The 57,671-nt window shown below is 45.9% G+C and carries 45 protein-coding genes (2 of these 45 cut by a window edge); 17 read left to right on the top strand and 28 right to left on the bottom strand.

Annotated features, from left to right (window positions below; genetic code table 11):
• On the bottom strand, nucleotides 1–984 hold the 5' portion of the coding sequence (locus strainIA91_RS08870; protein ID WP_400166424.1) for an FG-GAP-like repeat-containing protein. The gene continues 630 nt to the left of window position 1, outside the view; the window shows 984 of its 1,614 coding nt (coding positions 1–984); it begins with the start codon at nucleotides 982–984; the stop codon falls past the left edge of the window.
• Nucleotides 985–1,392: 408 nt separating this feature from the next.
• Here strainIA91_RS08870 and strainIA91_RS08875 point away from each other — a divergent pair, with 408 nt between their 5' ends.
• Nucleotides 1,393–2,721 (top strand): hypothetical protein, encoded by a 1,329-nt coding sequence (locus tag strainIA91_RS08875; protein ID WP_400166425.1) that lies wholly within the window; start codon nucleotides 1,393–1,395, stop codon nucleotides 2,719–2,721.
• 127 nt (nucleotides 2,722–2,848) lie between these two features.
• The gene (locus strainIA91_RS08880; RefSeq protein ID WP_400166426.1) at nucleotides 2,849–4,195 is read left to right on the top strand and encodes a WD40/YVTN/BNR-like repeat-containing protein; all 1,347 of its coding nucleotides are present in this window, start codon (nucleotides 2,849–2,851) and stop codon (nucleotides 4,193–4,195) included.
• A 538-nt stretch (nucleotides 4,196–4,733) separates the two neighbouring features.
• Here strainIA91_RS08880 and strainIA91_RS08885 read toward each other — a convergent pair.
• Both strainIA91_RS08885 and strainIA91_RS08890 read right to left on the bottom strand, forming a co-directional pair.
• Nucleotides 4,734–5,684 (bottom strand): CsgG/HfaB family protein, encoded by a 951-nt coding sequence (locus tag strainIA91_RS08885; protein WP_400166427.1) that lies wholly within the window; start codon nucleotides 5,682–5,684, stop codon nucleotides 4,734–4,736.
• A 142-nt stretch (nucleotides 5,685–5,826) separates the two neighbouring features.
• A complete protein-coding gene (locus strainIA91_RS08890; protein ID WP_400166428.1) occupies nucleotides 5,827–6,849 on the bottom strand; it encodes a tocopherol cyclase family protein in 1,023 nt (340 codons plus the stop codon).
• Nucleotides 6,850–7,137: 288 nt separating this feature from the next.
• Here strainIA91_RS08890 and rsgA point away from each other — a divergent pair, with 288 nt between their 5' ends.
• From rsgA to strainIA91_RS08910, 4 genes are all read left to right on the top strand, one after another.
• Nucleotides 7,138–8,199 (top strand): ribosome small subunit-dependent GTPase A, encoded by a 1,062-nt coding sequence (rsgA, locus tag strainIA91_RS08895; protein ID WP_400166429.1) that lies wholly within the window; start codon nucleotides 7,138–7,140, stop codon nucleotides 8,197–8,199.
• A gap of 26 nt (nucleotides 8,200–8,225) precedes the next feature.
• Nucleotides 8,226–9,035, top strand: a complete 810-nt coding sequence (locus strainIA91_RS08900; protein WP_400166430.1) for a class I SAM-dependent methyltransferase — start codon at nucleotides 8,226–8,228, stop codon at nucleotides 9,033–9,035.
• A 394-nt stretch (nucleotides 9,036–9,429) separates the two neighbouring features.
• Nucleotides 9,430–9,861: a DUF134 domain-containing protein gene (locus strainIA91_RS08905; protein ID WP_400166431.1), complete on the top strand. Its 432-nt coding sequence runs from the start codon at nucleotides 9,430–9,432 to the stop codon at nucleotides 9,859–9,861.
• A gap of 23 nt (nucleotides 9,862–9,884) precedes the next feature.
• Complete coding sequence (locus strainIA91_RS08910) at nucleotides 9,885–10,241, top strand: DUF5320 domain-containing protein (protein WP_400166432.1); 357 nt, start codon at nucleotides 9,885–9,887, stop codon at nucleotides 10,239–10,241.
• A 5-nt stretch (nucleotides 10,242–10,246) separates the two neighbouring features.
• Here the strand turns inward: strainIA91_RS08910 and strainIA91_RS08915 are convergent, their stop codons facing one another.
• A complete protein-coding gene (locus strainIA91_RS08915; protein WP_400166433.1) occupies nucleotides 10,247–11,458 on the bottom strand; it encodes a phospholipase D-like domain-containing protein in 1,212 nt (403 codons plus the stop codon).
• Nucleotides 11,459–11,759: 301 nt separating this feature from the next.
• Here strainIA91_RS08915 and strainIA91_RS08920 point away from each other — a divergent pair, with 301 nt between their 5' ends.
• Nucleotides 11,760–12,020 carry a CDGSH iron-sulfur domain-containing protein gene (locus strainIA91_RS08920; RefSeq protein ID WP_400166434.1) on the top strand — a complete coding sequence of 87 codons (261 nt, stop codon included), beginning with the start codon at nucleotides 11,760–11,762 and terminating at the stop codon, nucleotides 12,018–12,020.
• Between the two features lie 115 nt (nucleotides 12,021–12,135).
• Here strainIA91_RS08920 and strainIA91_RS08925 read toward each other — a convergent pair whose 3' ends face one another.
• The 17 genes from strainIA91_RS08925 to strainIA91_RS09005 form a co-directional block, all read right to left on the bottom strand.
• The gene (locus tag strainIA91_RS08925) at nucleotides 12,136–13,851 is read right to left on the bottom strand and encodes a prolyl oligopeptidase family serine peptidase (RefSeq protein ID WP_400166435.1); all 1,716 of its coding nucleotides are present in this window, start codon (nucleotides 13,849–13,851) and stop codon (nucleotides 12,136–12,138) included.
• 22 nt (nucleotides 13,852–13,873) lie between these two features.
• A complete protein-coding gene (locus strainIA91_RS08930; protein WP_400168253.1) occupies nucleotides 13,874–14,938 on the bottom strand; it encodes an ABC transporter ATP-binding protein in 1,065 nt (354 codons plus the stop codon).
• Between the two features lie 13 nt (nucleotides 14,939–14,951).
• Complete coding sequence (locus strainIA91_RS08935; protein ID WP_400166436.1) at nucleotides 14,952–15,836, bottom strand: alpha/beta hydrolase; 885 nt, start codon at nucleotides 15,834–15,836, stop codon at nucleotides 14,952–14,954.
• Nucleotides 15,837–15,873: 37 nt separating this feature from the next.
• Nucleotides 15,874–16,845 carry an ADP-ribosylglycohydrolase family protein gene (locus strainIA91_RS08940; protein WP_400166437.1) on the bottom strand — a complete coding sequence of 324 codons (972 nt, stop codon included), beginning with the start codon at nucleotides 16,843–16,845 and terminating at the stop codon, nucleotides 15,874–15,876.
• A gap of 20 nt (nucleotides 16,846–16,865) precedes the next feature.
• On the bottom strand, nucleotides 16,866–18,248 hold the full coding sequence (locus tag strainIA91_RS08945) for an ADP-ribosylglycohydrolase family protein (RefSeq protein ID WP_400166438.1): 1,383 nt from the start codon (nucleotides 18,246–18,248) through the stop codon (nucleotides 16,866–16,868).
• A 2-nt stretch (nucleotides 18,249–18,250) separates the two neighbouring features.
• Nucleotides 18,251–19,303 carry an ADP-ribosylglycohydrolase family protein gene (locus strainIA91_RS08950; protein WP_400166439.1) on the bottom strand — a complete coding sequence of 351 codons (1,053 nt, stop codon included), beginning with the start codon at nucleotides 19,301–19,303 and terminating at the stop codon, nucleotides 18,251–18,253.
• A complete protein-coding gene (locus tag strainIA91_RS08955; RefSeq protein WP_400166440.1) occupies nucleotides 19,296–20,303 on the bottom strand; it encodes an ADP-ribosylglycohydrolase family protein in 1,008 nt (335 codons plus the stop codon). Before strainIA91_RS08955 ends, strainIA91_RS08950 begins: the two co-directional genes overlap by 8 nt.
• Nucleotides 20,297–21,661, bottom strand: a complete 1,365-nt coding sequence (locus strainIA91_RS08960) for an ABC transporter substrate-binding protein (RefSeq protein WP_400166441.1) — start codon at nucleotides 21,659–21,661, stop codon at nucleotides 20,297–20,299. Before strainIA91_RS08960 ends, strainIA91_RS08955 begins: the two co-directional genes overlap by 7 nt.
• 1 nt (nucleotide 21,662) lies before the next feature.
• Nucleotides 21,663–22,562, bottom strand: coding sequence for a carbohydrate ABC transporter permease (locus strainIA91_RS08965; protein WP_400166442.1), 900 nt, complete (start codon nucleotides 22,560–22,562; stop codon nucleotides 21,663–21,665).
• Nucleotides 22,559–23,458, bottom strand: coding sequence for a carbohydrate ABC transporter permease (locus tag strainIA91_RS08970; RefSeq protein WP_400166443.1), 900 nt, complete (start codon nucleotides 23,456–23,458; stop codon nucleotides 22,559–22,561). Before strainIA91_RS08970 ends, strainIA91_RS08965 begins: the two co-directional genes overlap by 4 nt.
• A gap of 110 nt (nucleotides 23,459–23,568) precedes the next feature.
• Complete coding sequence (gene rbsK, locus strainIA91_RS08975) at nucleotides 23,569–24,522, bottom strand: ribokinase (protein WP_400166444.1); 954 nt, start codon at nucleotides 24,520–24,522, stop codon at nucleotides 23,569–23,571.
• 10 nt (nucleotides 24,523–24,532) lie between these two features.
• Nucleotides 24,533–25,570: a PorV/PorQ family protein gene (locus tag strainIA91_RS08980; RefSeq protein ID WP_400166445.1), complete on the bottom strand. Its 1,038-nt coding sequence runs from the start codon at nucleotides 25,568–25,570 to the stop codon at nucleotides 24,533–24,535.
• A gap of 16 nt (nucleotides 25,571–25,586) precedes the next feature.
• Nucleotides 25,587–27,539 carry a hypothetical protein gene (locus strainIA91_RS08985; RefSeq protein ID WP_400166446.1) on the bottom strand — a complete coding sequence of 651 codons (1,953 nt, stop codon included), beginning with the start codon at nucleotides 27,537–27,539 and terminating at the stop codon, nucleotides 25,587–25,589.
• A 44-nt stretch (nucleotides 27,540–27,583) separates the two neighbouring features.
• Nucleotides 27,584–30,496, bottom strand: a complete 2,913-nt coding sequence (locus tag strainIA91_RS08990) for a carboxypeptidase-like regulatory domain-containing protein (protein WP_400166447.1) — start codon at nucleotides 30,494–30,496, stop codon at nucleotides 27,584–27,586.
• 46 nt (nucleotides 30,497–30,542) lie between these two features.
• The gene (locus strainIA91_RS08995) at nucleotides 30,543–32,744 is read right to left on the bottom strand and encodes a FlgD immunoglobulin-like domain containing protein (RefSeq protein WP_400166448.1); all 2,202 of its coding nucleotides are present in this window, start codon (nucleotides 32,742–32,744) and stop codon (nucleotides 30,543–30,545) included.
• A gap of 88 nt (nucleotides 32,745–32,832) precedes the next feature.
• Nucleotides 32,833–33,876: a LacI family DNA-binding transcriptional regulator gene (locus strainIA91_RS09000; RefSeq protein WP_400166449.1), complete on the bottom strand. Its 1,044-nt coding sequence runs from the start codon at nucleotides 33,874–33,876 to the stop codon at nucleotides 32,833–32,835.
• A 290-nt stretch (nucleotides 33,877–34,166) separates the two neighbouring features.
• Nucleotides 34,167–36,032: an MFS transporter gene (locus strainIA91_RS09005; RefSeq protein WP_400166450.1), complete on the bottom strand. Its 1,866-nt coding sequence runs from the start codon at nucleotides 36,030–36,032 to the stop codon at nucleotides 34,167–34,169.
• A gap of 285 nt (nucleotides 36,033–36,317) precedes the next feature.
• On the opposite strand from strainIA91_RS09005, the gene strainIA91_RS09010 reads away from it, so the two are divergent.
• Entirely contained in the window at nucleotides 36,318–37,943 is a 1,626-nt protein-coding gene (locus tag strainIA91_RS09010; protein ID WP_400166451.1) for a sodium:solute symporter, read from the top strand.
• A gap of 30 nt (nucleotides 37,944–37,973) precedes the next feature.
• Complete coding sequence (locus strainIA91_RS09015) at nucleotides 37,974–40,214, top strand: MGH1-like glycoside hydrolase domain-containing protein (protein ID WP_400166452.1); 2,241 nt, start codon at nucleotides 37,974–37,976, stop codon at nucleotides 40,212–40,214.
• Nucleotides 40,215–40,257: 43 nt separating this feature from the next.
• Here strainIA91_RS09015 and strainIA91_RS09020 read toward each other — a convergent pair whose 3' ends face one another.
• The 3 genes from strainIA91_RS09020 to typA all read right to left on the bottom strand — a co-directional run bounded on the left by strainIA91_RS09020 (nucleotide 40,258) and on the right by typA (nucleotide 44,880).
• Complete coding sequence (locus strainIA91_RS09020; protein ID WP_400166453.1) at nucleotides 40,258–42,249, bottom strand: glycosyl hydrolase family 18 protein; 1,992 nt, start codon at nucleotides 42,247–42,249, stop codon at nucleotides 40,258–40,260.
• A gap of 269 nt (nucleotides 42,250–42,518) precedes the next feature.
• Nucleotides 42,519–42,815, bottom strand: a complete 297-nt coding sequence (locus strainIA91_RS09025; RefSeq protein ID WP_400166454.1) for a hypothetical protein — start codon at nucleotides 42,813–42,815, stop codon at nucleotides 42,519–42,521.
• Between the two features lie 238 nt (nucleotides 42,816–43,053).
• Nucleotides 43,054–44,880 (bottom strand): translational GTPase TypA, encoded by a 1,827-nt coding sequence (gene typA / locus strainIA91_RS09030; protein WP_400166455.1) that lies wholly within the window; start codon nucleotides 44,878–44,880, stop codon nucleotides 43,054–43,056.
• A gap of 432 nt (nucleotides 44,881–45,312) precedes the next feature.
• On the opposite strand from typA, the gene strainIA91_RS09035 reads away from it, so the two are divergent.
• The 8 genes from strainIA91_RS09035 to strainIA91_RS09070 all read left to right on the top strand — a co-directional run bounded on the left by strainIA91_RS09035 (nucleotide 45,313) and on the right by strainIA91_RS09070 (nucleotide 53,249).
• Nucleotides 45,313–46,326, top strand: coding sequence for an MlaD family protein (locus strainIA91_RS09035; RefSeq protein WP_400166456.1), 1,014 nt, complete (start codon nucleotides 45,313–45,315; stop codon nucleotides 46,324–46,326).
• Between the two features lie 18 nt (nucleotides 46,327–46,344).
• Nucleotides 46,345–48,465 (top strand): ABC-type transport auxiliary lipoprotein family protein, encoded by a 2,121-nt coding sequence (locus tag strainIA91_RS09040; RefSeq protein WP_400166457.1) that lies wholly within the window; start codon nucleotides 46,345–46,347, stop codon nucleotides 48,463–48,465.
• Nucleotides 48,455–49,573, top strand: a complete 1,119-nt coding sequence (locus strainIA91_RS09045; protein ID WP_400166458.1) for an MlaE family lipid ABC transporter permease subunit — start codon at nucleotides 48,455–48,457, stop codon at nucleotides 49,571–49,573. The genes strainIA91_RS09040 and strainIA91_RS09045 overlap by 11 nt, the downstream gene beginning before the upstream one ends.
• Nucleotides 49,573–50,319 (top strand): ABC transporter ATP-binding protein, encoded by a 747-nt coding sequence (locus tag strainIA91_RS09050; RefSeq protein ID WP_400166459.1) that lies wholly within the window; start codon nucleotides 49,573–49,575, stop codon nucleotides 50,317–50,319. The genes strainIA91_RS09045 and strainIA91_RS09050 overlap by 1 nt, the downstream gene beginning before the upstream one ends.
• Before the next feature lie 79 nt (nucleotides 50,320–50,398).
• Nucleotides 50,399–51,076: an NAD-dependent epimerase/dehydratase family protein gene (locus strainIA91_RS09055; protein ID WP_400166460.1), complete on the top strand. Its 678-nt coding sequence runs from the start codon at nucleotides 50,399–50,401 to the stop codon at nucleotides 51,074–51,076.
• Nucleotides 51,073–51,534: a hypothetical protein gene (locus tag strainIA91_RS09060; protein WP_400166461.1), complete on the top strand. Its 462-nt coding sequence runs from the start codon at nucleotides 51,073–51,075 to the stop codon at nucleotides 51,532–51,534. The genes strainIA91_RS09055 and strainIA91_RS09060 overlap by 4 nt, the downstream gene beginning before the upstream one ends.
• Before the next feature lie 70 nt (nucleotides 51,535–51,604).
• Nucleotides 51,605–52,735 (top strand): potassium channel family protein, encoded by a 1,131-nt coding sequence (locus strainIA91_RS09065; protein WP_400166462.1) that lies wholly within the window; start codon nucleotides 51,605–51,607, stop codon nucleotides 52,733–52,735.
• A 4-nt stretch (nucleotides 52,736–52,739) separates the two neighbouring features.
• On the top strand, nucleotides 52,740–53,249 hold the full coding sequence (locus strainIA91_RS09070) for a Crp/Fnr family transcriptional regulator (RefSeq protein WP_400166463.1): 510 nt from the start codon (nucleotides 52,740–52,742) through the stop codon (nucleotides 53,247–53,249).
• A 152-nt stretch (nucleotides 53,250–53,401) separates the two neighbouring features.
• On the opposite strand, the gene strainIA91_RS09075 is transcribed toward strainIA91_RS09070, so the two are convergent.
• The 4 genes in view from strainIA91_RS09075 to strainIA91_RS09090 are tightly spaced (at most 31 nt apart) and all read right to left on the bottom strand, a layout consistent with a single transcriptional unit that may run on beyond the window.
• On the bottom strand, nucleotides 53,402–54,892 hold the full coding sequence (locus tag strainIA91_RS09075; protein WP_400166464.1) for an ATP-binding protein: 1,491 nt from the start codon (nucleotides 54,890–54,892) through the stop codon (nucleotides 53,402–53,404).
• The gene (locus tag strainIA91_RS09080; protein WP_400166465.1) at nucleotides 54,889–55,287 is read right to left on the bottom strand and encodes a PleD family two-component system response regulator; all 399 of its coding nucleotides are present in this window, start codon (nucleotides 55,285–55,287) and stop codon (nucleotides 54,889–54,891) included. Before strainIA91_RS09080 ends, strainIA91_RS09075 begins: the two co-directional genes overlap by 4 nt.
• Before the next feature lie 31 nt (nucleotides 55,288–55,318).
• Nucleotides 55,319–57,031 carry an NADH-dependent [FeFe] hydrogenase, group A6 gene (locus tag strainIA91_RS09085; RefSeq protein ID WP_400166466.1) on the bottom strand — a complete coding sequence of 571 codons (1,713 nt, stop codon included), beginning with the start codon at nucleotides 57,029–57,031 and terminating at the stop codon, nucleotides 55,319–55,321.
• A gap of 17 nt (nucleotides 57,032–57,048) precedes the next feature.
• Nucleotides 57,049–57,671, bottom strand: partial view of an NADH-ubiquinone oxidoreductase-F iron-sulfur binding region domain-containing protein gene (locus strainIA91_RS09090; RefSeq protein WP_400166467.1) — the end only. It continues 1,372 nt past the right edge of the window; the window shows 623 of its 1,995 coding nt (coding positions 1,373–1,995); its start codon lies off the right edge, out of view; it ends in the stop codon at nucleotides 57,049–57,051.

Here is a 57,671-nt window from a genome sequence, read left to right on the forward strand (position 1 = left end):
GTAATTATTATATATTATTTCAGTATGTAGACTGTCAAATACGGCTGATCCGGATAATTTGAGAACATCGGTACGATAACCTTCGGTGATAATCCAACCAGCTAATATCATTCCATACGGGGAACCATTCCAGTCAGATACGTATTCCATTTTTCTACCGAGATAGGAATAAGGATTGGGCGCTTCATAAAGAAAATCAGGCGTTGTTGTCAACGTATCACCGCCTGAATAGATATAAATCCTGCCGGGCTTATCCACAAGGTCAAATGGAGCACCCACCATAAAATCGGCATAGCCATCGGCATTCAGATCACCACAGGCAACGGATTCACCATAACAAGCGAATTCTTCCTCGCTCTGATAATACCAGTCCGGTTCGAGATCAAATGGATCCCCACCGAAAAAGACATACACTCTTCCATAAGCGACTATATCATCAAAGGGCGCGGCAACAACCAGATCATCGTACCCGTCGGCATTGATATCTCCACTGGCTATTTCACGGCCAAACTCATGATAGTAATATTCTCCATAACGGGTAAAGTCAGCAATGGTGTCCGGACCATTCTCCGATCCTAAAAAGACTTTAATCATGCCAATGTCAAAATTTGTGGAATATCGAGCGACCAGATCAATATATCCATCGCCGTTAAGATCCATATTGCCCCAAATATCTATTGCATCCCAAAAAGTCAGATCGGGATTTATATCCAGGGTATCACCTCCATAATAGATATCGATTCGGTTACAACTTGTTCTGTTTGTATCAGGACAATCCGGATAACGCCCGTATCCGATTGCCAGATCAGGATAACCGTCATTGTTAATATCACCGACATTTTTAACCGGCCAGCCGAATTCGTCTCCCGGAGCATAGCCGGGAATTGTAGCGATCTTCTGTAAATTCAAAGGACTCTTTGGATAGACATTGTCACACAATATGAAACAGAATATCATCAGATAAATACCAATTTCTTTTTTCATAATCAATTCCAGTTAGATTTTAATAACTTCCATTAAACGGAACGGTCTTTGTAAAGCAGAGTCTGTCCACCGGTCACATCCCAACCCATTCCACATGTTGTGGAGGGCTAATTCAAAGGACCTATCTACAAATTCTTTATTCATTGGATGCCAATCCCGTATCTAATTTAATGTACTTAAGGGGGGGAAGTAAAATCAAGCATAATTTAACAATCATGAGATATATTTTATGGAATCCATGGTTCTATTATATTTCATAAAGAATTTGTACAACAACTATCGAACCAAACCCAATTCATCATTCCATTCATCATTCATCATTCTTAATTCTTAATTCTTTATTCTCCCCATTGCTTCCCATCCGATTCTCATCTAAATTGCACATAAAGCAGTATACAGGGACGTTTCATGCCTAATCTCACACATTTTACATCAGGGAACAGATATTCGGCTTGCATTCTATTACTATTCCTGATCGTTTTGTGCCTTCTACCTGCATGCCGGGATCATTCCACGGGTCCGGAACCGGTACCGTCTATTCAATTGGACGTGGATTACCGGGGAACGGATTTCGTCTGGCTCAAACTGTCTGTAGAAGAAACTGTGAAAGATCTTCATTATCTGATCCGGCGAAACAATGAGGACCGGTTTACAGGGCAATTCTCCGGCCGGGATACCCTGATCACCGATACATCCCTGACACCCGGTACGGAATACTATTACACGGTATACGGAATTAAAAACAGTGAGCCTGTGGATTCCGGTGACACTGTCCCGGTTACAACCCTGCCTCTTAGCAGTCATGATTTTCACTGGGAGATCGATACTCTGGGAGAATACGGCAGTATGCTGAGGGATGTATTCGCTTTCAGTGAAAATGATGTATGGGTTGTGGGCGAAATCATCACAAATGTTCATACCGGGGATAAGTCTAATGCTGCTCACTGGGATGGTACTAAGTGGGAATTGCATAAGATAGATCTTAATCCACCCATGTATTATATATTAGGTTTTTCACAAGATGATTTATGGATGGTAAGTGGGATTCCACACCATTGGGATGGGATGAATTGGAGTAAATATCATTTATGGGACATGGGTGTATTAAGTCCTAATGATGGAATACTAACAAAAGTTTGGGGGACATCATCCACCAATCTGTATTTTGTGGGTGACAAGGGTACCATTGTCCATTATGACGGATCCCAATACCGACGCATGGAGAGTGGTACGGATGCGGATTTAAAGGATATCGACGGGGTATATGATCCTGAAACGGGGCAAACCCGGATCTGGGTAGCCGGTTCGGGAGTGCTTCTCTATTCCGAGGGGGAAACCTGGGAGGTTGTCTGGGATTTTGATCACCCCTTCTTTAAAGATAATTATAATAATCCTAATACGGTCTGGGTTCCGGATAGAAAAGGGTTTATCGTTTCGGTATGGGGTGGTAGTAATTCCGGCACCTATCTTTTAAATCAGCAAAATCCGCATCAGCATACTTCATTGTTTAATCATGACTTATTCTCTTTTGATATGCATGGGAACAGTATAAACGATTTCTTTATCGTAGGAGACTGGAATAAAGTATATCACTATAACGGCAGCACCGTAAGAAATTATCCCGAATTATCCCTGGACGGCTATTCATTTGGTATTTATCATTTTAATAATCACGTATTTGTTGCCGGAGCTACGGGCAGCAGTTTTCGGGCTGTAGTTTTTCGAGGAGTTCGATAATTATATGGAAGAAATGCATAGGAGACAGTGCCATGGGTAAACGAATATGTCTTTTGGCGGGACTTTTAATGGTCACAGTGCTTTTAAACAACTATTCTCTGTTTATTAATAACGCATAAGGTAACCGATGAAAAACCATAAACATCAAAACTTCTTTCCAAAATCCCCTCTTCTTCTTCTCCCCTTCCTCATCACCGCCTGCTTCAGCCCGGAGCCGGAGGATTACGGACTGGCGCTTGAAGCGGTAGATGTGGTCTGTGTGGAGGCCACATTCCGTGTGACGGCTTCCGGGGTGCCGGAAACGTGGACATGCGGACTCTACCGGGATGACAGTCTGGTGGTAACAGAGACACTTAGCGGACAAAGCGGTTATATCCGGGATACGGGACTTTTGCCGGCGGCGGATTATACCTATCACATAAGCTATATGAAAGACGGCCGGGACAAAGACCGGTCCGATCCCATCGCCGTTACCACGCTGGATACCACCAGCCATGATTTTACATGGACCGTGGAAACCCTGGGAGATGCCGGGTCAACCCTCAATGATGTGGCCATTGTGGATGAAAACAACATCTGGGTTGTGGGAAACATAAATACCCCGGATGGTGAATATAATGCCGCTCGATGGAATGGTTCGGAATGGGAATTTATGGGTATTTACAGCAATACTCTTGATTTATACAGTATCTGGTATTTTGCAGAAGATGATATCTGGGTACTATCAAGTTATCCAATTCATTGGGATGGAGAATCATGGACTCACTACCACTTAACAGAAATGGGAATAATACCAGGAGGGCTTGGTGGTTCTATTTGGGGAGCTTCACCAAATGATGTTTGGTTTGTAGGCAGATATGGACGCATTGTCCACTACGACGGGAGCCGGTTCCGCCGGGTGGAGAGCGGGACGGATGTGGATTTGAAAGACATGGACGGGACACCGGACGGAAAACATGTGTTTGTTGCCGGGGCAACACTCATGGGGGACTTGGGAGGTCACGGTGTATTTCTCCATATTGAAGAAGGCAATCCGAATATAGTATATACGACGACTACTTATGGGGGAAACCCGGAAAATGGCAATTATGGAAGAATGCACACTTTAACAGTAACAGACTCAAGAGTCTATGCCAATCCCGGTGGAGTGGACATGCTGGTTTATGAAATCATCCCGGACATCTATCACTATTATCCCGTCAAATCAACGGTGTTGAGAACCGATTATTATTCAACCGGAAATCAGGTCCGCGGAGAGCGGAATCATGACATTCTGTTTATTTCTCCGGAGTCTGTTGTCGTACACTACAATGGCAGCAGTCTTAAAATAATGACAGATCTGCTTCAACTATACGGGAATAATATGTTATGGGTAAGACGGGCACGCTACACAGACAATCTGGCTGTGATTGTGGGCTTGTTTGATTCAGGTATCCCGGGAGGAATTATTGTGAAAGGAGTGCATCAGGAATGAGAGAAAGGGTAAATGGCATCTCGGCCGCGGCGAGTGTTTTTCTCTGTAATTTCCTACATGCAGGAAAAAGGCGAGGGTTACCGGGGGATAACAGGGTCATTTTAAAATGAGAGGATAATAAAAAGGGACGGTTGTGATGCCGCCCCTGAGTTATTTTATGCTGACTGCCAACTTAAAAGTAACGCGTGACGAGTAACGCGTGACACGTTGACCAATCCTGCCAACTGCTGGTATAAGTAGCGAGTAGCGAGGGCCGAGTAACGAGAATTTCCCCAATTAACCTAAACCACACCATGAAATCTTGCGTCTCTTCTCGCACCTCGATACCCGTACCTCGTTACTGTTTCCCGACTTTCGATAAAGCCTGCCCCGATAAGCCAGAATGACGTTCGGGGACTGTCGACTGTCGACTGCTGACTGCCGACTGTCGACTGAATAGTGACTCGTGACGCGTCACGAGTGACAAGTGGGTTAATCCCCAGTGAAATACGCTGCGCTCATTTCACTGGGGATTGGTCACCACATCGAACGGCTATTTCTACTGAACAGGTATATCTTTCAATCTGACAACCGTATTGTTTGCTTTTATTTCAACCAATGAGAGTGAGTGAACGTCAGATGCAGTTTCACCAAATATGATTTCCATAGTCGTAGGGATTCCTGCAATTAGCTTTCCTCCATTTCTACTGGATCCTCCCCATCCGTCAGCAGTCCGCATTCGATGCCGCTGACCGGCAAAAATCAACTGAACCAGACCAAGCTTTTCTCCAGTGTCACTCCAGGCATTGGTGGGAAGAAACCATAGTGTTAGATCCCTGTCCTGAGTATCCTGATTAATCACCTGTAAATGACATTTGATGACATTCCCTTTCTTTTCGCACGAAAGGACTTTAAAGAGTATACCATCCACCTCTGTCTGTATATCTGGAAATGTATTTTCTGGTAACGACCTGATTTCGCTTACCTGAGTCACGGGTTGTACTGAGTCTAAAAGTCTCGAAACCGTTTCATCTTTTGGGATTTCTACCGAGGCAACTGAAAAGACTTGTCCTGTTTCGGATGAAATCAGACGGGCATTGATTTTCACACTTCTCCCCAAATCTGTAAGACTTCCCGAAACAATGGCCTGAACACCCAGTAGATGTCCCAGTCGGACAGCAGAGTTTTCGTCAATCATACCAATGAGGGACATTTCCTGTTCATTCATGATTTTATGCAGCATCTGCCGTTCAACAATATTAAAATGACCGCTTTTATAAAGATGCGTGGTTAATTCTTCCGCGATATAGCGTCCCAAATGCGTATTTCTTCCCTCAATATCAGAAAATTCCACAATTGCAATGTCTGTCTTGCTGTTTGTTGAAAAACTCTGACTTATTTGGGTTGACAAAAGAGTGAGTTCCGAATTAAGTGTTTTGGGAAGAACCGCCGACGTCTCAGATACTGTGGAACATCCGATTAAAAAAGCCAAAAAAACTAAATAAAGCATTGATTTTCCCATTCCATTCATGATTAATCCCTTATAATAGATAAATCAAGTTATAAACATTCTGTCATCGAATCCAATGAATAAATGATCCATGCGTTATTCTCTATCTTTACAAAATTACTATACCTTTCCGCGCCCACTGCTAAGGCTTTAAATGATTTGGATCCCCCACCAGCTCAAGTCCGGCGATGTGGGTGCTGTCTTTAAAAAGAATCTTGTTTTCTTTGTCTTTTACCGTCACCCTGAGGGATGCATCGATGCTCTCATGAATAATCCGGGTCATATCCCCGGTCTGCGGTGCCCTGAGCGCGCCGGATGTGCCTTTTGTCCCTTCGATATGAACTGAAAAGGTTTTTGCATCAATCACAATATGAAGGGTATTGGGGGACAGACTCAGATCGCTTATTCTTGCCCCGAGATATGTGGCAAAGGAATACAAATGGGGTTCATCATACAAAAATCCCAGAAATCCGGTAAAAGAACTCCCCAGCCACGGGATGTGAGCGACAGACAGCATAAAAGAAGCCTTTGGATGATGCTGAAAGCTGTTTGTCTGCATCCAAACCCAGGCTTTGGGCATACTTAAGCCCCAATCTTTTTCAATATACCCCCTGCCGCCTTGAATGGATATTACATCATTTACAGTTTTGACCACTCCTTGAACCGTGTGATGCATACTTACAACGCCGTGAAAACATTCCATAAACGGGACAAAGCGGTACCACCCCATGATGCCGGGAGAATGAAATTTTACCGGATATCTCACCGAATGCTGAAAGTCCAGATGTGCATAAAAATATTCCTCTCCTTTTCCCACATCAACATGCAGCCGGTCCCGACTGAAATATTGATAACCGATGGAAATTTCAAAATCTTTTGTTGAATATTTGAAATCTTCAATCAAAAATCGATGATAAACCGTGTTACCGTTGTTTCCGTTAATAATTTGTATAAAAGCATGGGCGTCTTTCCCCGTGGTAATACCGGGGATTATTGCATACCGGTGTTTACCATCCTGCGATACAATTTTAAAATACCACCCTTCGAAATATGTCTTTTTATTATAATAGCCCTGAAACCATTCGGGATGCCAGATTTTACGTACCGTATACAGAAAACCCGGTGATTCCTGTATCGATAGAATTCTTTCTATACGGGTGAACATAAAATATAATCACAATGTATACAGTTTAATGATGAGCACCCAAAAATCCTCCTGATTAGAGTTTAACAAAAAATGATCGTATTTTTAAGAGAATACTCGATACCGTCAAGGTAATCCCTAAAAAATATTCATCAAGAAAATTAGAATTAAGTATAATTTAAATATTGAGAAATATCTACAATACATGTTAAAATGGAGTATCGAAGAGACGGAGATAAAAGTGCGTTTTCATGCAAATCGTGACACAGCCGGAAAAACAAGGACATCCTCAAGAGAGGATAAACCGATATGAATTTAGAAGACCTGGGTTATAACAACCATTTAGAAACAATCAACAAAGACGGTATTTCTGGCGATTTCGAAGTGGGCCGGGTAATTGCCGAATACAAGGAGCGATATACCGTTCGGACAGTTAGCGGTGAATATCCGGCTGAAATTACAGGAAATTTGCGATATACCGCCACAGGCCGGGAGGATTTTCCGGCAGTGGGTGACTGGGTGGAACTGATGGTCCTTGATCCGGACTTTGCCATTATTCATAAGGTCCTCCCCCGCCATTCCGTCATCAAACGGCAGGCAGTATCCCAGACAGGGGAAGTGCAGGTGATAGCCGCCAATATCGATGTTGCCTTTATTGTTCAGGCTGTAGACCGCGATTTTAATATAAACCGGCTGGAACGGTACCTGACACTCTGTCATTCATCAAAAGTCAGTCCCGTCATCCTCCTGACTAAAACAGATCTGATCCCTGAAAACCGGCTGACCGGACTCATAGAAGAAATCCAACAACGTATAGAAAACGTACCGGTTCTGGCAGTCAGCAACGAAACAGAGGAAGGGTATGATCTTCTCCTGGAAAAAATAGAAAAAGGCAAAACCTATTGTTTGTTGGGATCCTCAGGCGTGGGAAAATCCACCTTACTGAACCACCTGTCCGGAAAAACCATCATGAAAACCAACACCATCAGCGACAGCACCCGGAAAGGGAAACACACCACCAGTCACCGGGAAATGTTTTTTCTGGATAATGGCGGCATCATCATCGATAATCCCGGTATGCGGGAAGTGGGCATTGCGGATACCGGCAGTGGATTGGAAACCACCTTTGACAGGATTGTCAGTTATGCCCAAACATGTAAGTTTAAAGACTGCACCCATATCCATGAAACGGGCTGTGCCGTCCTGGAAGCCCTGGAAAAGGGTGACATTGACGAAAAAGCCTATGAAAACTATCTGAAATTAAAACGGGAAAAAGCTCATTTTGAATCCAGCGTGGCTGAAAAGCGGAAAAAAGAAAAGCAATTTGGAAAAATTGTGAAGCATTACAAAAAATACTATGCAAAAAAATAGATGTCTTGATACATGGGAGCTTCATTATGATATCCCTGGACAAAGAAAAAGAAACGTTATGGATCCCTTTGTACGGGAAGGCAAGAGAAAGCCAAAAAAAATCACCCATACTTAAAGATCCAAAAGCCGAAGAAATTATTGGCAGGATTGACCTGGATTTCAAGTCACTAAATATCCCAGAAAAAACAAACACCATGATGTGTCTGAGGGCCAAACTTTTCGACAATTATGTCCGAAATTTTCTTGATAAGTCCGGACATACCGTCGTTATTCATTTAGGGTGCGGACTGGACAGCCGGTATGACAGAATTCAACAGACACATGTTCAATGGTTCGATTTAGATTTTGAAGAGGTGATCTCTCTTCGTAAAAAATTCTATTCCGAATCTGAAACCTATCATTTAATTCCTTCTTCAGTGACAGATAAATCATGGATTGAGTCCATACCCACGGGATATGATGATTATCTTGTGATTGCCGAGGGATTGTTTATGTATCTCAGGGAAGCGGAAATCAAAACATTACTCCGGGCGTTAAAAGAAAGCATTGGCCCTTATACCCTGATTTTTGATGCTTTCAGCACCTATACGGCGAAACGGATTAGCCGGCATCCCTCCCTTAAAAAAACCGGCGCATCTATCCAATGGGGGATTGATGATCCGGACCATTTAACAACATGGGATCCGCACATTCGATGGGAAAAAGTAATCTGGTTGACTTCCAATGAGGAAATTCAGCATCTGGATATGATAACGCGCCTGATCTATAAAATCGCCCATCTGTTCCCCATGGCCAGAAAAGCTCACCGGATTCTAATCTATTCTGTCCATAGTTAAAATTGTAAACCGGATAATTATTTTTTTAATCTGTAACACACCTGTTCCCGAGTAAATCCAGATAAAAGATATAAATCTCATAAAATCTCAGGTATTCCATAAAGTTAGAAGAAATGCGGAAGTGACGAGTATACGAAAGCACACTTATTCCTTCGAAAGGTGGAAGAATGAAAGCATACAACCTTAAACAAATTTATACAGCTTACACATCCCTAAATCCCCTCTTAAAGGGAGGATTTTCCCGGTTTCATTGAAAATTAACACCGTAATCATCCAACTATCTTTCCTTCGTTACCTTGTGTCTTCGTCCCCGCAAACTCTGCGAGAGTTTTCTCTTGATTTCTCCCAGAAAATCCCTAAATTATAATTAGCATATGCCAATAACGGGGGGATGATGCCCAGGCCGGTAAAAAACAGATGGATCTACGGGCGCTACGAAGAAGAGGTTTTCAAGCCCCGGGGAAGGGGCATGACGACACTTGAGGCAGTGCATCTTGAAGCCGATGAGTTGGAAGCTATCCGCCTGGCAGATTTCGAAGGATTGTATCAGAGTGAAGCGGCGGAAAAGATGGGCATATCCCGGCAGACTTTCGGGAACATCCTCAATCGGGCTCATCAGAAAGTTGCAGATGCCCTGATACACCGGAAAATGATCCGCATGAATCCGGCTGGAACAGATCGCCATTTGTGTGTCCGATGCGGACAGCCCTGGACCGGTACGGCAACACGCATAAGCCGGGATATTTGTCCGGAATGTGATGATGAGTCACTATCCAAGAGGGAATATCCGCCGTACGGGCACCGACATCGTCATGGACGTGAATAAAACATAAACAAAGGAGGTATACAATGCCAAGAGGAGACAGAACAGGACCTGAAGGATATGGTCCCATGAGCGGCAGAGGATTGGGATATTGCCGTGGATACAGCAGTCCGGGTTATACCAAAGGAACACCACGCGGATGGGGCCTTGGCCGGGGCTTTGGACGAGGGTTCGGCCGGGGTTTCGGTGGAGGATTCGGCTGGAGAAACCGTTTTCGGGGCGGTTATGATTATGAGAACCTTCCACCCGTTGCACCTGAACCGTCCATAAATCCCAAAGATGAGGCCCGGCTGTTAAAAGAGGAAGCAGATGCCTTAAAAAAGGATCTCGAATCTATCAACAGCCGCATTAAAGAGCTGGAAGAAGGGAAATCCAGGGAATAATCGGATTATTCCGACGTTTCTTTCCGTTTGTACTCTTTACACAAATCTACCCGATGACAATAATCCGAATCCCAGCTTTTGGAAAAGATCTCCGACACCCGGTTGGAGATCTTTTCATTTTCGATCACAATACCCAGATTCCTCCCCCTGTGAAAATAGCTTTTTGAAGCATTGGATGTCCCCAGCCAGAATGCTTTATGATCGGCCACGATGAATTTGCAGTGTTCCACCCGTGCGAATCCGATATACCCTTCACTTGCGTCGGGAATGGTCGAAAATTTAATTTCTACATTGGGGATGGCATGGAGTGATTTGATGTACTCGATCCGTGGGGAATAGAAATTCCAGTCGGACAGGATCATCTCCACCTTGACACCTCTTGCCGCCGCCCGGCGGAGGGCAAAATCCAAGGATTCGTACAATTCTCCCCGGGATAAGGGCGAATAACCCAGAAACTGAAGGCGCAGAGATTCTTTTGCCGAATCAATTAGCCGGATCATCTGTGTTTCATCCCAGTTCGGTCGATGAAAGATGATAGATGGATTACTGGCGGTGGGAATGATTGTCATCTCTCCGTATTTTTCCGATGACACTTCAAATTTTGCCAGTTCGTCTCTCTTTTCCAGTGTCCATATCATATTTTCAACGTGTGCATTTTCATCCGAAAGTTTCCAGTCCAGATTGAAAATTTCCTGATAAAAAGCGACGATTTTCTCGTGGGAAAGACGGATTCCCAATTCATGAATGTGTTTCAGTGCCCGCCAGTCGAAATTCTGGGATCCGAGGAAGAGTTCCTTCCCGTCCACAATAAAATACTTGGCATGCAGCACCCCGCCTGTGATTTTGTTCAGATCGTAAATATGGACCCTGATATTGGTATGCTCATCCAGTAAATCCGCGGTTTCCGGATATGTTTTGTACATGTTCCCATCCACAATAAACCGGACGTTAACACCCCGGTCTGCAGCACGGAACACCGCATCCAGGACCGGTTCCAGTGCTTCGCCCTCCTTATGAGAGATATAAAACTCCCCGAAATCCAGAGACCGTTCCGCGCCGTCAATCATGTCAATCCACACCTCGGTCGTATTCCGGATATCGGGATTATCCAGGGTGGTTTCTACGGGAATGCTTTCCACCAGTTCGATCATATCCTTTCCAAAAAGGGAAAGACTAAAGAGAACAAAAGGGATTATCCATAAAAATCGTTTCATCATGGGAATCCTCCGGCTATTGCAGGCATTTATTTTCTTTGGTAAAAGTATATCGAAAATCTGTCCAAATGAAAAGTCCAAAGCCATGAATTTCTCACGACTTAAGGAATCCCGATAGACTCATCTGCAGGAAAACCATTGATATTCCCACATCTTTTCATGTACTTTGATACACGTGTTGATTTCAGACTTAATATTTCATATTCAACATACAAGATTGAAACATTGACCACAGCTCCGACTCTCAACTCACCACTCCAACTCAATACTCTCCACTCTCAACTCTTAACTCATAAAGGAGATCATGATGAAACCAAAAATCGCCCAAATCGGTCCCTACGAAGTGGAACTGAAAGAAGGGAAACGTTATTTATGGTGTGCATGCGGCCGGAGCAAGGATCAGCCTTTTTGCGATGGATCCCACGAAGGGACCGGTATCAAACCTGTTTCTTTTAAAGCGGAAAAATCTGAAAAAGCTGCACTGTGCGGATGCAAACACACAAAACACCCGCCCTATTGCGACGGGACGCATGAGACGATTGAAAAAATAGGCGGAGATTTTTAATGACATGTGGAGTCACACCTGAATCCCACCAAGGAGACTGATTTAATGGGTAGGGGGTAGAATATTAAATAAGCCAGGAAATGTTAGTTGAACAAATAGGATTATAATTATATTTCTATTTTATAAATATCATTTTCCCTGATTTTGATTCCTCACCTGCCGATAAACGATAAACATAGATGCCTGTTGGAACGCCTTGACCTATCTGGTTCGTTCCATCCCATATAACAGAGTGTTTTCCTGCAGGCAAATCGGCCCAGTCCCATTTTCGAATTGTATTTCCCTGGACATTGAAAACAGTCAGTGTGACATGCTTTTGCCTGGATAAGGAGAAAGGAATGGTAGTCATAGGATTAAAGGGATTGGGATAATTTGATTTCAAATCAAATGCTGAGGGATTTCGATTTTTTGAAACACCGGTTGCCCGTTCGTTTACCTGTGAAAATATCCACTGCCACAAATCTTCCGAATGATAAGCTGGTTGCCAGGCCCAATGACCCACATTACTATATAATGTAAACTGCACCTTATCTGAGACATTTCTTAAGCGATGATACATAAACTGAGCACCCTGCCAGGGAACGCCGTCATCCAAATCCCCGTGAAATATCCATACAGGAGTATTACGAAGTCTTTCAACAGCAGCCACATCCCTGGCAGAAATCGGAATCACAGCAGCAAAACGATTGGGATAGGTGACTGCATATTCCCAGGTACCAAATCCGCCACGACTTAATCCGGTAATGTACAGGCGATGCTCATCAATACGGTAATTTTCAAGGACTTGTTGCGTGATGGCATCAAGGCGATCCACGTCCCAGTGTACATCATCGTGAAGTTGAGGACATAGCAAGATATAATCTGAATAGATATCCTGTTCAAACATTGACGGAGGTTCTGCTTCCCGGATATCTTCAATATTCCAGATGGCATTTCCTGCTCCGTGAAGAAAGATCATCATTGGCCAATCGAAATCACTTCTATCATAATTCTCCGGCAAATAAAGTAAATAATTTTCATTAAAAGATCGTGTGATAGTCGTTGAAAAGGTCAGGGATTTAGGTACGGGTTTCCCTGTTCCCATCTGTGGAGTATTTTCACTTAACCATTGATAAAAAGAAAGATCCTGATACACCGTATCACGAATTTCGTGACCCAAATCCTCAAAAATAATCAGTTCCACATCCGTATTGTCCCAATTCAGTTCCGAATACATCACTTCCGCATCCTCTACAGGCACAAGAGTATCCTGCCGGCCATGATAGATTCGGATTGAGGATTCATGAACACCCCAGATCTGAGTCCCGGCAGGCGATCCGGCTACTGAAATCTTTTCAAAAACTCCGGGGTTTTCCAGGCCCAGTTCCCATGCTCCCCAACCGCCCTGGTCTCCATAACCGGTCACCCAATAATGGGCGGGTTCCAGGTGGTAATTCGATGCGATATGATCAATCAGTGCCATCAGTGTCTGAGTATCCCATAGGGCGCTATCGGATAAAACCGGAGCAGCAATAAAGTAATTAAAGGACATCCCGGCCTCCACCATGGATGGCGGACCGATCTGACGGAGTCCTTCCGAATTGTTTGAAAATTCTTCTCCTGTCAGAAAAAGTAAGAGGGGATACCCTTGGCGGGGATGATAATCAGGTGGGGTATACAGAAAATAATCCAGTGAGACAGGTTTCACATAATCTGTTTCCAGGGTGTGATATTCTGGGAGAATTTCCCCATGGGTAACTGTGATGAACACAAGACATACAAAAATCAATCTGCACACAGTATTCAGATGACATATAAAACGACACATGTGGTATTTTGCCTGTTGAAGCATATTTTTTCCTAATATCTATTGATCAGCATATTCTAACACCCGTTTTTTTATCAAAGAACAAGATCCGATCCGGTTTAAAAGTAATCGGGATCCGGGTATCCGGTTCGTAAATCTGTCCGGACGTATCCCGGGCGATGAGTTGTTGTGATCCGATTTTAAAATTTAGGATCGATTCATTACCCAGAGGTTCAGTGATTTCCAGATTTGCCAAAATCTCACCTTTCCCTACCAGAATATCCTCCGGACGGATTCCCAAATACAAAGTGTCTGTTTTCAGCTTATTCAGTTCGGGTCGGTTTTTTACATTCAGCGAAATCCCATCTCCCACAAAGGTTTCATGACGAACCAGTTTTCCCTCAATGAAATTCATGGCCGGTGATCCGATAAAGCTCCCCACAAACATATTATTGGGTGATTGATATACTTCCATGGGATTTCCCACTTGTTGTGTAATACCATCGTGCAATATCATGATACGATCTCCCATCGTCATGGCTTCCACCTGATCATGGGTTACATAAATCATGGTTGTTTTAAGTTCGTGATGGAGTTTTTTTATCTGGGTCCGCATCTGGACACGAAGTTTGGCATCCAGATTGGAAAGGGGTTCATCAAAGAGAAAGACTTTCGGATTACGAACCAGAGCGCGTCCCAGGGCAACCCGTTGTCTTTGACCACCTGAAAGTTCTTTGGGTTTTCGGTGCAGCAATTCGGAAATTTCCAACATGCCGGCGGCCCAATGGACTTGTTTTTCAATCTGTGCTTTCGGTACTTTTCGCAATTTCAAACCAAATGCCAGGTTATTATATACATTCATGTGGGGATACAGGGCATAATTCTGAAAAACCATGGCAATATCCCGGTCTTTTGGGGATACATGATTCATATATTGTCCATGAATATATATGTCTCCTGAGGTCACTGTTTCAAGTCCGGCAATAATCCGTAACAGAGTGGATTTTCCGCAACCGGACGGCCCTACAAGGACCACAAATTCACCTTCCTGAATCTCCACATTGAAGTTATGGATGACAATTTTATCTTTTGTGTAGGATTTGACAATATTTTTCAGACAAACAGAATTCATCATCACAAACCTTTTAAAAGGGGTTGGAGTATTGATTGTTAAAGGAAAAGTAAGGGGAATGGTGGCGGATACTTTTCAGGCCTTCCACGAACAGAGGTTTCCACACATTCCAGTTGTGTCCACCGTTCACAATTCGTAATTCGGCAGGATTGTTATTCTTTTTGTTTAGCAATCCATAAAGCAGAACCACCTGTTGTTCGATATTGTAATGAAACCCTTCCGGATGGTTCCAGTCATCGTCTCCGGCACTGATAAAAAAGAACACCTGATTTTCTTGTTTCAAATAATCCTGAAGGATGGCCGGATAATTCCGGTCATTCCACAAAGCGGCTTGAAAAGGGTTTCCGAAGGCACCGCTTGAACGGGCAGAAGATTTTTTGGGTGGCAGTCCGTTGTAAATAGCAGGACTCAAAAGTATGGCACTGCTAAAAAGTTCCGGATATCTGAGCCCGTATCGCAATGCTCCATATCCCCCCATGGAAAAACCGGCCACACAACGTCCGTCCCGATGATCTGTCAGATGGTATTTCCGGGTCACATAGGGGATTAATTCTTTAATAAAGGCTGTTTCCCAGGGATTCGATCCATCCACCCACCAGGATGTCCCCGATGCAGGTGCCACAGCAATACAGGGAGCAATTTCCTTTTCCCGTATCAAAGAATCCAGCAGGTGAATGATGGGATCCCAGGCTTGTTCATCACCTCCGCTTCCATGCAACAGAAAAAAGGCAGGATACGTATTTGTGTCAGGATCGAATGAATCGGGAAGAAAGATTCGCACATACCAATTCTGACCCAAAACAGAGGAGCTTAGTGTATCAGTCAGACTTGTACCACCCTGTAGAAATGCAGAGCAGAGAATCAGTCCCAAAAGTATTCTTATGAGTATTTTATTCATTTTTTTATAGGATTTTTATCACTCATCTTATTGTTTTTCAAATGAGTTTTGCCAAATCTGTCGCCATCTGGATCAGATCTTTTCCACGGGTAAAGTTTAAACATGTACCGCTTGGTTTACGGACCTTATCCACCCAGTCCCGGGGAATTGCTTTCAACCCATGTAAGGCACCGGATATAGCCCCAACCACAGCCCCAATCGTATCGGAATCCCGGCCAAAATTTCCGCTGTAAAGAATTCCCTTTTCAAAGTTTCCATCTGTCAGCCTGAAAATGGCTAAAGCAGACGTCACGGCTTCCGGAACAGCCGCTTTATTTTCACACCGGAGTATTTGGTGCAAGGGCATCCACGCTTTTTCAAGCTTGTTGTCATAGTGATCCAGAAGATCAAAACAACGTTTCAAAGAGTGATAAAACCAACTGTCAGGCGGTGCACATTGGAAGGCAGCATGCAGAATTTCATCCAGTGTCCCTGATTCCATGGCAACAGCTACCGCGGCGGCAACAGCCTGGGCACCCCAAATGCCATCCCTGTCGTGGCTGATTTCCGCGTCTATTCGTGCCAACTCCATCGCCCGTTTTATATTCCCTGCAGCCACAATCCCGGCTGGCGCTGCCCGCATTGCAGCCCCATCGGTATAGGAAAAGGCATTAAACCGACCTGAATCGGGGGCTATGATTCCTTTTCTGATATTGGCGGCTGCTTCACGTTCACTGGCGCCACCCCGCCGGAGTTCATCCTGGACAACAACATGCTCTTTCCAGGCAGCTAAGACATCTTCGGGAGCAGGTTTACCCCCGGTCCGAATCAGGATTTCTGCTGTTAACAGGGCAAATTCCGTATCATCCGTACTCCCGGTTTCTTTTTCAGGAAAATCCATGGTAATGCCATATAGAAATTGATTTTCCGGATCCCGGGCAGCATCCCCAAAAGCGTCTCCTGTAGCCAAACCAATCAGACAACCGGCTGCTTTATCCTGATAATCAATTGTTTTCGTGTTTTTTTTCATCCTTATCACTCTCTTTGTATTTAAAAATCATCCTGATATGTCATTTTTTCCATTTTTTTATTTTTCACGGAGGTTTTAATTGTGACATTGAGTGTTCGTTGTGCCAATTCTGTAAAGGATATCTTGTCAAATCCCTTTACACCGGAACGGATACGGTTATTCAGGGGCCTGATCCACTTGTCCGGTAATGCTGAGTATCCTTGCATTACACCTACAACAGACCCGGCAGTGGCCCCATTGCAATCTGTATCCCAACCTCCCATCACAGCATGGCAGATCGTTTTTTCATAATCACCCTGACCGTAGAGGATAGCGGCAACTGTCAATGATGCATTATTGATTGAGTGGACCCAGTGATATTTCCCAAATTCTGCAACCAATGCATCCACAATTGTTTCCCAGTCCTGTTCAGGTTTGACCATCTTGAGTGTATACTGAATCGCCTGACTCAGGCGTGATTGTTCAGGAATCCGCGACAATCCAATCTGAATAAGTTTTTCAGGTGATTTTTCCACAAAAGCTGCTGCTATGATTGAAGCAAAAAACATTTCTGCAAAGAGACCATTCCCTGTATGGGAGATACACGCATCCCGATAAGCCATTTCCGCGGCTTTATCCGGATTTCCAGGATTGATATACCCCCAGAGATCTGCCCGTATCTGGGCTCCGATCCATTCTCGGAACGGATTGAGATAGTGTCCTGATTCCGGGGGTGACACACCACTGAGAAGATTATAATAAGCCACACGTTCTGCAGTAAACGTTTCATACACAGGCAACATTTGAAGCCAGGATTCCCCCACATTTTCAGATGTAAAATTTTTCCCGTATTTTTCTGTGACATATAAATTAAGCATGGTATAGTTCAAATCATCGTCTTCCGGCATACATACAATATTTTCTCTCAGGCTTTCAAAACCACCCCGTTGCTTCCAGGGATATTTTTGTAAAACACTCTCCGGCATTCCTTTCGCTGTAAAATAGTGGTTTAAGGGCCAGGTATGATTCGATTCCAGGATTTCACGGATAATCTGCCGGCTATATTTTTCCACCGGTTTACCTAAAAGACATCCGGCAGCCCGTCCGGTCCATCCTCCCAATATTTTGTCATATAATTCATTACTCTTTTGCAATCCTGCTGCAGATTGCATTCCATCCTGTTCCGGCTGAGAGGAACTGATACCCTGTGATCGATACAAATCCAACTTTTTTCCCCTCAAAGGAGTATAGTGATGATACATCTCTTTCAGGATTTTAAAAGCTTTTTCCTGGATATGATCATCGTTATCGGCAACGAGTTTCTGATATGTCAGTTGATGCCCGGTCATATCCCACCCTTCTTCGTGTAGTTGCCGAAGTTCATATTCCAATCTTTCCAATGGATCAAGATAACGGATTTTCATATTCATTTATTTCGCTTTATCATGATTTTTGCCAGTTCTTCCGCCAGGTAAATCAATGAGAGTCCTTTTACCGATGGCACAAAATCACCCCGGAGCGTCAAAAATGCCTTATCCAGCCATACTGTACCAGGAAGTCCGGTCATCATGGCAGCCATGGACCCGGAAACGGCCATGAGTCCTGCCCCCAATCTTGGTAACAGAGCTGCAGTGGCAAGTGTCTGATCAAAATCACCCTTTGTCAGGTGAACAATCGCCAATGCACATCCCAGAATTTCATGGGCAATATTCCCGTAACTATATTCCGGAGAGCACACCTCCCGGGAAAGAAGAAAGGCCAGTTTTGCCGGACTTGCTTCTGCACGGGGGACACAGTCAAAGGCTTTACACACAGATTTACAGGTGAGGGTCTCCGAAGGTATTTCCATCTTAACAGAATCAAAGATGTGATACATATCCTGGTTATTAAAGGCATAACTCATTCCGGTTGCCAGTGCCTGTGCACTGTACACCCCTTCGTCATAATGGGTAAACGATGCGTCCAGGGATGCCTGGGCTGATGCAGTATTCGGTTCTTTTGCATGAACAATACCAATGATTAAAGCCCTGGGAAGCACGGCATCATCGAAATAATGTGGATTGAAGTGTCCCGATTCAGGAGCCGTGAATCCTTTTATCATATTTTTAAGGGCCGCATGAATACTAATCCTGCTGTGAATGTGTTCCGATTGATCCACCAGTGGTTTCCAGGCCGATTCCAACATTGAAGCATTAAAAACACCACCATATTTTAACAGCTGGGATCCACTCCAGGCCATCCATTCTGTAAGATCTGCTGGTCCGGGACAGAGATATCCGGGATTTTGATTTAATGAAAAGGGGACAGGAATGCTTGTGATATGTGTATGATATCTTTCTTTCTCCATATCTGAACGGATGCGATGTAACCATTCTGGCATAAGTTGGCTGCGGTTAAAGGGTGTTGTCCAGCTTAAGGCTTCTCCCACAGCAAAGCCTGCAAGTGCTGCAAACACTTTTTCTTGAATTGTTTCAGGCATATTCATTCCCTGTATCATGCATGAGTTTCACCAACTTTTCAACAGCAGAAAGGATTGTTTTTCCTTTCATTTTCCGGATACAATGTCCGGGAACAGCGTATATATTGGCTAAAAGTCGTGGCGGGATCATATGAATCCCCCCCCATGAGCCGCATAAAGCCCCGGAAATGGCGGCAATAGTATCCGAATCCCTGCCCATATTCACGGCTCCCAATACAGCCTTTTCAAAATCTCCTCCCGACGCGACGAAGAGTCCGAAAGCCAGTCCCACTGCTTCCGGTGCAAGATCCGGCCATGGATATGCGTCACAAACCAACGAGGTGTAAAGGGGGTATATAGCCGATTGAACATTTTTTGCAGATTGTGCAATATCAGCAGCTGTGAGAATGGCGTTTGCAACCCAGGAATCTCCGGGAATAAATCTGCAGGAACTCTGAATGATTTCATCTATCGTTGATCCGGCCATTGCTGACGAAACAGCAGCGGCTACGGCCATCCCTCCGTAAATTCCTTCACCTGAGTGACTGACACAACCGAAGACAGAGGCCAGTTCTGCTGCTTTATCAGGTTTGCCGGGGAATGCACATCCAAAAGGTGCAGCACACATGGCCAGCCCGTCGCTCCAGCTGTGAAGGTGTTGTCCGGAGTCCGGTGGGATAAGGCCCTGTTTCAAATTCCTGAGAGTCATCGCCTCACTGAAACCAGCTCCTTTATAAGTTTCCGATGAATGATAAATATCTTCAAGCCAATGACGTGCAATAATATCAGCCGTAATATTTAAACCATATTTTTCCAGTAAATCGATATAGAAAAGAGCAAATTCTGTATCGTCGGTACCGGTTTGTTTATCTGATTGAAAGCCGGTGATATAGCCATATTTCTTTTCAATGGCATGGGGGTCCATTCCTTCTGTCAAAGCTCCCAGGGCATCTCCGGCAGCAAGTCCGAATAGAGTGCCGGAAATACGGCGATAAAATATGTGATGATTTGAGTTCACCATTGCATGTCCCGCATGTGATATCGCATAAAAACCGACTGACTTTCTCTTTCAATCCGTTGAGCGGCTTCCTGCACTGTAATCCGGTCAGAAAAGAGTTCCTGAAAGACCGGGTTAGCCACTCTAAGTTTCCATTCCGTATACCCTGGTAATCCGACCCACGGGCCTGTGGAGAGATATTGTGCTGAACTGGTCACGACTTTCCACCCATCGTTTACCGTATTGAAAACCGGGCTTTCCAGACAGGATTCCCGGGTGGGCATCATCCAGTCTGCCAATGCCAGCTGAGTCATATTTTCACGACTTACCAAAAATTCCAAAAAAGGAATCACATCCTCAATCTTTTGACAGGATTTGGGAATGCTGAAAGTTTGTGTATTCAATCCGGCTTTTTGTGTTTTTGCTTTAATAGGCGGCATCACCCCCCATTCGAAAGAATCATCGGCGTTTTCAACCACCTGCTGACGAGCCCATGAACCCACCCCCACTAACATCGCATAACGTCCGGCAATGAACCCGGGAATGAGTCCTGAACTGGACTGCCCCAGACTTGATGGAGTCATGGTTTTATCTTCATAAAGCAAATCCAGAATAATCTGAAGTAATGCCTTTTCTTCTTCGTCAACACGTGTAAAGATATGTCCATTTTCATCTTTATAAAAGTAAGACCCACCAAAAGCAATGCTGTGATTCATAATGAGATTTGCACAGGATCGAAGTCCCATCGCTGTACCCCACTGATCGGTTGACCCATCATTATCCCGGTCGAGCGTCAATTTTTTTGCAGCATTTTGTAAATCTTTCCAGGTCCAGGGAAGGTCGAAATCCGGGGGATGAATACCGGCTTCTTCAAACATTTTTTTGTTATAAAGAACGATAAAGGATTCGGCAATAAAGGGCACACCTACAATCCGTCCATCAGAGCGGGTTACAGAGGTCCAGGCGACATCCATCACATCTTTTTTTAATTCATTTCCAAGGAATGGATTTAAATCTGCAAGATAATCTCTCAGGGCAAAATCTACAATCACAGCCGATTCGTAATGGAAAATATCAGGGACATCCCCTGTTTCAAAACCTGTAATCAGGTAATCATGGACTGAATTCCACGTCCCCTGAATCAGTTCAACCGGTTGTTTGGGGTGCTGTGAATTCCATTGATTTACTATGTCCCGAACGGCATCAATGGCTTCATCCTGCCATGCCAGGGTTAAAAATGTAATGGTACGATCCTCTGCCTCTGAATTCCGGGAAACACCGGCATATCTTCCCCACAGATAAAAACCAATAATCATCAGGGAGAGGACAGCTGCAAGAATAAACCCTTTATAGGCCATGATATATTGCCATAATCTATTCATATTATCCCTTTACCGCTCCATATAAGGCACCGGAAGAGAACCATTTACGAATCATCATAAAAAACACAATCGAAGGAATGGTTGCAATAAAACTTGCTGCTGCCAGGGGACCGGTTCTTGCCTGTCCTTCAATGCCCGTAAACCGTGCAAGTTCTACCGGAAGGGTCATCAGGTCAGGTGTTTTCATAAGAACCAGTGCAAAGAAAAACTCATTCCAGGCTGTAATAAAGGCAAAAAGAGTTGCTGCCCCAATCGCCGGCAGCAGAAGAGGGAAAATAATCCGGTAAAGAATCTGTCCCCGTGTCGCACCGTCAATGGTCGCTGCTTCTTCCAGCTCAAGAGGAATTTCTTTGACGTATCCTTGTAACATCCAGAGAACAAAGGGAATATCCCACACCACATACACCAGGATCAGGCCACCCAGAGAATCCACCAGGTTGAGGGGACGGAGAATCATATAGAGGGGAATAATAAGCAGAATCGCCGGAAAAATCTGGGAGGTTAAAATCCAGCCCAGGACTACATTGTTGATTTTTGTTTTATACCGTACCAATGCATAGGCGGCAGGCAAGGTAATGGCGACAACGGCAAAGGCAGTGATCACACCCACAAAAAGGCTGTTGGCAATAGTACGCAAAAGCCGTTCCTCTGTTAAAACCGTAAAATAGTGGATAAGAGTGGCATGCCGGGGAACAAGTGATGGAATACCGGAGTAGATTTCAGATGTTGGCTTCAGAGAGGTGGAAACCATCCATATCAACGGAAAGATCAGATAGATAAGATAAAGGATAATGATCAGATGAAGTACTCCATGTCCCAGAAATTTTTTCAGGTTATATGAAGACTCTTGTTTGGGAAAATCCGTTTGATCCGGCTGGTTTTTTTTAAAAAGACAGGTCATGAAATTCGTTCCTTCAATTGTACCCGCAGGTAGAAGAAAAGAACGACAGAAATAATCAGAACCATCACATTTCCGATGGCTGCTGCATAACCGATATATCCATAGCGAAATGCTTCTTCATAGGCTGCCAGCATGGGAAGGCGGGTGAGTCCTCCCGGTCCGCCCTGGGTCAACACCCAGACAAGGCCGAATGCATTAAAATTCCACATAAAGGATAGGGAGACAACCGCCGCAATGACAGGTTTTAACATAGGAAGGGTTATATGAGTAAAGACACGAACCTTCCCGGCCCCGTCAAGGTTTGCGGCTTCATAGAGTTCTTCGGGAATCGTTTTTAGTCCGGCCAGAAAGAAAAGGGCTGCTTTGGGAAGTTCACCCCACACTCCTGCAACAATAATCGCCGGGATGGCAAATTCAAAACTTGTCAGCCAGTTTATGGGGGCTTCAATCACATTCAGTTGGGAAAGAATCAGGTTCAAGGCACCCGTATCCGGTTCATAAATTTGTCGCCACATGAGTCCTCTGACAATGGGTGGCATAGCCCAGGGCACAAGCATCAGGACGCTATACAGAGGCGTCAGCACCAGATTCTTATTCAGTAACAAAGCAAGTCCCATGCCCAGGGTAATCTGAAGAACCGTCACAGTTATTGTCCATATAAACCCTACCCCGATAGATCGCCACAGGAAACGGTCATGCAACATGATACGGTAATTTTCAAGTCCGGTAAATGTGGGTGAAGCACCCAGTTCATAATTTGTAAAACCGATATAAATCCCACGGACAAGAGGAATAATAGAAATAAGAAGGACCGGCAAAAGAATGGGCAGGAGGAGTTGCAATTGTTGCATATTCCTGTTCAGAGTGATGGGTTGTTGTCCGTTATTGTAATTCATGTATCACAATCTAAAAATTTTTCTGTTTTGGGATGTGTCCCCAAGATCATTTTATTGGCTTAAGGGGTCATTGCAGAGATTTGTGTTTTCATATCCATTCTATTCCGAATTTACGAGACATCCGGCAACACATTTTTACGAATTGATTCTTCCATAAATTGATCAATCTCACAAGACATAGGGATGGCGGTTTGAGCCCCTTTTTTCGTCACCGAAAGAGACGAAGCAGCCACAGCATAGACAGCAGTTTTCACAAGATGCGATTTGTCCGGCAAATACCGGGCAGCCAAAACACCGTTGAATACGTCCCCTGCCCCGGTACTATCGATCGTACGAACCTGGCAGGCCGGTATTTTTTTATGTTCTTCATGAGTAGCCAAATAGATACCTTCTTTACCCAGCGTAATAATAACCACCTTTATCCCCATGGACAAAAGATGATTGGCTGCTTTTTTTAACGAGTTTTCATCAGATATTTTTCGCCCTGTGAGTAATTCAGTTTCTCCCTTATTGGGAGTAATCAGAGAAACCATACTTAAAATTTCAGGTTTTATTTTCTGTGCCGGTGCCGGATCCAGGATCACACACACTTTTTTTTCATGTGCAATCTGAATCGCTTTTTCTATGGTCGGTAACGGTGTTTCAAGTTGAATAAGAAGCACATCGGCAGCGTGAATCAGATTTTTATGTTGGTCAATATCCTGGGATGATAAATGGGCATTGGCACCGGAAACAGCTACGATACAATTTTCACCCTGGTCATTCACCGTAATTGATGCCATGCCTGTAGGAGCACTGGAATCCCAAATAATCCCGTCCGTATTGATCTGCTCTTTTTTCAGGTCCTCCACAGCTTTACGGCCATAATCGTCATCCCCAACCCGGGCAATAAAAGACACATTGGCACCGGCCCTTGCTGCGGCAACAGCCTGGTTTGCTCCTTTTCCTCCATGGGAAAAAGTGATACTCTTTCCTAAAACTGTTTCTCCGGCTTCCGGAAATCGCTCTGTTTGCAGGGTGATATCTACATTATAACTGCCGACCACAACAATTTTATTTGTCATTGAATTCCCATCATTTATCCGTTATTATTGTCCATCCCAGGGAGAGCATCTGTACGTTTGTAAGATTACCAAAATCAAGATAGGCGTAATTTAAAGAATATTGCTGATGACCTATTGGAAAATTTATTCCCGCGCCCAGTGTTATTCCTTCTTCGTCGTAGTTAAACTTATAACCCATTCGGAAACTCAACATATTGTGAAACATGTATTCAGCACCCAGATGGACCTTTTCCGGCCCATCACTGGAAACTTTTCCTTCTGACATCACCGTTAAAAGATGGGGATCTTCATCATTTTCCAGGATATCATAAGCCACACCTGCCCTCAATTCAAGAGGCATTCGGACATCCACCGGTTCAGATTGAAGTTCTTCATTATAACCCACAAGATGTGTGTCCGGTCCAAAATTGCGCGCAGCAATAGACATCCGCAAGGATCTGAAACCCGTGTAATAGAAGGTGGAAAAATCTACAGCCCAATTGGACATACCCGTCGCTGCAATGGTCTCATTGATATAGCGGACTGTTCCCCCAAGAGAGAGCTGTGCGGTAATACTTCTGGCGAAAGAAAGTCCTACCGCCATATCCTTGGCTGTAAACATATTCCCTGTAACAACAGGAGCTGTCCCACCCCCTTGAAGTGGCATATGGATGGTTTCAGGAATATCTCCATAGTCCAACACAACAAGACTCAGGGCAAAGGTCCCGATTCTATTAAAAGCCTGTGAAAAAGCCATAGAGTGGTGTTGGATATCGGCTATCCAGTTTTGTGAATTAAATTGAACATTTGTCCCTTCCACAAGGGTAAGCATTGCAGGACTCCCAAAAAGGACATTGGGTCCCGGAAAGTGAGTTGCCATCATGGATCCGCCAAGGGCAGCCTGTTTTGGATCCCCATTAATCTTGAGAAACTGCCACCCTGACTGGCCTACCCTGTTGATTTCAGTAGGTTCGATTCCAGATTGTGCTTTCAGCATAGAAGGGAAAAGTATCAAAGCACCGAGTAGTAATCCTGATATCAGATACTTGTATTGTGTTTGATGTGACATGAATATTACCTGTTTCTCATTTAATAATTGCAAATTTACCGATATAGGTTTCACCTGAATGTCCCGCGACCAGGGATTCCACCAGGTAGACATACACCCCCGGTGCAACAGTGAGCGCCCAATCTGTCAATTGATAGTCCAGATTGGTAACACTACCCCAGGCTGCAGACCCACTGCCATCATCATGATGAATCGTTTTAATCAAATCACCGGCCATCGTATATATTTTAATCCTTGCTTTACCCGGCAATCCGATAAAATCAATCCGGTATCGTTCACCCTGTCCCGTCAGGCCGCTGTGTTGTTTAAAGGGATTTGGAACTACGTAGACATCTTTAGGAAAATTTTCATTATCGGCAATGAACGGATAGACGGGAAAGCGGTTATTATTCACTTTTCCGCTTTCATTCCCATCGAAGTCATAACTTGTCACTGTATAATAAACACCAACCGCCCCGGAAATCCCATGATCTTCAAATTGGACATAACCATTCACAACGTTTACTGAATCTTTGGGGATATCAGCAATTAATTCCCAGGGGCCAATGGTAAAGTAGGTAGACCGGTACACCCTGTATCCGGCAAAATCATTCACACCTGTTACCGGATCTTTATATGAATCAGGTATAGGTGGCCATTCTACACGAATAAACCCTTTTTCAGGTGTAAGTGTCAGACTGTTTTCTCCATTTGTGGGTGTCATGGGAGGATGCTTGGGAGGAATGAGGTTTTGCTGATACAATTGTTTGGCAGCTTTTACATTTTTCAACATGGAATCTCTGGAAGCAGTGGCCATGAGATCAATATTCTCTACCCCTCCTTCCACAATTTTTTCCCGGTCCATTTCACCCATCACTTCAGCATAGACAATTTTTACTGTTTCATAGGGTGCAAGGGAAAAAGGGCCGACACTTACGAGGTAGATCGGACTTCTTTCATATTTATTCCCGCCTTCGCCGCCAGCCGCCCGTGCTTCATCCCAGGACATCCGGGGTTGCTGATGGGTCATGACGGTTTTAAATCGAGCCGGTTCATCGACCGTATGTATAAAAATTCTGTCTTCCACTGGAGCTCCCGTTTCCCCGCTCTTTGAACCATATTCCAGAATATTCTGATAGATATTCCCCCCGGCTGAATCCAGGACAATTGCCGTAAAATACCCCGGGGCATCAAGCTCATGTTCCATGGAATTGGGCTCATCAATATCTCTTGCATCCCCAATATCACCTCTTTCCGGACCTACACCAAAATTGAATTCAATGGGCGTTTCATCTTCCCAGTTAAAACTCCGGTGATCGTAAAAATAAAAGAGTTTATTTTCTTCATCCCATCCATATTTTTCGTCCCCTTGTGTTCCTGAACGAATAGTCATATACAGACTGTAACGCATGCCGAAATAGAGATCCGTGATATTGGAAAACCGTTTATTTGTGATTTCAACCTCATGAATAATAAAATCATCGTATTCTGGATAGCTCCAGACCCGGCTTGTCCGCCGGATATCGACGGCAAGATTATACAGGTGGTGGGCACCGGTTACAATTTCTTCTCCCGGGGTTTGCATATCCTTCAGATTATAATTTTTTGTTAAAAGGGCCTCTTCAATCGCAAAGACATCTTCACCGGACGGGAAATACCGTGAATCAAGGGAATAGGCATGTTCCAGATTATTTCTTTTACCATAAATCGCATATCCTACGGCTCCGGCATAATTCAACACATCACTAATATCCGTTCCTTTTGAATATCCCGGATAATCCAGAGTATGATATGCATTCACAGGTTCTGTAGGATCACCGTATTGGAGGGAATTCCATACCGTGGCCCATAATTTTCCCCGTTTAAGTGTCTGCTTGGTCCAACTGACCTGGGCTTTCAGCGTTCCTGCACCCAAAACAAACAGGGCCAGCAGGAAAATAATGGAGAGTTTATAAGATTTGGAAGATCTGAGTGGATACATTTTATTCATGTTTTTTCCCGGATATGATGTGTAATGATTCACGGTTTCACTCATTAAAAATCAAATTTCAGTTCAAGGTATACCTGGCGTGGCGGAACCTCGTATGTATACCAGTGCCACACATTGGGTTCTTTGGAATAGCTGTTCTTGGGAAGCCGGTCTTCCAGGGGTAAATGACTGTTTTCGTGGTAGTATTTCAGGTCATCACCATAAAGACGAGCCAAAAATTTCCGGTTAAAGACATTCCGGATATCCGCACTGATTTCCAGTCGGGTATTCCCAATATGAAATCCCTTGGCCACATTCAGATTGATCTGATAGATATTGAACCAGTGGCGGTTGTTTTCGCGGGTGGACAGATCTCCGGGGGGATGATAGGTATATGGATCTCCGCTTCTCCACCAGAGATAGGTATAAATATGCATATCGCTCAAGGGTTTCACGTTCAGCATGGATGGGCCCCAATCTTTGGGAAAATCCAGGCTAAGCCATCCTTTGATTTTCTGAAAACCGCTCCAGTTACCCTTTGATGAATTCTGACCGATGGGAAGATCTATAAAATCAGAGCCCGGTTCATTCAGGCGTGTAAACCCTACTTCACCATAGAAATTCCAATAGACATCATAACTCACACCAAAGTTTACAACACTCTGAAGGCGTGAATCCAATTTAAGTTCCATTCCCCGGGTATCTGAATATCCACCATTACTCACCATAAAAGCTTTTGTTGCCGTATAGTCTTTGGCATACAAACCGGTAACAACAGATGCTTCGTTATCCGTATCCTTATAATAACCCGTAATTTTCACAATAAATCCCTGCTCAAAAGCATAATCCATACTCACTTCATACTGGATACTCCGTTCATAACCAAGCTTTGGATTCCCATAAAAACCCTGCCATTCTTCCATATAGGTTTCCTGCAGGAGTGTATCATTTGAAGCAAAGGGATCAAGGGCGGTAGACATATCCTCTGTATAATTCACAAAGGGAAATCCAAACATTTTAGACCAGGAAGGCCGTTGATAGAAATGGCCATAGGAAAAACGGAGAATTGACCGGTCACTGACAGGGTGTGAAATTCCGAGTCGCGGCGCTACACGCCACTGGAGTTCGGTTTGGACTGTTTCAGGATCACCGGGAATTCCCAGGGGATGATCCGGATTGTGACCGGGTGTGGAAGGTTGCATGGCCAAAGGATCAAACATATTCGCAGAGGCTTCACGGTTTTGATCAAAGAAATCCAATCTGAATCCGGCATTCAGGATAATTCCGGGATATTCAATCAGATTTTGGATAAAAGCGTGACCTTCATAGGGCTCTCCATCAAAAACATTTAACAGATTCCAGCGTCCACCCCCTTCATAGGATGCCATGAAATGTTCCACATCAAAATTAAACTGTCGGATTCCCAACCCGAATTTCAACTGCTGGTTCGTCAGGAATTGATTGGTGTAGTCGAAATCCAGCTGTTTTACAACGGATCTGTTCTTGTCCCAGGCATGGAAATATCCCTGTTTATAAAAACGGCTACCCATAATAAAGGTATCATCACGGCGTGACCACAGGCTGTCGCTGGTCACACCATAACGATCAGACCGATCCATATTATCGTAAAGATAACTGGCAACAATCCGGTAATAGGATTTATCATTCAGGGTATGTGTCAGACGGGCATACGCCTGATACCATTTTCTTAACTCCGGATAATGATCATAAATAATTCCCATCGGATTGTATTTGCTGTTGGAATAAGGTGTGGTAACTGTTGTCTGCCCCAGCCATTGATGTTCTTGTGCTCCTTCCCAGGAATCAAAATTGGTCCCCATGGATTCAGCGCTTTCGTAACCACCGAAAAATCCACCAATTCTCAACTGAATATTGGAGGAGAGATGAAAATTGAGGTATCCCTGAAGGTTATGCTCCGGATTGTAACTGATTCCCTGAGGATAAATGCTTACACCTCTTTTATACCTCCCTGAGAGGAGAAAACTTACATTTTTATTTAATCCGCCGTATAAAGTCCCTTCAACACTGTATTCAGGTCTTTCGGCATAATCCCCCTGAACCGGATCCGGTGTCGTCTGCTGGCGCCAGTTGTGCAACAGCGTGTCAGGATTTTGACCATAAAATTTACTTGAAGGATTCTCAGTCTGGGCAGTCCAGTATTCCAGGTTGAACGATGTATAATCGAAATTCTCTTTGCTGTACATATTCCGCCCAAAATGGTATTTACCGGCAGGTCTCATACGCAGTTGTACTGTCCCTTTAATCGGACCGGTTGTCATCTTTTCCACCACATTCACCACGGCAGCCCGGGCCTCTCCATATTCGGCACTATAGCCACCGGTCATCACAGAAATTTCCTGAATGGCAGACAAATTAAATCCGGTAAAATTATCAGAAAAAAGTCCGCTGTTAACACTGATATCATTAAGCATGTAAACCATTTGAACCTGGGAATCTCCCCGGTAAGTACCCTGGAAAATACCGGCCTGGGTTTCTAAAACTTCTTCAACTGAATTGATCGGCTCCTTGGCAAAATCTTCACTGGAAGCAACCTGCTTACTGCCAGTTGTTGACTTGTCAATCAGGGGCTTATCAGCAGTTACCGTCACTGTGGTCCCCTCAATCACCGCCGGTGAGAGTTCTGTTTCAATCCAGGTTGTATTATCCACGCGAACCTCAACACCTGTCTCGGCAACAGTTGTATAACCCATATAAGAAATGATAAGCGTATAGGTCCCGGGGTGGACATTCAGAATCACAAACTGGCCATTTTGATCTGTGGAACTCCCAAGGCTCGTATTTTCAATCAGAACATTGGCTCCGATTAAAGGCTTCCCCGTTTTTTCATCAGTTACCTTTCCAAATATTTTGCCTGTATTTGCGGCATGCAGCATAAATGGAAAGAGGAGAACAAAGATCAGGAAGACCGATAATCGAAGCCAAGTATTCTTTTTCATAATCCTATCTCTTTAGGTCGTTTTTCTTATTGTTATTCATTGATCGTTATTTTAAAAGAATCATTTTACGTGTCAGTGATCTTTCTCCAATATTCAATCTGTAGAAATAAATACCCGTTGGAGCTAAGGTTCCTGAATCAGTACGGCCATTCCATTCCACATGATATGAACCATGAAGCTGTTCCTGACTTACGAGGGTGCGAATATGCTGACCTTGTGAGTTGAAAACTTCCAGTTCAACCATATTCTTACCCATGGGAACCGTATAATCAATGGATGTGACAGGGTTAAAGGGGTTGGGGTAGTTCTGTTTCAACATAAATGTATGGGGAACTGTACCGTTTTCTTTCACAGAGACATAAAGTTCATTGCGATAGATGGCTAATCCGCCTTCTTTTTCCGATACATAGGCCAGACCGTTTTGTGCAAAAACTCCACGTGCTGAATTGGTACCATCGTAATGGCCAACTTCAGTAGGATTGGTTTTATCGGTGATATCGAAGACTCGGACGCCGTTTGTTTCAGCATTGGCATAGGCATAATCCCCATCCACAGATACGGTCCCGTCCCAGCTTCCGCCGGTATAAGCTTTACCGATTTCTTCTACATTATCCAGGTCGGCAATGGAATAGATCCGGAGAGTGTCATAATCGTGGATATAGGCATAATCACCATAAATGGCAAATTCACCGGTCCCGGTTGCCAGGCGGATCGAATCATGTAATGCCGGGGATTCGGGAGAAGAGATGTCGAAAAAATAGACCTTATCCCAGGTACTTTGTCCCATCACGGTGCCATCTGCAGCAACACCCTCTCCATAATAGTCTGATAGGTATCCAACTTCAGCCGGACTATTTGCTGTTGAGATGTTAATAATGGCAATTCCCAAATCACGGGCAGCAGAATAGATATAATCTCCACTCATAGCCACATCATTGACGGTTCCATCAACCAGCTTGGTGATGGAATCCGGGGCTGCGGAATTGGACACATCCAGCACAAGCAGGCCACCATCACGGTTTGCCACATAGGCGACATCTTCCTTAAGTACGATCTTTCGGGAACTACCACCTGTTTCATAATTACCCATTTCAACGATATTGGACGGGCTGCTTACATCCAGGACACGCACACCGAAATTTCCGTAAGCAACATAAGCCAGATTACCCCGGACAATACTGCTGTAAGCAATCCCTTCGGCGGGAGGTGTCACGGTTATTTTACCGGAATAACTCATACCACCGGCAGCATCGGAGACATTAATAGCACCCAGTTGGGAGACTTCTGCAGAGAAAACATGTCCCTTAATTTGCTGGTCAATAGTAATTGCACCAAATGAGACTTTGCGAAGCGTTCCATCTGTCGTGAATGTATTCACCAGAGTGGGTGCAGAGGGTGAAGAGACATCCATTACTGTAAGTCCATGATCTCTTGAGGCGATATAACCATAATTCCCATCAAACATGATATCAGCATTTGTGGGATTAGCAAAGGTCGTAACATACGTCGGTGAGGATATGTTGGACAGATCAAGAACATCAATCCCTGTCCCCCAAACACAAACATAGAGATAATTGGAAATAGGCATGGCATCCTGAATCCAGTCCCCCCCTGAGTTTTCATAAGAGCTCAACAGAGCAGGGCTTGCAGGATTATTGATATCAAAGATGGATACATTTGCGCCATTGCCCAGGTAGGCATAGGGAGATGATACATTGATTCCTTCGGCATATCCTGATCCGGCACCGGCGACGACAGCCACACTGCTGGGATTGGCAGGATCACTGATATCGATAACTTCCATCCCCGATCCACCGGCAGCTACGTACACATAATCACCGCTGATATCCAGGCCTTCACCATAGCCTGCAAGACTTAGAGTGCTGACCAGACTTGGTTCCATAGGGTTGGTGACATCCAAAATATTCAGGGATGTTCCAGAAACCACACAATAAGTCACACCGGATTTGGTAAACCATACGATATCTTCAACCATATCATCCAGTTTAACACTACCTGCTTTAAAGGGGCTGGCAGGATTTTCAAAACTTACGATGGAAAGGATATTTCCAACACCATAATACACAAGGTCACCAAAATTGGAGACAGCTCTGATTTCACCGCCCCCTTCACCCCAGTTGCCCAGAAACGTCATATTCTCCGAGCTTTGGGCATTCAGGCTTCCCAAACACATCAACACCATCACAAAGACGGCGGACAGGGAAAGCACGATTTTACCATTTTTCATCACTCATCCTCCTTTTACATTGTTTTTTTGTAAAGCACATGCTTTTCACAATGAATGTGCATGTTCAGAATTTTTTGTAAGTTCACTTTCATTTTTTCAGGGTTTTCACTGATTTTCGTATCACTAATTTTGTAGGAAGCACAATCCGTTCAATCCGCGGTTTCATATCCTGATTCATTTCATGGTTTATTTGAGTTTCGAGGAGTTTAAAGGCAATGTGACCGATTTCGTCTGTCTGCTGGGCAATAGTTGTCATGGGCGTAATGAGATAATCCGAATAGGGTTGGTCATCAAAAGAAATCATAGAAATATCATCAGGAATACTCAACCCTTCTTCCAGAATCGCTCCCATGGCACCGAGGGAAATCAGGTTACTCGTAGAAAAAATGGCTGTTGGCCGGGGGGTCCGGTTCAGTAAAATCTTTGCTCCGATATACCCATTTTTTTTGCCGAAACTTTCACCGATAATGAGAGATTCGTCAAGGGGAAGACCGTGTTTTTTCAGGGCATCCCGATATCCCTGGACCCGTTCATGATTCACGGATGTCCGGGCACGTCCCTGAATACAGGCAATGGTTCGATGATTGTTTTCAATCAAATAACTGACGGCATCAAAAGCCCCTTTATAGTTATCAGAAATCACATACGTGCAATCCAGTTCAGGGAAATACCGGTCAATAATCACAAGGGGGATATTTTTATGCAGGACCGGTTCAATATGAGCAGAGATCTCTCCCACGGGACAGATAATAAGACCATCGACTTTTCGTCCCTGCAAAAGCCGGAGGGATTCTTTTTCAAGCTGTGTATCTTCCTGACTATCCGACAAAATCGTCGAACAGCCGGCTTTTCGGGCATTGATTTCAATATTTCGGGCGATGGTGGAGAAAAAGGGGTTGGAAATATCCGGAATGATGAGACCAATTGTATTGGTCCGCTTATTCCGGAGTCCCCGGGCTACCTGATTGGGAATATAACCCATCTCCGTTGCTGTCTGAAGAACCCGTTCTTCGGTGCGTTTACTGATCCGGTAGGTTTCAGCTTTCCCGTTTAAAACCCTGGAAACTGTAGTCGTGGAGACCCCAACCTTATCAGCAACACTCTGGATGGTTTCCGCATTACTTTGTGCCATATTGCATCATCCTGTTCATTCTGCTTAGTGCGCAATCATTTGCGCTAAAAATACATTAAGCCCCTTTTTATGTCAAGATTATTTTTACGAATTCTTTTTAATTTTTAATTTTACCCATCTTATGTTAATTTAAATCAAGGACTTATAGCTATTATAAAATTTCTTATAAGGACCCACACTTTATGCATATAGCACAAACGTTAATCCCCAAAGCTTTATATGTACTGCATTGCATAATGCTCTAATAAACACAACCAGCTAAATTATAAAATAATTTTTATCTGTATTTTTTATTTCTCTTTTTTTACTTTAATCCCAAATCCCGGATCAATGGAAAGAAATTTTATCAGAATAAAACCCGGTATGGAAGCCAGCACAACCCATATAAAGAAATGTTGGTACCCGATGATCTCCTGTAACCACCCACTCATCATGCCCGGTAACATCATTCCCAAATTCATAAACGCTGTACAAATGGCATAATGGGATGTTTTATACTTTCCTTTGGAAATGTAGATCATGTACATCATGTACGCCGTAAACCCAAATCCGTAACCAAAGGTTTCAAAGGCTACAGCGGAGATGATTACCGGCAGGCTGGAGGGTTGCAGATACGATAGGAATATATATGCTGCATTGGGAACGTTGATCATGATGGCAAACCACCATATCATTTTTTTCAAACCAACTTTCGATACAGCCATTCCTCCCAGAATGCCACCACTTAAGAGAAATAAAAGGCCAATCGTTCCATAAGTCAGTCCATACTGTCCAGCTGTCAATCCTAATCCTCCGACTTCCCGGGTATCCAGCATAAAGGGCGCCGAAAGCTTCACGAGTTGAGATTCACCCAGTCGGAAAATGAGGAGAAAAATGATGGAAAGTCCAATCCCTTTTTTCCTGAAAAATGTACTGAATGTGGAAAAAAAATCTTTGATCGCCTCTGTAACCGATCTCTCTATCCGTTCCTTTTCAATCTTTTCAAGCGTAAAGCGATGTATAATCCAAAAAACAGTAAACATGACGGAAATACAAAGAAAGAGAACCATCCAGGACAAGCGGATATTTCCCGATTCGGCATCAAAATATGCAGTACTTGATTGCTGAAGCTTTTTATCAAGTTGAATGACTGCTTTAGCCGGTTTATTCCAGTTACACTGATCAAATTCAAACCGCATCCCCTCAACCAACCGGATACTGGGATCTCCCTTATCCTGACCGAAAGTAACAACAACATCCTCGCCCTTTTCCGGTGGCCTGGACAGGTAAAATTGGACAACTCCCACATTCCCTGTATAATCAGCCCTGACTTTTTTCGCAGCTCCGAATGTCTTACGGAGCCATTTTTCCAATCTGTTGGTATGCACTTTTCTGATCGGTTCGGGTTGAGAGGATTTTTTTGTACTCTCTGTATCATCTGTCTCTGTATGACCTTGATCGACATTCCATTCCCGGACAACCATTAAAACAGAATCGACATATTCCCGTTTCATTGGTTTCATCGGGATATTCAATTCTTCCGGTACACTTATTAAATAAATATCTCCCGGTTTGGGTTGAATATCCTCCGGTTTTACCTGAATTGATTTTATCTTGTTTTCAGCAGGTACAGCATTCACTTCAATGGTGACTTTATCCATTCCGGAGGCATTAATGAGGATACTGATAAATATCACAAAAACACCCTGCCCCATTAACATGGCTATCCGGTAAAAAGCAGAACGTATTCCATTGTAAAGAGCCTGATCCCCTTCATCCAGCCCAATCATGTAGAAACCGTCGGCGGCAACATCGTGCGTGGCAGACATAAAAGCAACCAGCCATAAAAGGGCAATACTCACCTGAAAAAAATGATCAGTGGGAATCGTCAGCGCGATGCATGCAAATAATATACCCATGATGAACTGCATGGTCAGTACCCACCACCGCTTTGTTTTCAGATTGTCAACTATGGGACCCCATATCGGTTTCAGTGCCCAGGGGAGATTCAGCAGACTGGTATAAAATGCTATCTTCGTATTGGAAATCCCCAGCATTTTATACATGACCACCGATAAAACCGTTACAACGGTATATGGAATTCCTTCAGCAAAATAAAGGGTGGGAACCCAGCTCCAGGGATTTGTTCTCTTCAGTTTTGGGGATTCATCAGGCATTTTTAAGGCTTAATATTAACTGACTTCTTACTTTAAGTCGGAAAGTCTGCAATTTTTAAAACTTGCTTAAGCAATGGATAACATACTTTCTACAGCTACAAATGTAAAGGAATTAATCATGATGTCGTTTTTTATCATATATAATATTAATAAAACAATTTCCATGATTTACTCCCTTTAAAAGAATCATTCAATCAGCCTGTCTTCCATGATAATTACATTTGACACATCCCCCACGTTCACTAAATTTTATGCAATAAAACCATAACCAGGGAAGGGCTCAGGATGGTGCATCTGAATATCTCTTTGACGGATTTTATTGTGATCGGCGCGTATTTTGTGCTGGTGATGGCAATTGGACTTTATTTTTCTAAACATAAAACAAGTACAGACTATTTTTTAGCAGGCCGGAATATGGGATGGGTGGCGATCGGAGCCTCCCTTTTTGCCTCGAATATCAGCAGTGAACACTTTATCGGACTGGCCGGCAGCGGGGCAACAAGCGGACTGGCGGTTGGACACTTTGAGTGGCTGGCTGCCTTTGCAGTCCTCTTTCTGGGATGGGTCTTCGTCCCCTTCTACCTGAAATCCGGCGTGTTCACCATGCCGGAATTTCTGGAACGGCGCTACAGCCGAAGCAGCCGTATGTACCTGACAACGATTTCCATCATCGCCTACGTAATGACAAAAATATCCGTCACACTCTTTGCCGGAGGACTCCTTCTGAATAAAATTCTGGGATGGGATATGATCACTTCGGCAATTATTCTTGTGATCATAACGGGACTCTATACCATCGCCGGCGGATTGAAAGCCGTGATCTATACGGAATTGATGCAAACGGTGGTGCTGATCGGAGGGGCGGTGACCCTCACCCTTCTGGGACTGAACAAGGTCGGAGGATTTGACGGTCTTCAGGCCTCCCTCCCGGCGGATTTTTTCAGTATGTTCAAATCCATGAAACACCCTGATTTTCCCTGGACCGGTATTTTGTTCGGGGCACCGATTCTGGGTATCTGGTACTGGTGCACAGATCAATTCATTGTCCAGCGGGTGCTAAGTGCAAAAAATATCAATCATGCCCGGACCGGCACCATCTTTGCCGGCTTTCTCAAAATCCTGCCCGTCTTTATTTTGGTCCTCCCGGGCATGATTGCAGTAGCCCTCTTTCCAGGCGTCCGGGGCGATGAAGCATACCCCACACTGGTGACCAGCAACCTATTACCCATGGGCATAAAGGGTATTGTAATTGCCAGCCTTCTGGCCGCCCTCATGAGTTCCCTGGCCAGTTGTTTTAACAGCAGTTCCACTCTTTTCACAATGGATTTCTATAAGCATTATAAGCCGGATGCATCGGAAAAGGAATTGGTGCGGGTCGGCCGATTAGCCACAGGCGGACTGGTTCTGCTGGGAATCCTGTGGGTTCCCCTGATCCGGAGTATCAGCTCTCAGCTTTTTGTCTATCTCCAAAGTGTCCAGGGCTATATCAGTCCGCCGATCGCCGCTGTTTTTATCCTGGGTGTCTTTTGGAAACGTGCCAACAGCAAAGGGGCTATATACGCCCTGGCAAGCGGCGGTATCCTGGGAGCCCTCCGGCTGATCATGGAAATTCTGGCAAAAAAAGCAGGCTGGGATTTTGGGTTTTTCCAGTGGTTTGCCACAATGAATTTCCTCCATTTTGCCATCATGCTTTTTGTCATTTCTGTTGCGGTTCTGGCAGGTGTCAGTCTGGCCGGAGAAATTCCCGCCCGGAAAAAAATTGCCGGGCTCACCTTCGCCACTGCTAAAGAGGTCCAAAGTGAATTTATCGATATGATCGAAGCGAAAAATCCCCTGTGGACCAAAATCAATATCGGTCTCAGTATCCTTCTGGTGCTGTCAGTCCTGACCCTTTGGGGCATCTTTTTCTAAGTTTCGTATGATGATAATTCAGGAGATATCATGATTAGACATTTTCTGCCGGTAATCTTCATACTTCTGTTCACCGCCTGTGGACAAAAAACCCTGTATGATAATGACACCTATTCCATCCACCCGGCTTCCGTCCGGCAGGGTAATTTTACAGCAACCGTGCTTTCAGAAGACGAAATCGTGAGTGATTATATCAGCCCGGACCAGCAAAAAGACAGAACACCGGTGAAAAAAATTCACTGGCGCCGGGCCCGCTCCCTGGACCGCTATCCGGAGGTTCTTTCAAACATCCCCCTGATCAATGCCATGACCCGGATGTCCCTGGAAGAACTGCAGAAAGATATTCGGGAGGACAGCACCTTCATGGCCGGAGCCAAGTGGACCGGTGTGTGGACCCGGGATATCAGCTATTCCATCCTTCTTTCCCTGGCCTTCCTGGAACCGGAAATTTCCAAAAAGAGCCTGATGGCCAAGGTGAAAGACGGCCGGATTATCCAGGATACCGGCACGGGTGGATCATGGCCCGTAAGTACAGACCGGATGACCTGGGCCCTGGCCGCCTGGGAGATTTATGCCGCTACCGGTGACCTGGACTGGCTGAGACACGTTTACCCCATCATTGCCCAAAGCGCCGCAGAGGATGAGGCCGTGGCCGTGAATCCGGAAACCAGCCTGTTTTATGGGGAATCCTCCTTTCTGGACTGGCGGGAACAGACCTATCCCCGTTGGATGGATCCTGTGGATATTTACCGGAGCCAGTGCCTGGGAACCAATGCTGTTCACTACCAGACCCGGATCATCCTGGCAAGGATGGCGGAATGTCTGGGAGAAGATCCGACCGCTTATCTTGAAAGTGCAGAAACGATCAAAAAAGCCGTCAATACTCATCTGTGGTCTGAATCCCACGGCTGGTACGGACAATTTCTGTACGGTCGTCACTATCAACACCTGTCCGAAAAACCGGAAGCCCTGGGAGAAGCCCTGTCCCTGCTTTTCGGCATCGCCGATGAGTCCCGCTCCCGGTCAATCCTGAAAAATATGCCGGTGGGATCTTTCGGGATTCCCTGTGTCTATCCCCAAATCCCCCATATTCCTCCCTATCACAACAACGGCATCTGGCCATTTGTGGTGGCCTACTGGACCTGGGCGGCAGCAGACATGGGATACATCCCCCATGTGGAACACGGTATGGCATCCATATACAGGGCGGCGGCTCTTTTTGGGACGAATAAGGAAAATTTTGTGGCAAAAACCGGGGATTACATAGGGACCGAAATCAACAGCGACCGTCAGCTGTGGAGTGTGGCAGGCAACCTGGCCATGGTGTACCGGGTACTGGCCGGCATCCGCCTGGAAGAAAATGCTTTGTCATTTAAACCGGTCATTCCCCCCGGATACGGCGATACATTGCACATTAAAAAATTTCCTTACCGGCAGGCTATGTTGGACATTGAGATCTTTGGAACCGGCACAGAAATCCATTCCATTGAACTGGATGGGAATCCCCTTACGGAAGCCCGTATTCCCGGAACCGTGTCAGGATCCCACCATATCACCATCCACCTGACAAATCATCAAAAGGAATACGACCCCATCAACACAGCACCCTGGCATACCCACCCCGATACTCCCATCCTCCGGTATGAAAGAAAAACCATTCTCTGGGAGCCTGTCCCCGGTGCCGAATACTACGAGATTTTTGTGAATGGGTTGAAAAAAGGGAAAACAACGGATTGTGTGACTAAAATTCCAGACCAGAGCCAATTCACGGAATACCAGATCAGGGCAGTGGACAAAAAAGGCTGGACTTCTTTTTTAAGTGAACCTCTGACCGTCATCCCGGGAAGTAAAAGTCTGACAGTGGATGTAAGCGGAGATGATATCCAAAGGGATTACCGTGGATACAAGGGAGAGGGTTACCTTGATGTGAATAGAAACACAAACCGCCGGGTGATCTTCCCCATTGTTTTGCCGGAAAAGGGTAAATACCGTTTTGATTTCCGCTATGCCAATGGAAACGGGCCCATCAATACGGATAACAAATGTGCCATCCGGACCTATTTTATCAATCAACAAAAGGCCGGAGCCATCATCATGCCTCAGCGGGGTGTGGATCAATGGGAAGAGTGGGGATACAGCAACGGTCTCAGCGTCTCCATGGAAGCGGGTCTGCATGTGATTGAACTCCGTTTTCTGCCGGAAAATGAGAACATGAACGGGGAAGAAAACCGAGCCCTTGTGGATGAATTACGGATTATCAGACTGGATTAATCCGGCTGAATAAATGCCTGTTTCAAAATAATCAGATTTTTTATTATTTCAGGAGGATCATCCTGGCGCTCCGGGATGATTCTTGTCCGGTCAGGCGGTAGATATAGATTCCACTGGCAAGATTTCCTGATGAAAAGCGTGCTGAATAGGCTCCGGGTGTGTGGTATCCATGGACAAGCTGTTGGACAAAACGGCCCCGGATGTCGTAAATGTTCAGGGTTACAGGGCCTGCCTGGCGTATGGTGTAGGGAATAACCGTTTCTCCGTTGAAGGGATTGGGGTAATTCTGGTGGAGTTCAAAACCTTCGGGAAGGCCGACAATAAGTTTGGTTTCATGGATATCATAGCGGATTTCATCCACATTCACTACCCAGTCTTCAGGTTGATCAGGACTATAGAGCATCACGGCATCCAGGGTGAGTATGGGTCCTTCAGGCACGCCGTTCCCGCCGGAAAAAGAAGCCCATTCTTCGCCGGACAGATCAAATTGGTAGGCATGCCAAGCCCCATCCCCGATAATCGCCTGCGCATCAGAAATCTCCGTCCCCCCGGCCATGTCGTCCACAATAAGGGCAATGGATTTCCCTGCCGGTGTATCTGTCTTCAGCCAGACTGTCACCAGACCGTTGGGAGAAAAGCCCCGGTTCAGAAAACGATCTCCCTTATGGGACAAAATCCGGACCTGCCAGTCCGAAGTACTTGTCGCATCATCCTTCAGCACCCATTGGCCTGAACCCGTGCCGGAATATACCTGAATTGTATCGTGTACGGCGTAGGAATCGCCGCTGATGCCCGACGTGGAGCCGCTGTACGTGGGATGTGTGTTGAAAATACCCAGGGAATCGTCAAAAGCAGCAAGTATCTCCTCCCGGGGGAAATCATAATACCATTCCGCCAGCAAGTTCCAGAATTCCATATTCGCTCCGTCATAGCCCAAAGCCCACATCCCGCTCCCGCGAAGGGCATGATCTTCAACCAGATCGTATTTCAGTCCCAGACTCTGGGCATCATCGCACCAGAACTGGTACCATTTCTGATCCGACAGGTATTTTCCCCAGGGGACTTTATATGTTGAAGACCAGATTTTTCCATGCTGAGTATACAGGTCTTTTGCGGAACGGTAAAAAAGTGAACCGATATACTCGACTTTTGCAGATCCTTCTGAATCATCCACAGTCTGCCACCGGTTTCCGTAATAGGGGACTCCCAAAATGATTTTATCCGGATCGGCATCTCCGTAATCATCGGTGACGGTGGTTGTGATATTGTTTGAGGTTCCGGATAAAGGCGCTGTAGGCCCGGCAGTGGAGCTCCAGCTTCCCCAGAACGAGTATCCCATAATAAAAATATAGTCGCAGGCATCGGCCAGTCCCGCCAAGTCCCAACGGTCGCTCCAGTTCACTGCCGGACCGGCAAAAGAAACTTCATATTCCGGTCCCAGACGTGTATGGACTGAATCGGTGAGTTGTTTCATAAACGTATTGATCACCGCCCCACGATCCTCATTTTTCGGACCTTCAAAATCGATATTTACCCCATCCAACTGATAGGTTTCCATTTCGGAAATCACATGATTGATGAAATTCAGAGTGTTGGTCTGGCTTGTAATGAGGGTATGCATCTCATCCTCATCAAATTCAATCATGCACATGACAACCTTTACCCCGTATTTGTGGGCATTGTTTATCATGGCGGCCCAGTCGTAAGGCCAGCCGGAGGGGGGTGACAGGTTGCCTGTGGGGCTCACGGTCCACCCAAATACGGCAATTTGCGATAAAAGAGTGTACTGAAAATGCTGGGGAGCTGTTGTCCTTTCCCAATAGGGCAGATATCCAAAAACATCTTTTTTCAGGTACCGGGAGGAAGCGGCAGTTTTATCCAGAGGAATGATGTCCGGTGCCGATTCTGTGAAAATCTTTTCTTTTTCAAATTGCTGATAATATTCCCACTGCTGCTGGTGGATTCCCGGAGCATCTCCATCAGCCCGGAGGATATCAATCCCGAAAAGACAAAGACAGACCAGGATCATGTTCATGGTTTTAATCTGGATCCCTTTCAAATAATGGGTTGATCACATCTGATGATTTTGGGAATATACAGCAAAGGGGAGATTTTTGATATTTCTTTTAGGGTTGGGGGTTGGGGGTTGGGGGTTGCAGGTTGCAGGTTGGGGGTTGGGGGTTGGGGAGAAGTTAGCGTCGCTGCGCTCCTGATGTGTGGTTCATGGGTTCAGGGGTTCAATAGCCGCTACGCGGCTTTCAAACGCTGCTATGCAGCGTTCAAGCACCTCACTGCGTTCGGTGTTCAATTCCAGATATGCGGATTTGAATGGGTGACCTCTTTTTTGAACACTGCGTAGCAGTGCTGGAATGCTGAGCGCAGCGAAGCCATTGAACGGCACGAAGTGCCGCTTGAATTATTAAACGCCACTTCGTGGTGTTCATGAACCGCTGAGCGGTATTCCAACGCCTGACGGCGTTCAAACCCCATTTCATGGGGTTCAAGCACCTCACTTCGTTCGGTGTTCAATTCCAGATATGCGGATTTTAATGGGTGACTTCTTTTTTGAACACTGCGAAGCAGTGCTGGAATGCTGAACAAAGTGAAGCAATTGAACGGCACATAGTGCCGCTTGAATTATTAAACGCCACTTCGTGGTGTTCATGAACCGCTGAGCGGTATTCCAACGCCTGACGGCGTTCAAACCCCATTTCATGGGGTTCAAGCACCTCACTTCGTTCGGTGTTCAATTCCAGATATGCGGATTTTAATGGGTGACTTCTTTTTTGAACACTGCGAAGCAGTGCTGGAATGCTGAACAAAGTGAAGCAATTGAACGTCACGAAGTGCCGGTCCCTCGCGTCTTCGCCCGTTTCACCGGATCCAGTTCCATTTTACGGAGAATGACGGTTTGGGGTGTTACTTCGATGAGTTCATCCCCGGCGATGAATTCAAGACACCGGTCGATATTCATTTTCCGGGCGGGTCTGAGGGGAATGGTATTATCGGAACCGGATGCCCGCATATTGGTGAGTTTTTTTTCACGGGTGATATTGACGGGGAGATCTTCCGAGCGGTTCCGTTCGCCGATAATCATCCCGGCATAGACTTCCATACCCGGTTCCACAAAAAGTTCACCACGGTCAGCCATTCCCTGGCAGGCATAGGCGGTTACCCGGCCCGGGCGGTCGGCTAAAATCGCGCCATTCGTCCGATGAGGAATACTCCCAAACCACGGGGCATACCCTTCAAAAAGGGTATTCATAATGCCGGCACCATTCGTATCGGTCATAAACTGACTCCGAAAACCAATAAGTCCCCGGGATGGGATGACAAATTCCATATCCACCCGTCCGTGTCCTAAATTCTCAAGATGCATCATCCGGCCTTTTCGCTCAGAAAGTTTTTCCGTCACTACCCCTACCTTCTCTTCCGGTATATCGATAAATACCCGCTCCACCGGCTCCAAAATTTGCCCGTTTTCTTCCCGGGTGATCACACGGGGTTTGGAAACCATCAATTCGTATCCTTCCCGTCTCAGGGTTTCAATAAGGATAGCCATCTGTAGTTCTCCCCGGCCACAGACTTCGAAAGCATCCTTGCGCTGTGTTGCTTTAACCTGAAGGGAGACATTTCCCAGGACCTCTTTGTTTAACCGTTCCTGAAGATGGCGGGTCGTAAGATATTTACCATAGCGCCCTGTAAACGGACTGTTATTCACATAAAAGATCATGGATATCGTGGGTTCGTCTATCTGGATACGGGGCAGGGGTTTGGGATCATCTTCAGACGTAATCGTATCCCCGATGGCAATATTTTTAACGCCGGCAACGGCAATAATGTCACCGCACTCCACCCGGTCGGTCTGATTTCTGTGCAGGCCTTCAAAATGATAACACGCTGAAAATTTAATGCCGGTGGTCAAGCCCTCTTTTCCGTAAAGAGCATAGGTTTTATTCATTTCAAGAACACCGTTATAGAGGCGTCCCACGGCAATTTGCCCCACATAGGGATCATAATCGAGATTTGTCACCAGAAACTGGGCCGGCGCATTATCATTTGCCACAGGTGCCGGAATCGTCTTCAGAATCGTCTCAAAAAGCGGCAAAAGTGACTCAGATGAGTCCGTCAGATCCTGTTTTGCAATTCCCTGTTTTGCAATGGTATAAATAATGGGGAATTCAATCTGTTCTTCGTCCGCATCCAGGTCCAGAAAAAGATCGTACACTTCATTCAAGACCTCATCAACCCGGGCATCGGAGCGGTCAATTTTATTAATCACCAGAACAACCGGGAGTTTTTTCTCCAGTGTTTTTTTTAACACAAAGCGCGTCTGGGGAAGGGGTCCCTCACTGGCATCCACCAACAGCAACGCGCCATCGGCCAGATTCAGGCTTCGTTCCACTTCCCCGCCGAAATCCGAGTGTCCCGGTGTATCCACAATATTGATTTTAACATCCTGGAATCGCACCGATGTATTCTTGGCTGTGATGGTAATTCCCCGCTCACGCTCAAGGTCCATGGAATCCATCACGCGGTCTACCAGCTGTTGATTCTCACGGAATTCCCCACTCTGCCGTAACATTCCGTCCAGCAGCGTGGTTTTGCCATGATCCACATGCGCGATAATGGCAATATTTCTGAAATTTTCTTTTCGTTTTGTCATTTCTTCCTCTGCCCTGGTATGGACTTTTTTACCGGGCGGGAATATACATTAATCCAGGGTCATAAAGGGAGATTTAAATCCAACGGGATTATGGGTTTCAGGTTGGTTGCGTCCCACATATCCCCCCCCCCCGGGCTGAAGCCCGGGGCTATAATCTATAATCGTACATTTATATTTGTATACCGTTATCCCCGGGCTGAAGCCCGGGGCTCAATCTTTTCACGTCGATACATATCAATATCTAAACGTAAAAATGCCTAAACAACGTCTGAACGTCTAAACGTAAAAATTCTTTGGAATTTCCCGTCGATTAATCTTAAGATACGATAAATAAACGATGTGCCGGTAAATGAACCCGTTTTATCCGGATTTTGAACCGGCTGTTATTATCAACGATTATACGATGTCTTAGACAACAAAGGAACCCAGAGCATGGCCACCAGAGCACAAAAAGTCCGGCTGGGTGTTTTTCTCGTCATCACCCTGATGCTGTTGATCGTTTCATTTGTCATCATAGCCGGCCGTCAACTGATGGAAAAACGGGATATTTATTACATCCAGTATAAAAATGTATCGGTCATCGGACTCCAGGAGGGCAGTGCCGTAAAATATTATGGAATCAACATCGGCCAGGTGGACCAGATCACCATCAATAAGGATGATATCAACCAGGTAACCGTACAGATCAGCGTGAAAGAGGGAACACCCATCAAAGAAGATATGGTTGCAACATTGGTAAGTATTGGCATTACTGGAATTAAGCAGATTGAGCTGACCGGCGGGAGCAATGAATCGGATTTCCTCCCACCCGGATCCAACATTCAACCGGGAAGTTCGGCCCTGGAGGATATTACAGGAAGGGCTGAAAAGATCGCGGAGAAATTTGAATTGCTTCTGAACAACCTGAATGCCATCACCGATATCACAAACCAGCAAAAGGTAGACACTATCCTGACTCTGGTCCACATGTATCTGGAAGAAAACCGGGGACCGGTAAACCGGATGATCACTTCCCTGGATACCGCTTCTCTGGATATACGAAACCTTATCTCGGATGTCCGGAGTCTTGTGGGAACCACGCAGAGCAGCATTCTCCGCTTCGAGCAGAACCTTGTCAAGCTTGACACCATCATGAACAACACCCTGCTGTTCAGTGAAGAACTGGCTTCCGCAGATGTCCGGGGGGTAAGCGGTGAAGTCATCAACACCCTGAATAAAATCGACAGTACCCTGGAAAAAGCCGATATCCGGCGGATCTCCGAAGAGGCGGTCAACGCCCTGGTGAGTTTCAATCAAACCATCACACGTATTGATCTGATGGTGATAAAGTCACGGGAAGATCTGATCCAGTCCATTGAAACCCTGAAACAGGCAGCAGATTATCTGAACCAGTTCTCCAGGGAAATCAGTGATGACCCGTCCATTTTACTGCGTTCCAGGCGATAAAGCATATTGGGGCATAACATGAAAAAAACTATTCTTCTTTTTTTACTGATTATTCTGGCAACAGGGTGTGGATTCACCCGGGAAACCGTTATCCGGAATTATTACGTACTGGAGTATTATTCCCATACCGAAAAAGAGGAACTTTTCCTGGATGAACCTTTAAACCTTTCCCTGCAGATTAATGATGTGGTGATTCCATCCACGTACAACCGGCCGGAAATTGTGATCCGACACTTTGGTCCGCGCATCACGTATTCAGAAAATGATGTCTGGGCCACCCGCCTTACGGAAATCATCCCCAGTCTTATCAGCAAACGTATTAGTGCTTACAATATATTCCGCCGTGTTTCCCGGGATTTTCTGGATGTGCGTCCCGATTGCAATCTGACCCTTCGTGTAAACAACATTGAGCTCTATGAAACAGAAGATATACGGGCTGCCGGAATCAACATGACTTTTGTGTTCCAGGACAACCGGGAAAACAACATGTTCATCGAACACTCGGTGAATACGGAAAAAATCCTCCTGGATGATGAAGTAGAAACTTTTGTCCAGATCGTCAATGAAATCCTCCTGGAAGAAACAGATGTGCTCTTATACAAAATTCTCCGTCATTACGGCCGTCTTCCTGAAAAAGAAGCACTCCAACCCCTTACCGAACCGGCCGATTCCCTTTTACAGGAGGTCTCGGAGGGAGTCCCGGAAGGCATGGGCATCCTCCTGGTCCCCGCCCTGTCCAAAGCGGATAATGAGCCGCCTTATAAACTGTTCAGCCGGGATGGTAAGGAATATGACGGCATCCCCGGAGAGCCTCTGGCCCTGCCTGCCGGGAAATATACCATGGAATACGGCTCCGGAAGCCGCCGCCAGATGATGGAAAAGAAGGATGTCGAAATTATCCCCCGGTATAAAACCATTATCGAACCGGACTGGAGCTGCCTGATTGTGAACATTATCGATGAACGGCAGGAAGTGGTCCGGGTACGTTATGAAATTTTTGACTGGGAAACAGGTCAAACCTACGGGATCGGGATACCGGCCCGCCGGGAATATGGAGAAAAACAGCAGGTATGGATGCTGGAGCCGGGACGGTATAAAATCACCATCAACAATGAACCCTTTAACACCTACCGGAATTTTACCACCGTCTATCTGACGGAGGGAGAATTTCAGAAAATCACCCTGGTGGTGAGTACCAATCAGGACGGAACTCCCGGAGATCTTATCGGCGCCGGTGTGCTGGAAGAGGATGAACTGGCCGGGACCATCGGTCACTGGCATCTGCTGAATGCTTTTTACGGGAATGCGTCTGTCAACAGCACCAATGAAAAGAAAAAGGATGAACACGAAACCACCCTCGTGTTTAACACCCAGTTTGAGAACAAAGTCACCTATGATAACTTTCCCGTCAACTACACCCTGCGGAATCTGATTGAACTGGGGACCACCAAAACGACAGATACCGGATTCCGGATTTCCAATGATGACACCTATTTCAGAAATACATTCATTCTCTATTTCCTGGAAAATATGGGAATTTATGGTCGTTTCGACAGCGAATTGCACCTGGTAAACGAGTATGTCTATTTTTCATCACCCATCAATTACCGAAAGAAGGATCTGGCAGGAAATACGGTGGAACAAGGCCTTTCAGTGGATCAGGTAAAAACCAAGCCCTCGATTATGCCTTTGACCCTGAAAGAGGGGGTGGGTATCAACCTCCGGGCCTTTAATACCGGCCGGGTGAACCTGAATATCCGGGCAGGATTCGGACTTCGGCAGGATTATTACGATGATGTCTATCTTTTATCCACGGATATAGAAACGGCGAATGATGTATCCTACCGTCTTTTCAAAGCCCAGGAAACCCAAAAACAGCGGGGTGCAGAAGTCTCGGTCATCGGCAATTTCCAGCTTCCTCTCAACCTGACCTATTACACCAATGCCGATTTCCTATTCCCCTTCCGGAGCGACGAAGCCACAACCATTGAATGGGAAAATGTCCTCAACCTGAAACTCTTCAAATATATTTCGGTGGATTACCGTCTGCGTCTGCGCAACAAGCTGGATGAATTCGGGGAAGAATATATTGTCAATCGTCATGCACTCTTTTTGAGGATCAATTATTTTGCCCGCTAAGACTGAAAAAGCAGGCCGTTCACAGGCTGTTCACAACAGCCGGATATATGTGGAGAATTCAATCCTCCATATCGAAGGGATGCTGACCCATCAAAATATTCCTAAACTGAAAAAAAACATCCGGAAAGACCGGAAAAAACCTGTTGATCACATAGACCTGGGTAAACTGGAATACATTGACAGCACGGGAGTTGTATTTATTGACTGGCTCCGGGAGACACTTTTTCCCGGCGCGGAGGTCCGTCACGCCGGTGATAAAGTCCAAAAGGCATTAAAAACCTTCAGTACCCAACAGGTGCAGATTCCCAAACCGCCCCGTGAAGCCGGCATGTTGGAAGCCACCGGTAATATCCTCATAGAGGCCTGGAATGCGCTTCGGGATATCCTCTATCTTACATCGGAAATCATTTTGTGGTCGTTTTACGGAATTTTTACTTCCCGGGGCCGGCGAAAGGGAGCCATCCTTCAGCAAATGGTGTTAATCGGCAGCAATGCCGTGGGGATTGTGAGTTTGTTATCCATTGTTTTGGGCCTTATCCTTGCCCTTCAGTCTGCTGCCCAACTTCGGCAGTTTGGCGCCGGGATTTACATTGCGGATCTCATTGCTATTTCCATGGTTCGGGAAATGGGTCCCATGATGACAGCCATTATCATCGCCGGCCGGAGCGGTTCCTCCTTTGCCGCTGAAATATCCACCATGAAAGTGACGGAAGAACTGGATGCCCTGCGTATGATGGCCCTGAATCCCATTCAGTATGTTGTGGTCCCCAAGTTTCTGGCCATCAGTGTTTGTATGCCACTTTTGGTGATGCTCTCCATCGTCCTGGGAATTCTGGGTGGATTCATCATCGGACTGACTTACCTGGATCTTACATTCATAACCTATTTCAATCAGACCATTAATATTCTGCAACCGAAGGATTTGCTTATCGGCCTGAGCAAGAGTGTCTTTTTTTCCTGGGTGATCGTGATTATCGGCAGTTATTTTGGCTTCCAGGCGCAAGGCGGCGCCGAGGGTGTGGGAAAGGTCACGACATCCGCCGTGGTCGCCTCCATTTTTGCCGTCATCGTCTTTGATGCCATTTTTAGCCTTATTTACATGTTTTAATGCCTATGCCGGAACCTGTGATACACATACGAAACCTGACAACCCGTTTTGGGGACCGGATCATCCTGGATCAGATAAATCTGGACATATATCCTCATGAAGTCACCGTGATTCTGGGAGGAAGCGGTTGCGGGAAAACAACCCTGATGAAATCCATCACCGGGCTGGTTACGCCGGAAAAAGGGGAAATCCATATCTTTGGCAGGCCATTTACTGAATCGGATGAAAAGCACTACAAAGAGACCCTGGAACGCATCGGTGTTTTATTCCAAAACGGAGCATTGTTGAATTCCGTTACGGTGAAGGATAATGTCGCCATCCCACTGGAACAACACAGTCATCTGGATCCGGAGCTGATTGAAAAGAGTGTGGCAGTTAAGCTGCAGCTGGTGGGACTTTCCCACGCCATGCATCTTTTGCCGTCGGAACTTTCCGGGGGGATGCGGAAACGGGCGGCTCTGGCACGGGCCATTGCTTTGGATCCGGAAATCCTCTTTTGTGATGAACCCTCTGCGGGATTGGATCCCCTCTCCAGCGCCGCTTTGGACAAGCTGATTCTCACCCTGAAAGAGCAGTTCAATATGAGTATCCTGGTCGTAACCCATGAACTGGCCAGCATTCACCGGATCGCAGACCGGATTGTCTTTCTGGATGAGGGGAAAATACTCTTTACAGGCACCCTGGAGGATGCCAAATCCTGCGGGATTGACACGGTGGAAACTTTTTTTGAGACCGGCAGTTTTTAAACACCGGAAAAAGTCCTCCTTGCCATTCAATCCGTTAAATCCTATCTTTATATATAAATAGCTATTTTTTGAGGGCATCATGAAACTCATCGTAACGGGAGGGAATGGTTTCATTGGATCGGAGATCTGCCGGCAGGCAATCAGCCGGGGGATTCGCGTGGTTTCCATATCCCGCCGGGGAGCTCCAAAACGCCGGGAACCCTGGATGGAGGATGTCCTCTGGTTTAAGGCAGATATTTTTGATACCCACGCGTGGAAAGGGGTTCTGGAAAAAGGGGATCAGGTCGTCCACACGGTGGGAATCCTTCTGGAAAAGAGAAAAAAGAAGCTCACGTACGACCGGATGAATGGTGAAAGTGTGATTACCGTAGCCCACACTGCTGCAAAGGCCGGTATATCCACCTTTGCCATGATATCCGCTTCCGATGCCCCTCCTTTCATCAAAGGATATATCCAGGCCAAGCGGAAGGCAGAGGAGTATCTGAAAAACCAGCCTTTCCGTTCCATGATCTTTCGTCCGGGCTTTGTGTATGGACCCGGACGCAAGGGGACGGCTTTCATCGCCGCCCTCACGCGGTTCGGCCTTCGTATCCCCCTGGCAGGAAAAATGCTGGGAGCTTACGCACCGGTTCATGTTTCCCACCTGGCCGCAGCCGTGCTGGAATCTCTGGAAAAACCGGAAATTCAGGGAATTCTTGATATCAACGCAATTCGACGGACCGCTCAGACGGTCTCAGGCAGGGAGGATCACACATGATCAGTTTCAAACAGGCACGGGATGTGCTGAATTATGCCAAAGATTTCCACCATCAGCTTTCCCGCTACTATAAAACACTCAATGACAAAACCGACCAGGTCCGGGTTAAAATGCTGCTGGATTATCTGGCCATCCACGAAGAAAAACTGGAAAAGAACATCGAACACATTGAAGAAAACATCTCGGCCAAGGTCCTGGGAACATGGTTCAAGTACACCCTGTGCGAAGATCTGCGGAAAGAACTCTCATCCATGATCATCCGGATTGACGACATGTCTGTGGAAGAAATCATCCGCATGGCCATTCAGTTGGACGACTGTCTGATCCGGATATACAAGAAGATTGCCCAGAACAGCGACATCCCCGAAATCCGGGATATTTTCACCAATTTATCGGAACTGGAGGATCACGAAAAGCGGCGCTTTGTCATGGACTCCACCCGGATGTACGACATGTAGGACCGGATATGACCGATATTTTACACAACAGACCTGCCACACATGTACCGGCGTATGAAAGACACACTGTATGAATTTACGCCGGCAACTTAAAAACATTGCCCGCCAACGTTACATACCCGTCCTGACCGGTTTACTGGCCGTTCCCTTTCTGGGATCCCTGGTGATTTTACTGGTGGATCCTGACAGCTTTCACTCACTGCAGGAAGCCCTGTGGTGGGCATTTGTCACCATCACCACCGTGGGGTACGGGGATCTGGTTCCCGGACCGGGTTTGCCACGGATTGTGGCGGTTTTGATCATGTTCGGCGGAATCACTTTTGTTTCCATGCTCACAGCAACTATTTCATCGGCATTTGTCGCCCGAAAAATCAGGGAGGGTAAAGGTTTGGCTACCGTAACTGTTTCCAATCATATCATCATCTGCGGCTGGAATGAGCAGGCCATCAATCTGATTGAATCCATCATCTCCCTCTTTGAAAATCATGACCTGTGCTCCATCGTCCTGATCAATGAGCTGCCGGAAGAAGAGGTGAACAATATCATTTTCCAGTATAAGAACGCAAATATTCAATATGTCCGGGGAGATTTCACCAAGGAATTTGTCCTGGAAAGAGCCAATATCCGGGATGCCCGGTCTGTGCTGATCATTCCGAATGACCTGGATATTCAGGGGGATCCGGATGAAAAAACCGTTCTGGCAACCCTTTCCATTAAGTCCATTTCTCCCAAAACACCCGTCATCGCTTTTGTGAACCACAGCGAAAACCGGTCACACCTGAAACGGGCCAATGCCGATGAAGTGATTGTCCGTGATGAATACAGCGGTTTTATCCTGGCTTCGTCAGTTCTTATGCCCGGTGTGCCCCAGGCCTATTTTCAGCTGATGAATCACAAGGTCAACCCTTCCATGTACCGGGAAAAAATGCCCCCTGCGTTGTTGGGAAAAACGTTCAAAGAAGCGTCCCAATTTTTCCGGGAAAAAGACAAAGCAATCCTTATCGGAGTGGTCAGTGAAAAGAAGAGCGTTTCTTTTTCCGATTTCCTTTCATCCGATACCAGTCATCTGGACGCCTTTATTGAACGGAAGCTCCGAATGGCGGGACACTCCATGGAAGATAAAAGCCGCATCAACATTCAACTTAACCCAGAGGATGATTATATCATCTCAGACGATGATCTGGCCGTCCTGATCCGGTGATACTATGACACAAAAATATATCCAGCAGCTCAAAGAATATGCTTTTTTCCGGGGCTTGTCCCTGGATGAGATCAAGACATTTTATCCCTTTATGGAATTGCATCAGGCCCGGGAAGGAGAGATGATCATCCGGGAGGGAGACAAGGGGAATTTTATGTTTCTCCTGTTGGAGGGCGAAGTTGAAATCTCCCAGCCCCTCACACTGCCCATGTCGCCCGGAGCCCGGGACACACGGGAAAAGACCTTCATCCGCCTGACGCATGCACATCACCCTTTTATCGGTGAAATGAGCCTGATTCAGCCGGATGTTCCCCGAAGTGCCAATGTGAAAGCCATTAAACCGTGTATTATCGGACTCTTTAAAAATTCTGACCTGGAAACCCTGGCGGAAAAATATCCCCGCATCGGGGCTGTGATCATGAAAAACATTGCCTGCAAACTGGCCAATGATCTGCGGACGGCCAACCAGAATGTCCTGAAATTAACGACAGCTCTCAGTATTATTATGGATTGAGTGGTGAGTGATGAGTGGAGAGTAGTGAGTACAAGTTATGAGTTTTGAGTTTGTTTTTCAGGTCAATGGACGGTTGGGAAAATATCCCTTCTACCCTCAGCGCACTCAGCGGGAGAAACAACTCATAACTTAAAACTCCAACTCACTACTCATCACTCTCCACTCATCACTCTCGGAAGATATACCGTAAAGGTGCTCCCCTTCCCATATTCTGTTTCCACCGTGATCCGGCCGGCATATTCATCCACAATTTTCTTCAGAATCGCCAGTCCCAGACCCGTGCCGGTAATATCCCGGGTGAATTTGTTTTTGGCCCGGAAAAATTCCTGAAACAGGCGGTCTTTTTCGTCGGCGGTCATACCAATGCCTGTATCTTTCACGGTAACTTTCACCCAGCGGCCATCTTCCACACAGGAGATATGAATACTCCCTTCATATTTGTTGTATTTGATGGCGTTGGAAATCAGATTGGTAAATACCCGCCGGATTTCCTCAGGGTCGGCCTTGACAAAGAGTTCGTGTTTCAATGCCAGATTCACACTGATTTCACGTTCTTCCATCTGGGGTTTGAATAAGTCCACCGTGTTTTCCAGAAGATCGGCTACCTCCACCTTTTCCAGGTTCCGCTTGACGGCTTTGGAATCCATCCGGAAAATATTCATCAGATCATTAATCAATTCCGTTAAGGCTTCGGTCCGCTCCAGGGAACGCTTCATGTAGGTATTATAGGTCACGATATCATCCCCCAGGGTATTATCCAAAATCATTTTCAGATAGCTGTGAATAGCTGCCAGGGGTGCTTTCAGTTCATGAGCCACCATGTTTACAAAACGGGATTTGGACTGTTCCAGCTGTTTCATTTCCGTAATATCCCGGAGGACCGATACCACGCCAAGGCACTGGCCGTTTTCACCAAAAATAGGTGCTGTGTTGGCCATGACCACCAATTCCAACGGCGGTTTTATCACCAGTTCCTGTTTGATGGCACCGGTTTTTCCCTCGGATTCGGCTTTCCGGAGGATTTCACAAATCTGTTTTTGCAGGGACCGGGGTAAATAGCGGAACATGGAATCCCCAATGAGGATCTGTCGGTCCGTATCGATGAGCTGAAGAAAACGGGGATTGTAAAAAATAATCTCTTTATTCTGATTGATGACCAAAATCCCGTCATCGATGGAGTTGATAACGGTGGACAGGCGGGACTTATCCACGCTGAGTTCCGCCAGGTTATTTTCCCGTTCCTCCCGCAGGCGCCGGGCTTCCAGAATGTACCAGCGCCGCTCCAGGGCCCGGTGGACCATGGGAATGATTTTTTCCGGATCAAAGGGCTTGGAAATGTAATTGTAAGCCCCCATCTGGGTGGTTTGTACCGCCGAATCAATGGATGGGTTGGCGGACATCATGATGCAAATGGCTTCTTCGTGGACTTTCCGGATAGCATGTAACACATCCCTGCCGCTGATATCCGGCAGGGACATGCTGATGAAATATATATCATATTCTGAGGAGGAGCCTTTGGCAATCCCGTCTATCCCGCTCCCGGTGGATTCAATGACATGATGATTCCCCAGGTGGTTTTTCAGGAATTCCACCACCCCGGTATCGGCATCAATGATCAGGATACGGGCATCGAGTATTTTCACGTCTCTTTCAGTACTTTATCCTTAATGTACTGCAAAAGGTCATTGGGAGAAATGGGTTTTTCCAGATAATCATCGGCGTTGATCCAGGTTTTCTCTTCCGATGTCTGTGTGGAAAAACGATATCCCGTTTCGTGTCCGGTGGATGTGAAAATCACCACATGGGCGTTTTTCCGCTCCGGCTGATGATCCATCCAATGGCAAAGAACAAATCCCGAATCAAAGTGTTCCATCACCAGATCGGCAAAGACCACGTCGGGTTTGAATGATTTGAAGAGTTTTTTCCCTTCTTCGCTGTTATAAGCCGCCTCAACCTCGAACCCATGTTTTTGGAGGAAAGGCTTGTAGACGTTTATCAAATCGGTATCGTCATCAATCAGGAGTATTTTTTTGCTCATGGAGACCTCTTAATATTATTCAGTTCAACCCTTAATGCCGGTTCCGCCGGGTGTAATGGGTGTGGAGCAGATCATGGGCGGTATGGCTTCCCGGCTTTTCAAGGAATTCTTGATAGAGTTTTTGGATGGACTGGTTATGGTGTGAACACCGCTTCGGCAGTCTCTTATCAATTTTATAGATCGCTTCGGTTCTTTTCTGGATTTTTTCCGGTGTACTGGGCTGGGGCTGGCCACCGCCGTTAATACATCCGTTGGGGCAAGCCATCACTTCGATGAAGTGGTATTCGGATTTCCCGGCCTGCATATCTTTCAACAGGACATCAATATTTTTCAATCCGCTCACGGCGGCGACTTTCAGCTTGATTCCATTGATTTCCACGGTGGATTCCTTGACACCCTGGAGTCCGCGAATAGGTGAGAAATCAATCACCGGCATATCTTTTCCGGTCATCATGTAGTGAGCCGTCCGGAGAGCCGCTTCCATCACACCGCCGGCAGCTCCGAAAATTGCCCCGGCACCGGTGGATTCACCCAGGGGATCATCAAATCCCTCATCAGGCAGACGGGAAAAATCGAGTCCGGCCACCCGGATCATCCGGGCCAGTTCCCGGGTTGTGATCACTGCGTCCACATCCTGAAATTCTTTTCCCAGTTCCGGCCGTTGTGCCTCGAATTTCTTGGCAATACAGGGCATCACAGAGACCACAAAAATCTTTTCCGGGTTGATGCCCATTTTCCGGGCATAATAGGACTTGATCATGGCACCTTCCATTTCGTGGGGAGATTTACAGCTGGACAGGTGATCCATGAGGTCCGGATAGAAGTGTTCCAGATATTTCACCCAGCCCGGACTGCAGGATGTGATCATGGGCAGGGTTTTCTTCTGTGTAATCCGCTCAATCAGTTCATTGGCTTCTTCCATAATGGTCAGATCAGCGGCAAAGTTGGTATCAAATACCGTATCCACGCCCATACGCCGAAGGGCTGCCACAATTTTACCGGTGACAATTTCACCGGGTTGGAGTCCGAATTCCTCACCGATGGCCACACGGACCGCCGGGGCAATCTGGGCCACAACCAGTTTGTCTGTATTGTTGATGGCTTCCCAGACCCGTTTCTGATCACTCTTTTCACGAAGGGCACCCACCGGGCAGTGAACAATACACTGGCCGCAATACACACAGGCCACCGTATTCAGACTCCGGTCCATGGCCGGGGCAACGGTGCTGTTGAATCCACGGTTGATCAGGTCGATGGCTCCCACATTCTGCATTTCATGACAGACCCTCACACAGCGTCCGCAGAGAATACACTTTTCAGGGTCCCGCTCAATCGAAGGACTTGCCAGGTCCAGTTTCCCTTTTCGGCGCTGTCCCACATAGCGGTAACTCCGGACCCCGTATTCCGCTGCCAGGGACTGTAAATCACAGTTCCCGTTCCGGATACAAACCAGGCAGTCCTGGGGATGATTGGCCAGCAGCAGTTCGATAATGGTTTTACGGGCCCGGCGGACTTCCGGCGAGTTGGTTTTCACTTTCATGCCGTCATAGACCGGAAAGGCGCAGGAAGGCACCAGACGCCCCTGATCTTCCACTTCCACCATGCACATCCGGCAGGACCCAGTGGGAGAAAAACCTTTCAGGTAACAGAGGGTGGGAATACGAATGCCTTCCCGCTCTGCGACTTCCAGAACCGTCTCACCGGGGTTTGCCCAAACTTCAATATTGTTAATGGTAATATTCATGTGCTTCCCTGATTTTTTTATTCCACATAAATGGCGTTAAAATTACAGTTCATCATACACTGGCCACAGCGTGTACATTTGTCGCTGATGATGTAATGGGCTTTTTTCCGTTCACCCACGATGGCATCGACAGGACACTTGATCGCACAGAGGGTACAGCCGGTACATTTATCGGTATCGATTTTATAGGTCAAAAGCTCTTTGCACACACCGGCGGGACATTTTCGTTCATAGAGATGTGCTTCATATTCATCCCGAAAATAGTGAAGTGTGCTGAGTACGGGATTTGCCGCCGTCTGTCCCAATCCGCACAGGGATGTGGTGGTAATCACCTTTGCCAGCCGTTCCAGGTAGACCATCCCCTGAAAGCGGAGGAGGGCTTCTTCCGGATCATTTTCATTTTTATAGCTCCGGGTCAGCCGTTCCAGGGTTTCATAGAGCCGTTTGGTCCCTTCCCGGCAGGGGATACATTTCCCGCAGGATTCAGACATGATGAAGGTCATAAAATATTTGGCCAGATCAACCATACAGGTCGTTTCGTCCATGACCACCAGTCCGCCGGAGCCCATCATGGCACCGATTTCCTTCAGGTTTTCATAGTCGATAGCCGTATCGATGACGGATTCAGGGAGGGCACCTC

Source organism: Candidatus Neomarinimicrobiota bacterium, assembly GCA_041154365.1.
GTDB classification, from domain to species: Bacteria; Fidelibacterota; Fidelibacteria; order Fidelibacterales; family Fidelibacteraceae; genus Fidelibacter; species Fidelibacter multiformis.

Excerpts from the sequence above, each read along its gene's own strand:
- strainIA91_RS08875 (WP_400166425.1), top strand. The coding sequence starts at position 1,393 with ATGCCTAATCTCACACATTTTACATCAGGGAACAGATATTCGGCTTGC.
- strainIA91_RS08955 (WP_400166440.1), bottom strand. The coding sequence starts at position 20,303 with ATGGTGAACTCAAATCATCACATATTTTATCGCCGTATTTCCGGCACT.
- strainIA91_RS09055 (WP_400166460.1), top strand. The coding sequence starts at position 50,399 with ATGAAACTCATCGTAACGGGAGGGAATGGTTTCATTGGATCGGAGATC.
- strainIA91_RS08915 (WP_400166433.1), bottom strand. The coding sequence starts at position 11,458 with ATGATGAAACGATTTTTATGGATAATCCCTTTTGTTCTCTTTAGTCTT.
- strainIA91_RS08990 (WP_400166447.1), bottom strand. The coding sequence starts at position 30,496 with ATGAAAAAGAATACTTGGCTTCGATTATCGGTCTTCCTGATCTTTGTT.
- strainIA91_RS09005 (WP_400166450.1), bottom strand. The coding sequence starts at position 36,032 with ATGCCTGATGAATCCCCAAAACTGAAGAGAACAAATCCCTGGAGCTGG.
- strainIA91_RS09060 (WP_400166461.1), top strand. The coding sequence starts at position 51,073 with ATGATCAGTTTCAAACAGGCACGGGATGTGCTGAATTATGCCAAAGAT.
- strainIA91_RS08890 (WP_400166428.1), bottom strand. The coding sequence starts at position 6,849 with ATGTTCACCCGTATAGAAAGAATTCTATCGATACAGGAATCACCGGGT.
- strainIA91_RS08920 (WP_400166434.1), top strand. The coding sequence starts at position 11,760 with ATGATGAAACCAAAAATCGCCCAAATCGGTCCCTACGAAGTGGAACTG.
- strainIA91_RS08940 (WP_400166437.1), bottom strand. The coding sequence starts at position 16,845 with ATGAAAAAAAACACGAAAACAATTGATTATCAGGATAAAGCAGCCGGT.
- strainIA91_RS08885 (WP_400166427.1), bottom strand. The coding sequence starts at position 5,684 with ATGCTTTATTTAGTTTTTTTGGCTTTTTTAATCGGATGTTCCACAGTA.
- strainIA91_RS09000 (WP_400166449.1), bottom strand. The coding sequence starts at position 33,876 with ATGGCACAAAGTAATGCGGAAACCATCCAGAGTGTTGCTGATAAGGTT.
- strainIA91_RS08880 (WP_400166426.1), top strand. The coding sequence starts at position 2,849 with ATGAAAAACCATAAACATCAAAACTTCTTTCCAAAATCCCCTCTTCTT.
- rbsK (WP_400166444.1), bottom strand. The coding sequence starts at position 24,522 with ATGACAAATAAAATTGTTGTGGTCGGCAGTTATAATGTAGATATCACC.
- strainIA91_RS08930 (WP_400168253.1), bottom strand. The coding sequence starts at position 14,938 with ATGAATTCTGTTTGTCTGAAAAATATTGTCAAATCCTACACAAAAGAT.
- strainIA91_RS08925 (WP_400166435.1), bottom strand. The coding sequence starts at position 13,851 with ATGCTTCAACAGGCAAAATACCACATGTGTCGTTTTATATGTCATCTG.
- strainIA91_RS08980 (WP_400166445.1), bottom strand. The coding sequence starts at position 25,570 with ATGTCACATCAAACACAATACAAGTATCTGATATCAGGATTACTACTC.
- strainIA91_RS09040 (WP_400166457.1), top strand. The coding sequence starts at position 46,345 with ATGAAAAAAACTATTCTTCTTTTTTTACTGATTATTCTGGCAACAGGG.
- strainIA91_RS08995 (WP_400166448.1), bottom strand. The coding sequence starts at position 32,744 with ATGAAAAATGGTAAAATCGTGCTTTCCCTGTCCGCCGTCTTTGTGATG.
- strainIA91_RS08910 (WP_400166432.1), top strand. The coding sequence starts at position 9,885 with ATGCCAAGAGGAGACAGAACAGGACCTGAAGGATATGGTCCCATGAGC.
- strainIA91_RS09015 (WP_400166452.1), top strand. The coding sequence starts at position 37,974 with ATGATTAGACATTTTCTGCCGGTAATCTTCATACTTCTGTTCACCGCC.
- strainIA91_RS08905 (WP_400166431.1), top strand. The coding sequence starts at position 9,430 with ATGCCCAGGCCGGTAAAAAACAGATGGATCTACGGGCGCTACGAAGAA.
- typA (WP_400166455.1), bottom strand. The coding sequence starts at position 44,880 with ATGACAAAACGAAAAGAAAATTTCAGAAATATTGCCATTATCGCGCAT.
- strainIA91_RS09020 (WP_400166453.1), bottom strand. The coding sequence starts at position 42,249 with ATGAACATGATCCTGGTCTGTCTTTGTCTTTTCGGGATTGATATCCTC.
- strainIA91_RS08945 (WP_400166438.1), bottom strand. The coding sequence starts at position 18,248 with ATGAAAATCCGTTATCTTGATCCATTGGAAAGATTGGAATATGAACTT.
- strainIA91_RS09065 (WP_400166462.1), top strand. The coding sequence starts at position 51,605 with ATGAATTTACGCCGGCAACTTAAAAACATTGCCCGCCAACGTTACATA.
- strainIA91_RS08950 (WP_400166439.1), bottom strand. The coding sequence starts at position 19,303 with ATGCCTGAAACAATTCAAGAAAAAGTGTTTGCAGCACTTGCAGGCTTT.
- strainIA91_RS09070 (WP_400166463.1), top strand. The coding sequence starts at position 52,740 with ATGACACAAAAATATATCCAGCAGCTCAAAGAATATGCTTTTTTCCGG.
- strainIA91_RS09085 (WP_400166466.1), bottom strand. The coding sequence starts at position 57,031 with ATGAATATTACCATTAACAATATTGAAGTTTGGGCAAACCCCGGTGAG.
- strainIA91_RS08900 (WP_400166430.1), top strand. The coding sequence starts at position 8,226 with ATGATATCCCTGGACAAAGAAAAAGAAACGTTATGGATCCCTTTGTAC.
- strainIA91_RS08935 (WP_400166436.1), bottom strand. The coding sequence starts at position 15,836 with ATGAATAAAATACTCATAAGAATACTTTTGGGACTGATTCTCTGCTCT.
- strainIA91_RS08965 (WP_400166442.1), bottom strand. The coding sequence starts at position 22,562 with ATGACCTGTCTTTTTAAAAAAAACCAGCCGGATCAAACGGATTTTCCC.
- rsgA (WP_400166429.1), top strand. The coding sequence starts at position 7,138 with ATGAATTTAGAAGACCTGGGTTATAACAACCATTTAGAAACAATCAAC.
- strainIA91_RS08985 (WP_400166446.1), bottom strand. The coding sequence starts at position 27,539 with ATGAATAAAATGTATCCACTCAGATCTTCCAAATCTTATAAACTCTCC.
- strainIA91_RS09080 (WP_400166465.1), bottom strand. The coding sequence starts at position 55,287 with ATGAGCAAAAAAATACTCCTGATTGATGACGATACCGATTTGATAAAC.
- strainIA91_RS08960 (WP_400166441.1), bottom strand. The coding sequence starts at position 21,661 with ATGAATAGATTATGGCAATATATCATGGCCTATAAAGGGTTTATTCTT.
- strainIA91_RS09035 (WP_400166456.1), top strand. The coding sequence starts at position 45,313 with ATGGCCACCAGAGCACAAAAAGTCCGGCTGGGTGTTTTTCTCGTCATC.
- strainIA91_RS09010 (WP_400166451.1), top strand. The coding sequence starts at position 36,318 with ATGGTGCATCTGAATATCTCTTTGACGGATTTTATTGTGATCGGCGCG.
- strainIA91_RS08970 (WP_400166443.1), bottom strand. The coding sequence starts at position 23,458 with ATGAATTACAATAACGGACAACAACCCATCACTCTGAACAGGAATATG.
- strainIA91_RS09050 (WP_400166459.1), top strand. The coding sequence starts at position 49,573 with ATGCCTATGCCGGAACCTGTGATACACATACGAAACCTGACAACCCGT.